53 protein-coding genes and 1 pseudogene (1 of these 54 only partly in view) are annotated in these 55899 nt (G+C 73.0%); 11 read left to right on the top strand and 43 right to left on the bottom strand.

What is annotated here, in order from left to right; translation table 11 throughout:
• The 6 genes from ACZ462_RS27340 to ACZ462_RS27315 form a co-directional block, all read right to left on the bottom strand.
• A protein-coding gene (locus tag ACZ462_RS27340) for an NAD(P)/FAD-dependent oxidoreductase (RefSeq protein ID WP_467807407.1) crosses the window boundary here: on the bottom strand, positions 1-1358 show its 5' portion. It extends 61 nt beyond the left edge of the window; 1358 of the gene's 1419 nt are visible here — the first part of the coding sequence; the start codon lies at positions 1356-1358; the stop codon falls past the left edge of the window.
• 21 nt (positions 1359-1379) lie between these two features.
• On the bottom strand, positions 1380-2174 hold the full coding sequence (locus ACZ462_RS27335; protein ID WP_467807409.1) for an ABC transporter permease: 795 nt from the start codon (positions 2172-2174) through the stop codon (positions 1380-1382).
• The gene (locus tag ACZ462_RS27330) at positions 2174-3103 is read right to left on the bottom strand and encodes an ABC transporter permease (RefSeq protein WP_467807410.1); all 930 of its coding nucleotides are present in this window, start codon (positions 3101-3103) and stop codon (positions 2174-2176) included. Before ACZ462_RS27330 ends, ACZ462_RS27335 begins: the two co-directional genes overlap by 1 nt.
• The gene (locus ACZ462_RS27325) at positions 3100-4251 is read right to left on the bottom strand and encodes an ABC transporter ATP-binding protein (protein ID WP_467807411.1); all 1152 of its coding nucleotides are present in this window, start codon (positions 4249-4251) and stop codon (positions 3100-3102) included. Before ACZ462_RS27325 ends, ACZ462_RS27330 begins: the two co-directional genes overlap by 4 nt.
• A gap of 62 nt (positions 4252-4313) precedes the next feature.
• Complete coding sequence (locus tag ACZ462_RS27320) at positions 4314-5564, bottom strand: polyamine ABC transporter substrate-binding protein (protein ID WP_467807412.1); 1251 nt, start codon at positions 5562-5564, stop codon at positions 4314-4316.
• A gap of 56 nt (positions 5565-5620) precedes the next feature.
• Entirely contained in the window at positions 5621-7135 is a 1515-nt protein-coding gene (locus ACZ462_RS27315; RefSeq protein ID WP_467807413.1) for a gamma-aminobutyraldehyde dehydrogenase, read from the bottom strand.
• Positions 7136-7316: 181 nt separating this feature from the next.
• On the opposite strand from ACZ462_RS27315, the gene ACZ462_RS27310 reads away from it, so the two are divergent.
• Positions 7317-7868, top strand: a complete 552-nt coding sequence (locus ACZ462_RS27310; RefSeq protein WP_467807415.1) for an NADAR family protein — start codon at positions 7317-7319, stop codon at positions 7866-7868.
• A 16-nt stretch (positions 7869-7884) separates the two neighbouring features.
• Here ACZ462_RS27310 and ACZ462_RS27305 read toward each other — a convergent pair whose 3' ends face one another.
• Positions 7885-8589, bottom strand: coding sequence for a DUF4190 domain-containing protein (locus ACZ462_RS27305; protein ID WP_467807416.1), 705 nt, complete (start codon positions 8587-8589; stop codon positions 7885-7887).
• Between the two features lie 105 nt (positions 8590-8694).
• Between ACZ462_RS27305 and ACZ462_RS27300 the strand changes: the two genes are divergently transcribed.
• Both ACZ462_RS27300 and ACZ462_RS27295 read left to right on the top strand, forming a co-directional pair.
• A complete protein-coding gene (locus ACZ462_RS27300) occupies positions 8695-9720 on the top strand; it encodes an adenosine deaminase (RefSeq protein ID WP_467807418.1) in 1026 nt (341 codons plus the stop codon).
• Positions 9721-9742: 22 nt separating this feature from the next.
• Positions 9743-10432 carry a glycerophosphodiester phosphodiesterase gene (locus tag ACZ462_RS27295; RefSeq protein ID WP_467807420.1) on the top strand — a complete coding sequence of 230 codons (690 nt, stop codon included), beginning with the start codon at positions 9743-9745 and terminating at the stop codon, positions 10430-10432.
• 25 nt (positions 10433-10457) lie between these two features.
• Here ACZ462_RS27295 and ACZ462_RS27290 read toward each other — a convergent pair whose 3' ends face one another.
• The 3 genes from ACZ462_RS27290 to ACZ462_RS27280 all read right to left on the bottom strand — a co-directional run bounded on the left by ACZ462_RS27290 (position 10458) and on the right by ACZ462_RS27280 (position 13740).
• Positions 10458-10928, bottom strand: a complete 471-nt coding sequence (locus ACZ462_RS27290; protein WP_467807421.1) for a hypothetical protein — start codon at positions 10926-10928, stop codon at positions 10458-10460.
• 71 nt (positions 10929-10999) lie between these two features.
• A complete protein-coding gene (locus ACZ462_RS27285; protein ID WP_467807422.1) occupies positions 11000-12193 on the bottom strand; it encodes a polyamine ABC transporter substrate-binding protein in 1194 nt (397 codons plus the stop codon).
• A 107-nt stretch (positions 12194-12300) separates the two neighbouring features.
• The gene (locus tag ACZ462_RS27280) at positions 12301-13740 is read right to left on the bottom strand and encodes a gamma-aminobutyraldehyde dehydrogenase (protein WP_189811656.1); all 1440 of its coding nucleotides are present in this window, start codon (positions 13738-13740) and stop codon (positions 12301-12303) included.
• Between the two features lie 169 nt (positions 13741-13909).
• On the opposite strand from ACZ462_RS27280, the gene ACZ462_RS27275 reads away from it, so the two are divergent.
• The 5 genes from ACZ462_RS27275 to ACZ462_RS27255 all read left to right on the top strand — a co-directional run bounded on the left by ACZ462_RS27275 (position 13910) and on the right by ACZ462_RS27255 (position 18791).
• Positions 13910-14413: an Lrp/AsnC family transcriptional regulator gene (locus ACZ462_RS27275; RefSeq protein WP_125543691.1), complete on the top strand. Its 504-nt coding sequence runs from the start codon at positions 13910-13912 to the stop codon at positions 14411-14413.
• A complete protein-coding gene (locus ACZ462_RS27270) occupies positions 14398-15777 on the top strand; it encodes an aspartate aminotransferase family protein (protein ID WP_467807423.1) in 1380 nt (459 codons plus the stop codon). Before ACZ462_RS27275 ends, ACZ462_RS27270 begins: the two co-directional genes overlap by 16 nt.
• Positions 15778-15945: 168 nt before the next feature.
• A complete protein-coding gene (locus ACZ462_RS27265) occupies positions 15946-16695 on the top strand; it encodes an ABC transporter ATP-binding protein (RefSeq protein ID WP_467807424.1) in 750 nt (249 codons plus the stop codon).
• Positions 16677-17747: a hypothetical protein gene (locus ACZ462_RS27260; protein WP_467807425.1), complete on the top strand. Its 1071-nt coding sequence runs from the start codon at positions 16677-16679 to the stop codon at positions 17745-17747. The genes ACZ462_RS27265 and ACZ462_RS27260 overlap by 19 nt, the downstream gene beginning before the upstream one ends.
• A 114-nt stretch (positions 17748-17861) precedes the next feature.
• Complete coding sequence (locus ACZ462_RS27255; protein ID WP_467807426.1) at positions 17862-18791, top strand: DMT family protein; 930 nt, start codon at positions 17862-17864, stop codon at positions 18789-18791.
• Here ACZ462_RS27255 and ACZ462_RS27250 read toward each other — a convergent pair.
• The 9 genes from ACZ462_RS27250 to rpsB form a co-directional block, all read right to left on the bottom strand.
• Positions 18784-19830, bottom strand: coding sequence for an ABC transporter ATP-binding protein (locus tag ACZ462_RS27250; RefSeq protein ID WP_467807427.1), 1047 nt, complete (start codon positions 19828-19830; stop codon positions 18784-18786). The two genes, ACZ462_RS27255 and ACZ462_RS27250, sit on opposite strands and share 8 nt — an antisense overlap.
• Positions 19830-21446, bottom strand: a complete 1617-nt coding sequence (locus ACZ462_RS27245) for an ABC transporter permease (RefSeq protein WP_467807429.1) — start codon at positions 21444-21446, stop codon at positions 19830-19832. The genes ACZ462_RS27250 and ACZ462_RS27245 overlap by 1 nt, the downstream gene beginning before the upstream one ends.
• Positions 21447-21511: 65 nt before the next feature.
• Positions 21512-22612: a thiamine ABC transporter substrate-binding protein gene (locus ACZ462_RS27240; RefSeq protein ID WP_467807604.1), complete on the bottom strand. Its 1101-nt coding sequence runs from the start codon at positions 22610-22612 to the stop codon at positions 21512-21514.
• A 254-nt stretch (positions 22613-22866) separates the two neighbouring features.
• Positions 22867-23982: a dual-specificity RNA methyltransferase RlmN gene (gene rlmN / locus ACZ462_RS27235; RefSeq protein ID WP_467807605.1), complete on the bottom strand. Its 1116-nt coding sequence runs from the start codon at positions 23980-23982 to the stop codon at positions 22867-22869.
• 163 nt (positions 23983-24145) lie between these two features.
• Positions 24146-25222, bottom strand: a complete 1077-nt coding sequence (locus tag ACZ462_RS27230; protein WP_467807607.1) for a phosphatidate cytidylyltransferase — start codon at positions 25220-25222, stop codon at positions 24146-24148.
• The gene (gene frr / locus ACZ462_RS27225) at positions 25222-25779 is read right to left on the bottom strand and encodes a ribosome recycling factor (RefSeq protein ID WP_467807680.1); all 558 of its coding nucleotides are present in this window, start codon (positions 25777-25779) and stop codon (positions 25222-25224) included. Before frr ends, ACZ462_RS27230 begins: the two co-directional genes overlap by 1 nt.
• 85 nt (positions 25780-25864) lie before the next feature.
• Positions 25865-26644, bottom strand: a complete 780-nt coding sequence (gene pyrH / locus ACZ462_RS27220) for a UMP kinase (protein ID WP_467807609.1) — start codon at positions 26642-26644, stop codon at positions 25865-25867.
• A 162-nt stretch (positions 26645-26806) separates the two neighbouring features.
• Positions 26807-27643, bottom strand: coding sequence for a translation elongation factor Ts (gene tsf, locus ACZ462_RS27215; RefSeq protein ID WP_114054387.1), 837 nt, complete (start codon positions 27641-27643; stop codon positions 26807-26809).
• A gap of 136 nt (positions 27644-27779) precedes the next feature.
• Positions 27780-28628, bottom strand: a complete 849-nt coding sequence (gene rpsB / locus ACZ462_RS27210) for a 30S ribosomal protein S2 (protein ID WP_125547582.1) — start codon at positions 28626-28628, stop codon at positions 27780-27782.
• 42 nt (positions 28629-28670) lie between these two features.
• On the opposite strand from rpsB, the pseudogene ACZ462_RS27205 reads away from it, so the two are divergent.
• Positions 28671-29402, top strand: a pseudogene (locus ACZ462_RS27205) (peptidoglycan DD-metalloendopeptidase family protein); the annotation flags it as partial.
• A 121-nt stretch (positions 29403-29523) separates the two neighbouring features.
• Here the strand turns inward: ACZ462_RS27205 and ACZ462_RS27200 are convergent.
• From ACZ462_RS27200 to proS, 18 genes are all read right to left on the bottom strand, one after another.
• Entirely contained in the window at positions 29524-30093 is a 570-nt protein-coding gene (locus ACZ462_RS27200; protein ID WP_467807681.1) for a TetR/AcrR family transcriptional regulator, read from the bottom strand.
• A gap of 52 nt (positions 30094-30145) precedes the next feature.
• A complete protein-coding gene (gene whiG, locus ACZ462_RS27195) occupies positions 30146-30982 on the bottom strand; it encodes an RNA polymerase sigma factor WhiG (protein ID WP_467807611.1) in 837 nt (278 codons plus the stop codon).
• A 209-nt stretch (positions 30983-31191) separates the two neighbouring features.
• Complete coding sequence (gene dprA, locus ACZ462_RS27190) at positions 31192-32496, bottom strand: DNA-processing protein DprA (RefSeq protein WP_467807613.1); 1305 nt, start codon at positions 32494-32496, stop codon at positions 31192-31194.
• Complete coding sequence (locus ACZ462_RS27185; RefSeq protein WP_467807615.1) at positions 32493-34127, bottom strand: YifB family Mg chelatase-like AAA ATPase; 1635 nt, start codon at positions 34125-34127, stop codon at positions 32493-32495. Before ACZ462_RS27185 ends, dprA begins: the two co-directional genes overlap by 4 nt.
• Positions 34127-34498, bottom strand: a complete 372-nt coding sequence (locus ACZ462_RS27180; protein WP_467807617.1) for a YraN family protein — start codon at positions 34496-34498, stop codon at positions 34127-34129. The genes ACZ462_RS27185 and ACZ462_RS27180 overlap by 1 nt, the downstream gene beginning before the upstream one ends.
• 140 nt (positions 34499-34638) lie before the next feature.
• Positions 34639-34947, bottom strand: coding sequence for a DUF2469 domain-containing protein (locus ACZ462_RS27175; protein ID WP_006139554.1), 309 nt, complete (start codon positions 34945-34947; stop codon positions 34639-34641).
• 43 nt (positions 34948-34990) lie between these two features.
• Positions 34991-35509 carry an NUDIX hydrolase gene (locus ACZ462_RS27170; RefSeq protein ID WP_467807618.1) on the bottom strand — a complete coding sequence of 173 codons (519 nt, stop codon included), beginning with the start codon at positions 35507-35509 and terminating at the stop codon, positions 34991-34993.
• Positions 35499-36281, bottom strand: a complete 783-nt coding sequence (lepB, locus tag ACZ462_RS27165; protein ID WP_467807620.1) for a signal peptidase I — start codon at positions 36279-36281, stop codon at positions 35499-35501. The genes ACZ462_RS27170 and lepB (ACZ462_RS27165) overlap by 11 nt, the downstream gene beginning before the upstream one ends.
• Positions 36282-36324: 43 nt before the next feature.
• Entirely contained in the window at positions 36325-37209 is an 885-nt protein-coding gene (lepB, locus tag ACZ462_RS27160; protein WP_125543458.1) for a signal peptidase I, read from the bottom strand.
• A 110-nt stretch (positions 37210-37319) separates the two neighbouring features.
• Complete coding sequence (gene lepB, locus ACZ462_RS27155) at positions 37320-38198, bottom strand: signal peptidase I (RefSeq protein ID WP_467807621.1); 879 nt, start codon at positions 38196-38198, stop codon at positions 37320-37322.
• On the bottom strand, positions 38191-38973 hold the full coding sequence (gene lepB / locus ACZ462_RS27150) for a signal peptidase I (protein WP_467807623.1): 783 nt from the start codon (positions 38971-38973) through the stop codon (positions 38191-38193). The genes lepB (ACZ462_RS27155) and lepB (ACZ462_RS27150) overlap by 8 nt, the downstream gene beginning before the upstream one ends.
• Before the next feature lie 43 nt (positions 38974-39016).
• Positions 39017-39367: a 50S ribosomal protein L19 gene (rplS, locus tag ACZ462_RS27145; protein WP_114054377.1), complete on the bottom strand. Its 351-nt coding sequence runs from the start codon at positions 39365-39367 to the stop codon at positions 39017-39019.
• Positions 39368-39500: 133 nt separating this feature from the next.
• On the bottom strand, positions 39501-40322 hold the full coding sequence (gene trmD / locus ACZ462_RS27140) for a tRNA (guanosine(37)-N1)-methyltransferase TrmD (RefSeq protein ID WP_467807625.1): 822 nt from the start codon (positions 40320-40322) through the stop codon (positions 39501-39503).
• On the bottom strand, positions 40322-40873 hold the full coding sequence (gene rimM, locus ACZ462_RS27135; protein ID WP_467807627.1) for a ribosome maturation factor RimM: 552 nt from the start codon (positions 40871-40873) through the stop codon (positions 40322-40324). The genes trmD and rimM overlap by 1 nt, the downstream gene beginning before the upstream one ends.
• An 80-nt stretch (positions 40874-40953) precedes the next feature.
• Entirely contained in the window at positions 40954-41193 is a 240-nt protein-coding gene (locus ACZ462_RS27130) for an RNA-binding protein (protein WP_007266827.1), read from the bottom strand.
• Positions 41194-41195: 2 nt separating this feature from the next.
• The gene (rpsP, locus tag ACZ462_RS27125) at positions 41196-41636 is read right to left on the bottom strand and encodes a 30S ribosomal protein S16 (protein ID WP_114054374.1); all 441 of its coding nucleotides are present in this window, start codon (positions 41634-41636) and stop codon (positions 41196-41198) included.
• Between the two features lie 214 nt (positions 41637-41850).
• The gene (locus ACZ462_RS27120) at positions 41851-42450 is read right to left on the bottom strand and encodes a hypothetical protein (protein ID WP_467807629.1); all 600 of its coding nucleotides are present in this window, start codon (positions 42448-42450) and stop codon (positions 41851-41853) included.
• Between the two features lie 217 nt (positions 42451-42667).
• The gene (gene proS, locus ACZ462_RS27115) at positions 42668-44080 is read right to left on the bottom strand and encodes a proline--tRNA ligase (RefSeq protein WP_467807630.1); all 1413 of its coding nucleotides are present in this window, start codon (positions 44078-44080) and stop codon (positions 42668-42670) included.
• Positions 44081-44211: 131 nt separating this feature from the next.
• Here proS and ACZ462_RS27110 point away from each other — a divergent pair, with 131 nt between their 5' ends.
• Positions 44212-44892, top strand: coding sequence for an SAM-dependent methyltransferase (locus ACZ462_RS27110; RefSeq protein ID WP_467807632.1), 681 nt, complete (start codon positions 44212-44214; stop codon positions 44890-44892).
• Between the two features lie 67 nt (positions 44893-44959).
• Here ACZ462_RS27110 and ftsH read toward each other — a convergent pair whose 3' ends face one another.
• From ftsH to nsdA, 6 genes are all read right to left on the bottom strand, one after another.
• Positions 44960-46882: an ATP-dependent zinc metalloprotease FtsH gene (gene ftsH / locus ACZ462_RS27105; protein ID WP_467807634.1), complete on the bottom strand. Its 1923-nt coding sequence runs from the start codon at positions 46880-46882 to the stop codon at positions 44960-44962.
• 160 nt (positions 46883-47042) lie between these two features.
• On the bottom strand, positions 47043-48611 hold the full coding sequence (gene ffh, locus ACZ462_RS27100) for a signal recognition particle protein (protein ID WP_467807636.1): 1569 nt from the start codon (positions 48609-48611) through the stop codon (positions 47043-47045).
• A 104-nt stretch (positions 48612-48715) separates the two neighbouring features.
• On the bottom strand, positions 48716-51151 hold the full coding sequence (locus tag ACZ462_RS27095; protein WP_467807638.1) for a [protein-PII] uridylyltransferase: 2436 nt from the start codon (positions 51149-51151) through the stop codon (positions 48716-48718).
• Positions 51152-51167: 16 nt separating this feature from the next.
• Positions 51168-51506, bottom strand: a complete 339-nt coding sequence (locus ACZ462_RS27090) for a P-II family nitrogen regulator (RefSeq protein ID WP_467807639.1) — start codon at positions 51504-51506, stop codon at positions 51168-51170.
• Entirely contained in the window at positions 51503-52846 is a 1344-nt protein-coding gene (locus ACZ462_RS27085; protein WP_467807640.1) for an ammonium transporter, read from the bottom strand. Before ACZ462_RS27085 ends, ACZ462_RS27090 begins: the two co-directional genes overlap by 4 nt.
• A 371-nt stretch (positions 52847-53217) precedes the next feature.
• A complete protein-coding gene (gene nsdA, locus ACZ462_RS27080; RefSeq protein WP_467807641.1) occupies positions 53218-54726 on the bottom strand; it encodes a transcriptional repressor NsdA in 1509 nt (502 codons plus the stop codon).
• Between the two features lie 396 nt (positions 54727-55122).
• On the opposite strand from nsdA, the gene ACZ462_RS27075 reads away from it, so the two are divergent.
• A complete protein-coding gene (locus ACZ462_RS27075) occupies positions 55123-55791 on the top strand; it encodes a bifunctional DNA primase/polymerase (RefSeq protein ID WP_467807642.1) in 669 nt (222 codons plus the stop codon).
• The last annotated feature ends 108 nt before the right edge of the window (positions 55792-55899 follow it).

The raw sequence follows: 55899 nt of genomic DNA, 5'->3' as shown, positions 1-55899 counted from the left end.
CCGCGGGCGTCGGCCCGCGCCAGGGACCACTTGGTCAGCGTGATCCCGGTCCAGGCGAACGGCTCCGGCGGGAACGGCATCGGCTTCGACCGCACCATCTCCAGCCGGGTGCGCTCGGTGCGCGCGCCGTCGAGGAGGTCCAGCATCACGTCGGCGCCGAAGCGGGTGGCGCCGACGCCGAGGCCGGTGTAGCCGGCCGCGTAGGCGACCCTGCCGGAGTGCGCGGTGCCGAAGAACGCGGAGAAGCGGGAGCAGGTGTCGATCGCCCCGCCCCAGGCGTGGCTGAAGCGGACGCCCTCCAGCTGCGGGAAGGCCGTGAAGAAGTGCTGCGCCAGCTTGAGGTAGGTCTCGGGCCGGTGGTCGTACTCGGAGTCCAGGCGCCCCTTGTACGGGTAGACGGCGTCGTAGCCGCCCCACAGGATCCGGTGGTCCGGGGTGATGCGGAAGTAGTGGAACTGGTTGGCGCTGTCGCCCATGCCCTGGCGCTTCCGCCAGCCGATGGCCAGCAGCTGGTCGGCGGTGAGCGGCTCGGTCATGAGGGCGTAGTCGTAGACGGGGACCGTGAACGGCCGGATCCGCCGGACCAGGGAGGGGAAGATGTTGGTGCCGAGCGCGACCCGCCGGGCGAAGATCCGCCCGTACGGGGTGCGGACGGCCATCCCGGCGCCGGAGGCGCCCAGCGACAGGCCGCGGGTGTTCTCGTAGATGCGCACGCCGAGGCCGAGGCAGGCCTGCTTGAGGCCCCAGGCGAGGCGGGCGGGGTTCAGCATGGCGACGCCGTCGGTGTCCCACAGGCCGGCGAGGAAGGTCGGGGAGTCGACCTCGGCGCGCAGGGCGTCGCGGTCGAGCCAGCGCATGCCGTCCGCGAGGCCGAGCTTCTCGGCCTCCTGGTGGAGTTCGCGCAGCTCCTCGACCTGGTGGGGTTCGGTGGCCACGTCGATCTCGCCGGTGCGCTCGAAGTCGCAGTCGATGCCGTAGCGGGTGATCGCCGCCTCGATCTCGTCGAGGTTGCGGGCGCCCAGCTCCTCCAGCTTCGCGAGTTCGCCGGGCCAGCGGGCCAGGCCGTTGGCGAAGCCGTGGGTGAGGGAGGCGGCGCAGAAGCCGCCGTTGCGTCCGGAGGCGGCCCAGCCCGCCTCCTTCGACTCGATGAGGACGACGTCCCGGGCGGGGTCGCGCTCCTTGGCGATCAGCGCCGTCCACAGGCCGCTGTAGCCCCCGCCGATGACGAGCAGGTCGCAGGCCTCGTCGGAGGTCAGGGCCGGCTGTGCGGGGGGCTTGCCGGGGTCGTCCAGCCAGTACGAGACCGGCAGTGCTTCGGAAAGGGATTGTGCAACGCTTCGCATGGCGACTGGGGCCATGTCTTCCAACTCCCTACAGAGTTACTTGGGCTGTGCCTTCTTGCGGCGGTTGCCGACGATCTGGGCGGCGAGGACCACCAGCACCGCGATGACGAACATCGCCGTGCCGATGACGTTGATCTGCACGGGCGTACCGCGCTGGGCCGAGCCCCACACGAACATGGGGAAGGTGACGGTGTTGCCCGAGTTGAAATTGGTGATGATGAAGTCGTCGAAGGAGAGGGCGAAGGACAGCAGCGCGCCCGCGGCGATGCCCGGCGCAGCGATCGGCAGCGTGACCCGCAGGAAGGTCTGCACGGGGCTCGCGTAGAGGTCGCGGGCGGCCTCCTCCAGCCGGGGGTCCATCGACAGCACGCGCGCCTTGACGGCGGCGACGACGAAGCTGAGGCAGAACATGACGTGGGCGATCAGGATCGTCCAGAAGCCCAGCTCGACGCCCATGTTGAGGAACAGGGCGAGCAGCGAGGCGGCCATGACGATCTCGGGCATGGCCATCGGCATGAAGATCAGCGAGTTGACCGCGCCGCGCGCCCGGAACCGGTAGCGGACCAGCGCGAAGGCGATGGCGGTGCCGAGCAGGGTCGCGCCGAGCGTGGCCCACAGGGCGATCTGGAGGGACAGGGCGAGGGAGCCGCACAGGTCGGCGACCCCGCAGGGGTCCTTCCAGGCGTCGAGGGAGAACTCCTGCCAGGCGTAGTTGAAGCGCCCGGAGGGGTTGTTGAAGGAGAAGACGGTGACGACGACGTTCGGCAGGACCAGGTAGGCCAGGGTCAGGAGGCCGAGGACGGTGACGAGGTTGCGGCGGAGCCAACGCATCAGACCAGGTCCTCCGTCCCCGCGCGGCGGATGTAGATGGTGACCATGACCAGGACGGCGGCCATGAGGATGAAGGACAGCGCTGCGGCCGTCGGGTAGTCGAGGATCCGCAGGTACTGGGACTGGATGACGTTGCCGATCATCCGGGTGTCCGTCGAGCCGAGCAGCTCGGCGTTGACGTAGTCGCCGCTCGCGGGGATGAAGGTGAGCAGGGTCCCTGAGACGACGCCCGGCATCGACAGCGGGAAGGTGACCTTCCGGAAGGTCGTCGCGGGAGTGGCGTACAGGTCGCCGGCTGCTTCGTGCAGGCGCGGGTCGATGCGCTCCAGCGAGGTGTACAGCGGCAGGATCATGAAGGGCAGGAAGTTGTACGTCAGGCCGCAGACCACCGCGAGCGGGGTGGCGAGCACGCGCTCGCCCTGGGTCAGGCCGAGCCAGCTGGTGACGTCGAGGAAGCCCACGCTGTTGAGGACGGCGACGACGGGCCCGCCGTCGGCCAGGATCGTCTTCCAGGCCAGGGTGCGGATCAGGAAGCTGGTGAAGAACGGCGCGATGACCAGCACCAGCAGCAGGTTGCGCCAGCGGCCCGCCTTGAACGCGATCAGGTAGGCCAGCGGGTAGCCGAGGAGCAGGCACAGCAGGGTCGCGGTGCCGGCGTACAGCAGGGAGCGCAGGAACTGGGGGTAGTACTCGGTGAGGGCGTCCCAGTAGGTGCGGAAGTGCCAGGTGACCTCGAAGCCCTCTTCGAGGGAGCCGGTCTGCACCGAGGTGGAGGCCTGGTAGGCCATCGGCAGCACGAAGAAGACGAGCAGCCACAGGAGGCCGGGCAGCAGCAGCCAGTACGGGACGAGCCGCTTGCGCAGCGAGGGCCGGTGGACGGGTGGGTCGGCCGGGGCGGGGGCCTCGGGCGGCGCCGCGGTGGCGGTCATGCGCCCTCCTCGACCGTCTCGACGCCCGCGTCGATGTCCTGCGCGGCGTCCAGTCCGAAGGTGTGCTCCGGGTTCCAGTGCAGGACGACCTCGGCGCCGGGGACCAGGCGGGCGTCGCGCTCGACGTTCTGCACGTACACCTCCAGCTCCGGGCAGACGGGGCTGTCGATGACGAACTGCGTGGACACGCCGATGAAGGAGGAGTCGGCGATCCGCCCGGCGACCTTGTTCCGGCCGGCCGCGACGGCCCCCTCCTCGGCGGCGGGCACCAGGGAGATCTTCTCGGGGCGCACCCCGACCAGGAGCCGGCCGCCGGCCTTCGGGGCGGTCGAGCAGCGGGCCCGGGGCAGCCGGAGCGCGGTGCCCGCCGACGCGACGGTGACGTCGGTGCCGCCGGCCTCCAGGACCTCGGCCTCGATGAGGTTGGAGGTGCCGAGGAAGTTCGCGACGAACGTGGTGCGCGGGTTCTCGTACAGCTCGGCGGGGGCGCCCATCTGCTCGACGCGGCCGCCGTTCATCACCGCGACGGTGTCGGCCATGGTCATGGCCTCCTCCTGGTCGTGGGTGACGTGCACGAAGGTGATGCCGACCTCGGTCTGGATCCGCTTGAGCTCCAGCTGCATCTGCCGGCGCAGCTTGAGGTCGAGGGCGCCGAGGGGCTCGTCGAGGAGGAGCACCTGGGGATGGTTGATGAGCGCGCGGGCGACGGCGACGCGCTGCTGCTGGCCGCCGGAGAGCTGGTGCGGCTTGCGCTGGGCGAACTGGCCGAGCTCGACGAGTTCCAGCATGTCCTCGACCTGCTTCTTGACGGACTTGATGCCGCGGCGGCGCAGCCCGAAGGCGACGTTCTCGTGGATGCTCAGGTGCGGGAAGAGGGCGTAGCTCTGGAAGACCGTGTTCACGGGGCGCTTGTACGGGGGCAGCTGCGTGACCTCGCGGTCGCCCAGGTGGACGGTTCCGGTGGAGGGCTCCTCCAGGCCGGCGATCATCCGCAGGGTGGTGGTCTTCCCGCAGCCGGAGGCGCCGAGCAGGGCGAAGAAGGAGCCCTGCGGGATGGTCAGGTCCAGGGGGTGCACGGCCGTGAAGGTGCCGTAGTGCTTGCTGATCCCGGCGAGGCGGACATCTCCGCCCGCGGTCTTGTCAGTCATGGGTCGCGGCCTTCGGTGGTGGTGTTCGTCGGAAGAGGGCGGGGGTGCCGGCACGGGGTCCGTCAGGCTCCGACGAGCTTGGCGAACTTCTCCTCGTACTCGGTCTCTTCCTCGCTGGTGAGCATGCGGAAGGCATGGGCCCTGGCGGCCATCTCCTCGTCGGGGATGATCAGGGGGTTGTCCGCGAGTGCGGGATCGATCTTCGCAAGGTCGTCCTTGACCCCCGCGACCGGGCACACGTAGCTGATGAAGGCGGCGAGCTGGGCGGCGATCGGGGGCTCGTAGTAGAAGTCGATGAGCTTCTCGGCGTTGGCCTTGTGCCGGGCGCGGGCCGGCACGATCAGGTTGTCGCTGGAGGTGATGTACCCGACGGCCGGAATCGCGTACTGGATGTCCGGGTTGTCCGCCTGGAGCTGGATGATGTCGCCGGCCCAGGCCAGGCAGGCCGCCAGGTCGCCCTTGTCCAGGTCCGCGGTGTAGTCGTTGCCGGTGAAGCGGCGGATCTGCTTGCTGTCCACACCCTTCTGCAGGCGGGCGATGGCCGCGTCGTAGTCGGCGGTGGTGAAGGACTCCGGGGACTTGCCCTGGTCGAGGAGGGTCATGCCGACGGTGTCGCGCATCTCGCTGAGGAAGCCGACCCGGCCCTTGAGGGTGGGGTCGTCGAGCATCTGCGTGACGGAGTCGACCTTCCTGCCGCCCGTGGCCTTGGTGTTGTAGGCGATGACGGTGTTGATGCCGGTCCACGGGTAGCTGTACGCGCGGCCCGGGTCCCAGTCGGGGCTGCGGTACTGCGGGATCAGGTTGGCGAAGGCGTGCGGCAGGTGGGAGGGGTCGAGTTTCTGCGCCCATCCGAGGCGGATGATGCGTGCCGCGAGCCAGTCGGTGACGACGATCAGGTCGCGGCCGGTGTCCTGGCCCGCCGCCAGCTGGGGGCGGATCTTGCCGAAGAACTCGACGTTGTCGTTGATGTCCTCGGTGTAGTTGACCTCGATGCCCGTCCGCTTGGTGAACTCCTCCAGCGTCGGGTGGACCTTCTCGTCGTCGCTGACGTCCATGTACTCGGTCCAGTTGGAGAAGTTGATCACCTTCTCCGCCTGCGAGTGGTCCTCGGACGCGGCGGCGCCCTCGCCGCCGCGCTTCGCGGGTGGAATGCCGCACGCGGACATCGACGCCAGGCCGCCGAGGGTGAGCGCCCCGGCGCCGGAGGCGCGCAGCAGCGAGCGGCGGGTGAGGGCGCCGCGCCCGCTGGTGAGGCTGCGCCGCATCGCGGCGAGCTGTGCCGCGGAGAGCCGGTCGGGCTCGTTGTGCTCCATGTGGACTGTGCCCTTTCGGGATGGGCGGGCCGCTGGTCGGGCGGGCCCTGCTGCTGCTATCGGTCCCCGAAGATCGTGCGGTGCCAGTCCTTGGCCGCCACCGCGGTGTTGTCGTACATGACGTGCTTGACCTGCGTGTACTCCTCGAAGGAGTACGAGCTCATGTCCTTTCCGAAGCCGCTCGCCTTGTAGCCGCCGTGGGGCATCTCGCTGATGATCGGGATGTGGTCGTTGATCCAGACGCAGCCCGCCTTGATCTCGCGGGTCGCGCGGTTCGCACGGTAGACGCCGCGGGTCCAGGCGGAGGCGGCGAGGCCGTAGGGGGTGTCGTTGGCCAGGGCGAGGCCCTCGTCGTCGGTGTCGAAGGGGAGGACGACGAGGACCGGTCCGAAGATCTCGGCCTGGACGGCCTCGCTGTCCTGCGGCGCGCCGGTGATGAGGGTGGGCCGGTAGTAGGCGCCGGCGGCGAGGGCGCCGCCGGGGGCGGAGCCGCCGGTGACGACGGTGGCGTAGGCGCGGGCCCGCTCGACGAAGGCGGCGACGCGGTCGCGGTGGGCGTGGGAGACGAGCGGGCCCAGGTCGGTGGAGGTGTCGAACGGGTCGCCGAGGCGGACGCCGTCCATCAGCTCGGCGACGCGGGCGGTGAAGGCCTCGTACAGCGGGCGCTGGACGTACGCGCGGGTGGCGGCGGTGCAGTCCTGGCCGCTGTTGATCAGGGAGGCGGCGACGGCGCCGTGGGCGGCGGCCTCCGGGTCGGCGTCGTCGAAGACGACGAAGGGGGCCTTGCCGCCGAGCTCCAGGTGGATCCGCTTGACGGTGGCGGTGGCGATCTCGGCGACGCGCCTGCCGACGGCGGTGGAGCCGGTGAAGGAGGTCATGGCCACGCCGGGGTGGCCGACCAGGTGCTCGCCGGCGTCGCGGCCCGCTCCGGTGACGATGTTGACGACGCCGTCCGGGATGCCCGCCTCCGTCGCGGCCCGCGCGAACATCACGGAGGTGAGGGGGGTGGTCTCGGCGGGCTTGAGGACGACGGTGTTCCCCGCGGCGATGGCCGGGAGGATCTTCCAGGCGGCCATCTGGAGGGGGTAGTTCCAGGGGGCGATGGAGCCGATGACGCCGATGGCCTCGCGGCGCACGTACGAGGTGTGGTCGCGCGAGTACTCGGCGGCGGCCTGGCCCTGGAGGTGGCGGGCGGCCCCGGCGAAGAAGGCCGTGTTGTCGATGGTGCCGGGCACGTCGAACTCGCGGGACAGCCTGATCGGCTTGCCGCACTGGAGGGACTCGGCGTACGCGAGGTCCTCCGCCTGCTCGGCGAGGACGGAGGCCAGCCGGTGCAGGGCGTCGGAGCGCTCCCCCGGCGTGGCGCCGGACCAGGCCGGGAAGGCGCCGGCGGCCGCGGAGACGGCCTCGTCCACGTCCGCGGCGGAGGCGAGCGCGTAGGTGAGCACCTCCCTGCCCGTCGCCGGGTCGACCACGGTGTGGGACCGGCCGGAGCGGCCGTGCGACGGCCGGCCGCCGATGTACTGGACGCCGTCGGCGAAGCGTTCCTCAACCTGGAAGCGATTACCCATCACGCTCTCACGCTCTCGTGGCTTCAGCTCGAATGGAGTGCCGATCCTGACAGAGGTGTTACCCGCGGCCAAGGGATTCCGTTGTTGCCTTTTGATTACGCGACGGAATCGGTCGACCATGTGTCGAGACGCCCCGCAAATCCCGTACGAAGTGTCCGTGGAGACTGCCAGACTCCCGTGCATGGAGAAGATCGACAAGTTGATCGAGCAGGTCAACCGAGGTGACCGGGTGAAGTTCCTGCCGTTCTGGGGGCACCGGCCGCGCCCGGACGGCTCGCTCGGCCCGAGCTGCCTGAGCCAGTGGTGGCCGTCTCCGTTCACCGTGGACGGCGTCCGGTACGGGACGGCGGAGCACTGGATGATGGCCGGGAAGGCCCGCCTGTTCCGGGACGCGGAGGCCGAGCGCGCCGTGCTGGCCGCGGGTACCCCCGCCGAGGCGAAGAAGGCGGGGCGGCTGGTCCGCGGCTTCGACGACGCCGTGTGGGAGCGGGAGCGCTTCGCGATCGTGGTGGAGGGCAGCCTCCACAAGTTCCGGTCCGCGCCCGAGCTGACCGGCTACCTGCTCTCCACGGGGCGGCGCGTGCTCGTCGAGGCCAGCCCGATGGACCGCGTCTGGGGTATCGGGCTCGCCGCCGACGACGAGCGGGCGCTGGACCCGGCCCGCTGGCGCGGGCTGAACCTGCTGGGGTTCGCCCTGATGGAGGCCCGCGAGCGGATCCTCGCCGGGGAGTAGGCGGCCCGAACCCCGGTCAGACCCTCTCGCGCATGCGGGTGTCCGAGTACGGGCTGTCGACCCCGGAGTCGGGATCCCCGTACAGGAAGCCGGCGACGGCGAACGAGAACGTGAGCGCGCCCAGGAGGGCGCCCGTGATGCCGAGGACGAGGCCGGCCAGCGCCATGCCGCCGTTGGTGGCCTCGCCGCGGGCCGCCCGCTTGCGGCCGAGCACGCCGAAGACGATCGCCGCGGCGCCGAGTCCGACGGCGATGACGTTCAGGCCGCACCCGACCACCGCGACGATGCCGAGCACGAGCGCGGCGACCCCGTAGCCGTTGCGCGGCTGGGCGGCGTACGGGGGGTACCCGGGGTGGCCGAGGGCGCCGGTGCCGGGGTAGGCGTGGGGGGCGAACGGCTGCGGCCCGTACGGCTGCCGGCCGTACGCCGGGGGCACGGGCGCCGCGCCGGGGTAGGCGTAGCCGGGCGCACCGGGCACGCCGGGGGCGGGATAGGCGTACGCGGGCGGTACCGGGGCCGGCCCGGGCGCGGGAGGCGCGTACGGCCCGGGGAGCGGCGCGGGCGGCGGTGCCCCCGCGCCGGGCATCCCGGCGAGGGTGGGCTGGTCGTGGACGGACGGCGGGCCCGGCACCGCCGGGCCGTCCTGCGGCCTTCCCGGATCCGCCGGCGACCGCTCCGGCGGTGCCCACGGGTCCCTCGGGTCAGGGCTCTTGTCGGTCATGCGGCACCCCCCTCTCGTACGGCCATGCTATGCCGTCCCGCCGGCCGGACCCCCGCTGCCTACGATGGGGGCCGATCCGTCCGCACCGTCCCCCGGAGGCCCGCCGTGCCCGACCTGACCCCCTTCATCGCAGGGCTGCCCAAGGCGGAGCTGCACGTGCACCACGTCGGCTCGGCCTCCCCCCGGATCGTCGCCGAACTGGCCGCGCGGCACCCCGACTCCAGGGTGCCGACCGACCCGGAGGCGCTCGCCGACTACTTCACCTTCACCGACTTCGCGCACTTCATCGAGGTCTACCTGTCCGTGGTCGACCTGGTCCGCACGCCCGACGACGTCCGCACGCTGACGTTCGAAGTCGCCCGCGACATGGCCCGGCAGAACATCCGCTACGCCGAACTGACCATCACCCCCTACTCCTCCACGCGCCGCGGCATCGAGGAGAAGGCGTTCATGGAGGCCATCGAGGACGCCCGGCGCGCGGCCGAGGCCGAGTTCGGGGCCGTGCTGCGCTGGTGCTTCGACATCCCCGGCGAGGCCGGCCTGGAGGCCGCCGCGGAGACCGCCCGCCTCGCGGTCGACCTGCGCCCGGAGGGGCTGGTCTCCTTCGGCCTCGGCGGGCCCGAGATCGGCGTGCCCCGCACGCAGTTCAAGCCGTACTTCGACGCCGCCCGCGCCGCCGGCCTGCACAGCGTCCCGCACGCCGGCGAGACCACCGGACCGGAGACCGTCTGGGACGCCCTGCGCGAACTCGGCGCCGAGCGGATCGGCCACGGCACCAGCGCCGTCCGGGACCCGGAGCTGCTGGCCCACCTCGCGGAGCACCGCATCGCCCTGGAGGTCTGCCCGACCTCGAACATCGCCACCCGCGCGGTGGAGGACCTGGACCGGCACCCGGTCCGGGAGATGGTGCAGGCGGGCGTCCTCGTCACCATCAACAGCGATGATCCGCCGATGTTCGGCACGGACCTCAACAACGAGTACGCGGTGGCCGCCCGGCTGCTCGGCCTCGACGAGCGCGGCCTCGCCGGACTCGCCAAGAACGCGGTGGAGGCGTCCTTCCTCGACGCCGCGGGGAAGGCGCGGATCGCGCAGGAGATCGACACGTACACCGAGGCGTGGCTGGCACGCTGACGGCCGCGGGAGAATGGGCGGCATGCGCACCCTGACGGCCGTCGCCCACCGCGGCGATCCCCACCGCTTCCCCGAGAACACGCTCCCGTCGATCCGTTCGGCGTTCGCGCTCGGCGCGGACGCGGTGGAGGTCGACGTACGGCTGACCCGCGACGGCGAGGCCGTCCTCCTCCACGACGAGACGCTGCGGCGGCTGTGGGGGCACGACGTGCGCCTCGACGGGATGACGGCCGCCCAACTGGCGGAGCTGACGCGGGGCGGGGTGCCGACGCTGCGTCAGGCGCTCGCCGAGGCGGGGCCGGGGCGCCTGCTGCTGGACCTGCCGGGGGCGGCGCCGGAGACGGTCGGGAGGGTTCTCGGCCTGGTCGCCGAGTGCGGGGCCCGCGAGCGCGTCTACTACTGCGCCGGCCCGGACACGATGCTGGCCGTGCGGGCCGCCGACCCGTCGGCGGAGATCGCGCTGACCTGGACGACGCTGTCGCCGCCGCGCCGGGTCCTGATCGACGCGGTGGCGCCGGCCTGGCTGAACTACCGCTTCGGGCTGGTGGACCGGGCGCTGGTGGAGGCGCTGCACCGGGACGGCCTGAAGGTCTCGGCGTGGACCGCCGACACGAAGCGGACGATGCGCCGGCTCGCCGCGGCGGGCGTGGACGCGATCACCACGAACCGGATCGACGCCCTGGCGGCGGTGCGCGCCGCGGCCGGCCGCTGAGCCGGCCGGGCGCCGGAGCCCGCCGTCATGCGGCGGCGGGCAGGGCCTCCAGGCGCTTGACGAGGCGCCGCAGGACCAGGAGCGGGATGATGCCGAAGACGCCGAACGAGATGTCGATGAGGCGCCATCCGAGCGGGATGCCGCGGATCTGCCCGCAGATCAGCGCGAGGGGGACGACTCCGGCGCAGGCGATCATGCCGGCTTCCAGGATCCAGATGTTGCGGACGGGGTCGCGGAGGACTCCGTAGAAGAAGACGGCGATCACGAGGTGGGCGAAGGCGAGCCAGTCGTTGCCGTAGAGGAGGAACGGGTAGCGGGAGTCGGCCGTGTCGAGGCCCTCGCCGACCCGGGCCAGCCACTCGTGGGTGATCAGGGAGTTGGCCAGGCGCACCTCGGTGACCAGGGGGAAGGCGGTGAGCCCGCTGAGGACCAGGCAGACGAGGAACAGGACGAGCCAGGCGCGGATCCGCCGCTGGAGGGCGCTTCTCTCAGTCATGGCAGCAGCCTACGCCCCGAATTGAACGCGTTCAGCCAATTCCCTGAACGTGTTCAATTCTGTGGCGGTGATCACATGCCCACGAGGGCGTTCCAGCGGCCGGCCAGCGTGCGGCGCTCCGCCGCCGTGACGTCCCGGGCCACGGCGAGCCGCCGGCGCATCGCGTCGTCGGGGAAGACCAGCGGGTTCTCGGCGAGTTCCGCCGTCTCCCGGTCCGGCGAGGCGGCCAGCACCTCGCGGGCCGCCGGCACCGGGCAGACGTAGGCGACGGCGGCCGCGAGCTCCGCCGCCACCTCCGGGGTGTAGTAGTGGTCGACCAGGGCCTCCGCGTTGGCCTTGTGGCGGGCCAGGTTGGGGACGAGGAGGCTCTCCGCCCACAGTTCGCCCCCCTCCTCCGGCACGACGAACTCGATGTCCGGGTTGCCGGCCCGCAGTTGGACCGCGTCGCCGGAGTACGCCTGGCAGGCCAGCACGTCGCCCTTGCCGAGGTCGGAGGTGTAGTCGTTGCCGGTGAAGCGGCGGATGTGCCTGCGGCGCACCAGCTCCTCGACCCGGTCGCACATCCGGTGGAAGTCGGCCGCGGTCCAGCGGGTGACGTCCACGCCGTCGCCCTGCATCAGCAGCGCGAACGACTCGTCGAGGCCGGAGAAGAGGGTGACGCGGCCCGCGAGGTCCGGCTGCCACAGGTCCGCCACCGACCGGATCTCCCTGCCGAGCGCCCTGCGGTTGTAGGCGATCCCGGTGATCCCGGACTGCCAGGGCACGGTGTGCAGTCGCCCCGCGTCGAAGGCCGGCGAGCGCAGCAGCGGGTCGAGGTGGGCGGCGACGTTGGGCTGCCGGGCGCGGTCCATCGCCTGCGCCCAGCCCAGGCGGACGAAGCGGGCGGCCATCCAGTCGCTGACCACCACCAGGTCGTGGCCGGTGTCCTGGCGGTTCATCAGGGCCGGGCCGACCTTGCCGAAGAACTCGTCGTTGTCGTTGATCTCCTCGGTGTACCGGACCTCGATGCCGGTGCGCTCCGTGAACGCCTCCAGCGTGGGGCGGCGTTCCCCGTCCTCGGCGCCGGTGTCTATGTACATGGGCCAGTTGGCGAAGGCGAGGCTCCGTTCGCGCGCGGAGCGGTCCGCGCCCGCCCGGCGGTCTTCGGGGACGTACGCGGAGGGCACGCCGCAGCCGGTGAGGGCCGCGAGGAGGCCGGCGGCGCCGAGGCCGCGCATCGCCGTGCGGCGCGTGACGCGGCGGGGGGAGGGGGTGGGAGCGGGCATGGGTGAAGCCTCGGGGAACGCGCAGGGGGCGGGCAAGGGACACATTGTCCACTGCCCGCCCCCCGTGCGGGGCTGCCTTGACGGCCCGTCGGGGCCGCGGCCGGACGTCAGCCGTCGAGCGAGGTCATCACGTGCTTGATGCGGGTGTAGTCCTCGAAGCCGTACGCGGAGAGGTCCTTGCCGTAGCCGGACTTCTTGAAGCCGCCGTGCGGCATCTCGGCGACGAGCGGGATGTGGGTGTTGATCCACACGCAGCCGAAGTCGAGGTGCTTGGACATGCGCATCGCGCGGGCGTGGTCCTTGGTCCACACGGAGGAGGCGAGGGCGTACTCGACGCCGTTCGCGTACTCCAGCGCCTGGGCCTCGTCCGCGAAGGACTGGACGGTGATGACCGGGCCGAAGACCTCGTTCTGGACGATCTCGTCGTCCTGCTTGAGGCCGGAGACGACGGTCGGGGCGTAGAAGTAGCCCTTGTCGCCGACACGGTGGCCGCCGGCCTCGACCTTGGCGTGCGCCGGGAGGCGGTCGATGAAGCCCGCCACCTGCGCCAGCTGGTTCGGGTTGTTCAGCGGGCCGTAGAGGACGTCCTCGTCGTCCGGGGCGCCGGTCTTGGTGTCGGCGGCGGCCTTGGCGAGGGCGGCCACGAACTCGTCGTGGACGGACTCGTGCACGAGGACGCGGGTGGCGGCGGTGCAGTCCTGGCCGGCGTTGAAGTAGCCGGCGACGGCGATGTCCTCGACGGCCTTGGCGATGTCGGCGTCCTCGAAGACCACGACCGGGGCCTTGCCGCCGAGCTCCAGGTGGACGCGCTTGACGTCCTTCGAGGCGCTCTCGGCGACCTGCATGCCGGCGCGGACGGAGCCGGTGATGGAGGCCATCGCCGGGGTGGCGTGCTCGACCATGGCCTTGCCGGTCTCGCGGTCGCCGCAGACGACGTTGAAGACGCCCTTGGGCAGGATCGAGTCGATGATCTCGGCCATCAGGACGGTCGAGGCGGGGGTGGTGTCCGAGGGCTTGAGCACCACGGTGTTGCCTGCGGCGATGGCCGGGGCGAACTTCCACACGGCCATCATCATCGGGTAGTTCCACGGGGCGACCTGGGCGCAGACGCCGACCGGCTCGCGGCGGATGATCGAGGTCATCCCGTCCATGTACTCGCCCGCGGAGCGGCCCTCCAGCAGGCGGGCCGCACCCGCGAAGAAGCGGATCTGGTCCACCATCGGGGGCAGCTCCTCGCTGGCGGTCAGGCCCAGCGGCTTGCCGGTGTTCTCCGACTCGGCGGCGACCAGCTCGTCGGCGCGCGCCTCGAAGGCGTCGGCGATCTTGAGGAGGGCCTTCTGGCGCTCGGAGGGCGTGGTGTCGCGCCAGCCCGGGAAGGCGGCCGCGGCGGCGGCCATGGCGGCGTCGACGTCGGCCTGCCCGGACAGCGGGGCGGTGGCGTACACCTCGCCGGTGGCCGGGTTGACCACATCGGTGGTCCGCCCGTCGGCGGCGTCCTTGAACTCCCCGCCGATGTAGTTGCGCAGACGACGCAGTTCGGTGGTCACTACAGCCACACTCCTGATCACATGTCCAATGATTGAGACGAATCCCAAGCCTAGCCTCTCGGCGGATGCTTTCGACAGGGCCGCCCACCACCAACTACGAAATCAGTAAGATCGGGATGTCAGAACAACGGATTTCATTGGTTTCATCTTGCGGAACGGAGGACTCCTCGTGCAGAGTGAGGTCGTGGTCAGTCGAAGCGCAGATTCCAGGAACAGGCAGCCGTCCCCCTCGGTCGATGCTGTGTCGCTGGCGATCATCGAGCAACTGCAGGAGGACGGACGCCGTCCCTACGCGGCGATCGGCAAGGCCGTGGGCCTGTCGGAGGCCGCCGTGCGCCAGCGCGTGCAGAAGCTGCTCGACCAGGGCGTCATGCAGATCGTCGCCGTCACCGACCCGCTCACCGTGGGCCTGCGGCGCCAGGCCATGGTCGGCATCAACGTCGAGGGCGACGTCGATCCGGTGGCCGACGCACTGACCCAGATGGCCGAGTGCGAGTACGTGGTGATGACCGCGGGCTCCTTCGACCTGATGGTGGAGATCGTCTGCGAGGACGACGACCACCTGCTGGAGACGATCAACAAGAAGATCCGCGCGCTCCCCGGCGTGCGATCCACCGAAAGCTTCGTTTACCTGAAGCTGAAGAAGCAGACCTACATGTGGGGAACCCGATAACCGTGACCCAGGACCTGTCCAAAACCGCGTACGACCACCTGTGGATGCACTTCACCCGGATGTCGTCGTACGAGCACTCCCCCGTCCCCACCATCGTGCGCGGCGAGGGCACCTACATCTACGACGACAAGGGCAAGCGCTACCTCGACGGCCTTGCCGGCCTGTTCGTGGTCAACGCCGGTCACGGCCGCAAGGAGCTCGCCGAGGTCGCTTACAAGCAGGCGCAGGAGCTCGCGTTCTTCCCCGTGTGGTCCTACGCCCACCCCAAGGCCGTGGAGCTCGCCGAGCGCCTCGCGGACTACGCCCCGGGCGACCTGAACAAGGTGTTCTTCACCACCGGCGGCGGCGAGGCCGTCGAGACCGCCTGGAAGCTCGCCAAGCAGTACTACAAGCTCAAGGGCAAGCCGACCAAGTACAAGGTCATCTCCCGCGCGGTCGCCTACCACGGCACCCCGCAGGGCGCCCTGTCGATCACCGGCCTGCCGGCGCTGAAGGCCCCCTTCGAGCCGCTGGTCCCCGGCGCGCACAAGGTGCCGAACACCAACATCTACCGCGCCCCGATCCACGGCGACGACCCCGAGGCCTTCGGCCGCTGGTGCGCCGACCAGATCGAGCAGCAGATCCTCTTCGAGGGCGCCGACACCGTCGCCGCCGTCTTCCTGGAGCCGGTGCAGAACGCCGGCGGCTGCTTCCCGCCGCCGCCCGGCTACTTCCAGCGGGTCCGTGAGATCTGCGACGCGTACGACGTGCTCCTCGTCTCCGACGAGACGATCTGCGCCTTCGGCCGCCTCGGCACGATGTTCGCCTGCGACAAGTTCGGCTACGTACCGGACATGATCACCTGCGCGAAGGGCATGACCTCGGGCTACTCCCCGATCGGCGCCTGCATCGTCTCCGACCGCGTCGCCGAGCCCTTCTACAAGGGCAGCAACACCTTCCTGCACGGCTACACCTTCGGCGGGCACCCGGTGTCCTCCGCGGTGGCCCTCGCCAACCTCGACATCTTCGACAAGGAAGGCCTCAACCAGCACGTGCTGGACAACGAGGGCGCCTTCCTGAAGACCCTCCAGAAGCTGCACGACCTGCCGATCGTCGGCGACGTCCGCGGCAACGGGTACTTCTACGGCATCGAACTCGTCAAGGACAAGACCACCAAGGAGTCCTTCTCCGACGAGGAGACCGAGCGCGTCCTGTACGGCTTCCTCTCCAAGGCGCTCTTCGACAACGGCCTGTACTGCCGGGCCGACGACCGGGGCGACCCGGTCGTGCAGCTGGCCCCGCCGCTGATCGCGGACCAGGGCACCTTCGACGAGATCGAGGGGATCCTGCGCTCCGTGCTCACCGAGGCGTGGGCCAAGCTGTAAACGGACCCGCAGGACCGTACGCCGCGGCCCGGGTGCCCCGTTCGAGTGGGAACGGGGCACCCGGGCCGTGTGCTGTCGACCATCTCGGCCCTCATCTCCTTACATCTCAGTGCGGGCGCCAGTGACCCCACGGGCTCCGCTTCGTTCCCCCGGACGGAGGTGTACGCCATGGAGGCTCCACCGGACAGCGACGTGCTCTGGGCACGGTCCGTTCACTACTCCCACGACGGCTCGCCCGGCATCACCGGGGTGTCGGTCGGCGTCCGCCAGGGCGAGGTCCTCGCCGTGACCGGCCCGCGCGGCAGCGGGAAGACCACGCTGCTGCACTGCCTCGGCGGCCGGCTGGTCCCCCAGGACGGCGGCGTCTGGTTCGACGGCGTGCCCGTCCACACCATGGGAGCCCTCGCCCGCGAACGGCTGCGCCGCGACCGGTTCGGCTGGCTCGGCCCGGAGCCGGCGCTGCTGCCCGAACTCACCGTGTGGGAGAACGCCGCCCTGCCGCTGCTGGTCGCCGGCACCCCGCACCGCACCGCCAAGCGGACCGCCTTCGAGTGGCTCGACCGCCTCGACATCGGCGCCCAGGCACGCAGGCGGCCCGGCGCGCTGACCCGACCCGAGGCCCAGCGCGCCGCCCTCGCCCGGGCCCTCGTCCACGAGCCCGCCGTCGTCTTCGCCGACGAGCCGACCGCGCCCCTGCACCGCGCCGAACGGGCCGTGCTGCTGCGCACCCTCACCGCGGCCGCCCGCTCCCACGGCATCACCGTCGTGCTCGCCACCCACGACGAGGACACCGCGGCCGCCGCCGACCGGTGCCTCCCCCTCCTCGACGGCCGCCCCGCCGCAGCCCCCGCCGCCGCGGGCCCCGGCGCGCCCGGCGACTCCCCGGAAGGCCAGGCCGCGTGCTCGCTCTCCGCCTGACCCGCGGCTCCCGCCCGCTCGTCCAGCTGCGCCGCCTGCTCGTCGCCGCCGCGGCCGCCGGCACCGGCTTCCTGCTGCTGTACGTCCTCGCCGCGGCCGCGGCCCGGCCTGCCGGATCGTTCCCGCGCCTGCTGTGGGCCCTGCTCCCGCTCGCCGCCACCGTCCACCTCGCCGTCCGCACCGCCCGCACCGACCCCGCCACCCGCCCCCGCGAGGGCATGGACGCCGTCGGGCTCGGGCCGCTGCACCTCGCCTTCACCGCCGCCGCCTCCACCGCCGTCGCCTGCACCCTCGGCAGCGCCCTCGCCCTCGCCGCCTTCCTCCACCTGCGCAGCGGCCTCGGCGGACTCCCCTTCGACGGTGCCGGCTCCGCCCTGCTGCACGCCGACCGGCCGCTGCCGCTCGCCGCCGCCCTCACCCTCCTGGCCCTCACCCCCCTCGCCGCCTCGGCGGCAGCCGCGCTCGCGCTGCGCCCCCGCACCCCCGCCGCACCGGCGGCCGGGCTGCCCTGGGGCGTCGCCCTCGCCGCCTGCGGGCTCGCCGTCCTCGGCCACGCCGGGCCCGCCGGCGGCGGACTCCCGGCCGGCTGGGCGCTCACCGCCGCCGGGCTGGCCTTCGCCGGGCCCGGGCTCGCGTACGCCTGCGGCACCTTGGTCCAGGCCGTCCGCCCCGGCGCCCTCCGGCTCCTGGCCGGGCGCACCCTCCAGGAGGAGGCGTCCCGGCTGGGCCGCCCCCTCGGCGTGCTGTGCGCGGCCGGCACCGCCGCGATCGCCGCCGCCCTCCCCGGCAGCGGCGGCATCGGCGCCCCCCTGGGCCCGCTGACCGGAGCCGCCTTCGCGCTCACCGTCCTCTGCGCGGCCGCCACCCTGCTCGCCGCCGCCGTCGAGGTCCGCCAGTCCCGCGCCGCGAGCCGGGCCGCGCTCGCCGACCTCGGCGCCCCCGGCAGCGTCCTGCGCACCGCCGCCACCGTGCGGGCCGCCGCACTGCTCGCCGTCTGCCTGCCCGTCTGCTGGGGCGTCGCCCGGCTGACCTCCCTGGCGCTGACCGGCTGACGCTCGCCCCGTCCGGCACCCCGGGACGAAACGGCCGAACGAGGCAACCTCCCGGGGCGTTCCGCACGTCTGGCAGTGGTACGCACAACTTGCCGGAAGTGATCGGAGCCCTCGGTGCTCATAGGCCTGCTGACCGCGATAGCGGCGTCCATCTGCTACGGCACGGGATCCGTCCTGCAAGCCGTCGGCTCGCGCCGGGCGGCGCGGGCCACACCCGCGGACGCGGGGGTGACCGCGCACGGCGGCCCGAACCTGTCGTCGACCGCCAAGGCGGCGATGACCTGGGAGTTCATCGTCGGCACCGTTCTGGACTTCGCGGGCTTCGGGCTCGGCGCGCTCGCCTCGCGGATGCTGCCCCTCTTCCTCTCCCAGACCGTCATCAGCGCGAACCTCGTCATCACCGCCGTGCTCAGCGTGCGGATGCTCGGCATCCGGCTCACCCGCAAGGAGTGGGCCTCCATCGGCACCGTCTGCACCGCCCTGGTGCTCCTCGCCAGCGCCGCCGGCCACGAGGGCGGCCACTACGCCCCCCTCGCCACCCACTGGTGGCTGCTCGCCGTGACGGCCCTGATCATCGTGGGCGGCACGGTCGCGGTCCGGCTCCTCGGCGGCCGCGCCGCCATCCTCGCCGGCCTGCTGTCCGGCCTGGCCTTCGGCGCCCTCGGCGTCGGCGTCCGCATCCTGAACGGCATCGACCCGTTCGACCCGGCCGCCCTCCTCGGCGACCCCGCCCTGTACGCGATCGTCCTCGCCGGCGCCGGCGGCATGTACCTGCACACCGTCGCACTCCAGATCGGCTCCGTGAACGGGGCCACGGCCGCGCTGGTCGTCGGCGAGACCGTGCTCCCCGGCGCCATCGGCGTGCTCTGGCTCGGCGACGCGTCCCGGCCCGGCATGGCCTGGCTCGCCGTGACCGGCTTCGTCCTCGCCGTCGCGGGCGCGGTCGCCGTCGCCTGGTTCGGCAACCACGACGGCGCCGACCCGGCCGCCGAACCCGCGGCGGACCCGGCCGCCCCGGCCCGGGAGCCCGCCGGAGTCAGCTAGAACCGGAACCGTCGGGCCGGGCCGCGGGGATGACGACGACCTCCGACGGGGCGAACGCCACCGCCACCCGGTCCCCCGGCGCCGGCGCCCCGGCCAGGTCGCACTCGGCCTCCAGGACCGGCCCGCCCGCCGGCCGCAGCCGCAGCGCCACGTGCGCGCCGCGGAAGGTCCGCGACTCCACCTCGCAGCGCAGCCCGTCCGCGGCGAGCCGGACGCCCGCCGGGCGGACCAGCAGCCGGTGCTCCCCCCGCGGGGACCCCTCCGGTACGGGAACCTCGCCCCACGGGGTGGCCGCGGACCCGTCCGACACCGTCGCGGGGACGACGTTGTCGAAGCCGAGGAAGCGCGCCACGAACTCGGAGGCCGGCCGCTGCCACACCTCCAGCGGGGTGCCGGCCTGCGCGATGCGGCCCTCCCGCATCACGACCACCCGGTCGGCCAGGGCGAACGCCTCCCCCTGGTCGTGGGTGACGGCCAGCACCGTGGTGCCCAGGCGGGTGAACAGCGCCCGCAGCTCCACGACGAGGCGCTCGCGCAGCCCCCGGTCCAGCTGGCCCAGCGGCTCGTCCAGCATCAGCAGCCGCGGCGACGGCGCGAGCGCCCTGGCCAGCGCGACCCGCTGCTGCTCGCCGCCGGAGAGGGACGACACCGGCCGGCGCCCGGCACCGGGCAGCCCGACGAGCTCCAGCAGCTCGGCCACCCGGGCCTCCTGCGCGGCCCGGGCGGCGCCCTGCATGCGCAGGCCGAACGCGACGTTCCCGCCGACGTCCCGGTGCGGGAACAGCTGGTGGTCCTGGAACATCAGGCCCACGCCCCGCCGGTGTACGGGCACCCGCGCCTGGTCGGCGCCGCCGAGCAGCACCCGGCCCGCCGAGACCGGCTGGAGCCCCGCGACGACCCGGAGCAGCGTGGACTTGCCGCTGCCGCTGGGGCCGAGGAGGCACACCGTCTCGTGCTCGGCGACCTCCAGGTCGACGCCGTCCACGGCGGCGCGTCCGCCGAAGCGGACCGACACCCCGGCCAGTTCGAGCAGGGTCATCAGAACTCTCCCGAGGACTTGTCGGGGCGCAGCCGCTCCAGCACCAGCAGGGCGGCCGCGCACACCAGCATCAGCACGGTGCTCAGCGCCATGGCCTGCCCGTAGTTCAGGTCCCCGGCCCGCCCCAGCAGCCGGGCCACCGCCACCGGCAGGGTCGGCCGGTCGGCCCGGGCGATGAAGACGGTGGCGCCGAACTCGCCGAGGGACACCGCGAAGGCGAACCCGGCGGCGATCAGCAGAGCCCGCCGCACCAGCGGCAGGTCCACCTCCCGCCAGGCCCGCAGCGGGGAGGCGCCGAGCACGGCGGCGGCCTCGCGCAGCCGCTCGTCGACGGCGCGCAGCACCGGCAGCATGGTCCGGACGACGAACGGGACGCCGACCAGCGCCTGCGCCAGCGGTACGAGGATCCAGGAGGTCCGCAGGTCCAGCGGCGGCTCGTCGAGGGTGATCAGGAAGCCGAAGCCGACGGTCACGGCGGACACCCCGAGCGGCAGCATCAGCAGCGCGTCGAAGCCGCGGACGAAGGGGCCGGCGCGCCGGGTCAGGGCGGCGGCCGCGAGGCCGCCGACGAGCACGGCGATGCCGGTGGCGGCGAGGGCGTACTCCAGGGAGTTGCGGATCGCCTCCAGCGGCGGGACCAGGAAGGTGCCGCCGCCCGAGCCGGCCTGCGACAGCGCCTCGTAGTAGCCGGTGCCGTAGCCGGCCGGGGTGTCGAAGGACCGCTCGACCAGCACGCCGAGCGGCAGCACGATCAGCAGCGCCACGGTCAGCAGGACCCCGCCGAGCAGCAGCCGCTGCCCGGCGCCGCGCGGCGGGTGCGCGGTCCGGGCGGGGTCCACGAGGCGCAGCGCGGTCTCGCGGCGGCGCACCGTCCACGCGTGGACGGCGAGGATCCCCACGACGGCGGCGAACTGGGCGAGCGTCAGCACGGCGGCGGTGGAGAGGTCGAGGAGCTGGGCGGTCTGCCGGTAGACCTCCACCTCCAGGGTGGCGTACGAGGGCCCGCCCAGGATCTGCACGACGCCGAACGAGGTGAAGGTGAAGAGGAACACCATGACGGCGGCGGCCGCGACGGCCGGCGCCAGCGCGGGCAGGGTGACCTGCCTCCAGGCGGCGAGGCGGCCCGCGCCGAGCACACGGGCGGCCTCCTCCTGCCGCGGGTCGAGCTGCGCCCACAGCCCGCCGACGGTGCGGACGACGACGGCGTAGTTGAAGAACACGTGCGCGAGCAGGATCGCCCACACGGTCGTGTCGAGCCGGAGCCCCCACAGCTCCTCCGTCAGCCCGCCCCGGCCCACCAGGGCGAGGAAGGCCGTGCCGACGACCACGGTGGGAAGGACGAAGGGGACGGTGACGACGGCGCGGAGGACCTGCTTGCCGGGGAAGTCGAGCCGGGCGAAGGCGTACGCGGCGGGCAGCGCGAGCAGCAGGGTGAGGGCCGTGGAGGCGAGCGCCTGCCAGGCGGTGAACCACAGGACGCCGGCGATGCCCGGCTCGGCCAGCACCGCGCCGATGCGGCCGAGCTGCCATCCGGCGTCCGTCTTCAGGCCCCGGCCGACGATGGCGGTGACGGGGTAGGCGAAGAACAGCCCGAAGAAGGCCAGGGGCACGGCCATCAGGGCGAACCTGGCGGCCGCGCCGCGTGCGGCGCGGGGCCCGCCGGGCCCCGCGCCGTCGCCGGCTACTTCACGACGAGCGAGGTCCACGTCTTGACCCACTGCTCCCGGTTCTTGGCGATGGTGTCGGGGGCCACGGCCTCGGGCTTCTCCACGACGGCGCCGTGCTTGGTGAACAGCTCGGGCAGCTGCGCGTCCTTGACGACCGGGTTCACGAACATCTTGAGCGGCATGTCCTCCTGGAACTTCTTGCCGATCATGAAGTCGATGAGCGCCTTGCCGCCCGCCTCGTTCTTCGCGCCCTTGAGCAGGCCCGCGAACTCGGTCTGGCGGAAGCACGTGCCGGTGGCGACGCCCGTGGGGGCCTCGGCCGGCTGCGGCTCGGCGTAGAGGACCTCGACCGGCGGGCTGGAGGCGTACGAGACGACCAGCGGGCGGTCGCCCTTGGCCTTCCTGCCGCCGGCGGAGCCGGAGAAGCGCTCGTTGTAGGCCTGCTCCCAGCCGTCGACGACCTCGACGCCGTTGGCCTTCAGCTTGGCCCAGTAGTCCTTCCAGCCGTCCTCACCGTACTTGCCGACGGTGGCCAGGAGGAAGCCGAGGCCGGGCGAGGAGGTCGCCGCGTTCTCGACGACCAGCAGGTCCTTGTACTCGGGCTTGGCGAGGTCGTCGAGGGTCTGCGGCGGGGCGAGCTTCTTTTCCGCGAAGTACGCCTTGTCGTAGTTGACGCAGATGTCGCCGGAGTCGACCGGGGTGACCCGGTGCTGCGCGTCGAGGACGAATTCGGGCTTGACCGTGTCGAGGCCCTTCGCCTCGTACGGGGTGAAGATCCCGTTGTCGAGGGCGCGCGAGAGGAGGGTGTTGTCGACGCCGAAGAAGACGTCGCCGCGGGGGGATCCCTTGGTGAGGATCTCCTGGTTGAGGGCGGTGCCGGCGTCCCCGGAGTTGAGGACCTTCACGGTGTAGCCGCTCTGCTGCTCGAACTCCTTGAGGACCGACTCGGTGACGGCGAAGGAGTCGTGGGAGACGAGCGTGACCGTCTTCTGCGCCGGCGAACCGCTGCCCTCGGCCGCGGACCCGTCGCCGCTGCCGCCGCAGGCGGTGAGCGCGGCGGCGCCGAGGGCGGTCGCGAGCGCGGTGGCCGCGAGTCTCCTGGTGGTGGTGCTCACTGGTGATTCCTCCTGGGTGTGACCAGGAGAAGACGCGGCCCTGCCGGGCGCTTCGCGAGCGGACGCCGGGCAGGGCGCAACAGCTTGAGTGGTGACCGAACTCCCTACCCCGAATGACCGGGGCGAGGTTCAGAGGGTCTGCGGTGGACGGTGACCGCACTCTCAGCGCTGTGGCGCTCCCCTGTCGGAATGTGGAATTGGTTCGGCCACAGGGTACCCCGCGGCCGTTTCCGCACCTCCCGGGCCTCCGGGCCTCAGCGCTCGGCGGCCGCCAGCTGCCCGCAGGCGCCGTCGATCTCCTGGCCGCGGGTGTCGCGGACGGTGACCGGCACGCCGTGGCGGGCGATGGCCTCGACGAAGGCCCGCTCGTCCTCGGGCCGCGAGGCGGTCCACTTGGAGCCGGGTGTCGGGTTCAGCGGGATCAGGTTGACGTGGACGCGCTTGCCCTTGAGCAGCCGGCCGAGGAGGTCGCCGCGCCAGGCCTGGTCGTTGATGTCGCGGATCAGGGCGTACTCGATGGAGACGCGGCGGCCGGACTTCTCGGCGTACTCCCAGGCGGCGTCGAGGACCTCGCGGACCTTCCAGCGGGTGTTCACCGGGACGAGGGTGTCGCGCAGCTCGTCGTCGGGGGCGTGGAGGGAGACGGCGAGGCGGCACTTGAAGCCCTCGTCGGCGAAGCGCAGCATCGCCGGGACGAGGCCGACGGTGGAGACGGTGATGCCGCGCTGGGACAGGCCGAGGCCGTCGGGCTCGGGGTCGGTCAGCCGGCGGATCGCGCCGACGACGCGGTTGTAGTTGGCGAGGGGCTCGCCCATGCCCATGAAGACGATGTTCGACAGCCGGGCCGGGCCGCCGGGGACCTCGCCGTCGCGCAGGGCGCGCATGCCGTCGACGATCTGGTGGACGATCTCGGCGGTGGACAGGTTGCGGTCCAGTCCGGCCTGGCCGGTGGCGCAGAACGGGCAGTTCATGCCGCAGCCGGCCTGCGAGGAGATGCACATGGTGACCCGGTCGGGGTAGCGCATCAGGACGGACTCCACGAGGGTGCCGTCGTGCAGGCGCCACAGGGTCTTGCGGGTGGCGTCGTCGTCGCAGGAGATGTGCCGGACGACCTTCATCAGCTCCGGCAGCAGCTCCTCGCGGAGCTTCTCGCGGGAGCCGGCCGGGATGTCGGTCCACTCGGCCGGGTCGTGGGCGTAGCGGGCGAAGTAGTGCTGCGAGAGCTGCTTGGCCCGGAACGGCTTCTCGCCGATCGCGGCGACGGCCTCGCGGCGCTCTGCCGGCGTCATGTCGGCCAGGTGCCGGGGCGGCTTCTTCGCGGCCTTCGGCGCGATGAAGGTGAGCTCTCCCGGAGCGGGGCGGGGTGCCATGTTCGGTCCTCCTCAGGGCGACGAGGTCTGACGACCCCCGCGCGTGCGGAGCCGATGGCGATGGCGCTGTCCGCGCCCGGAGACCTCACAGATGCATCCCCGCGATCACGGGGAAAGGGCGCACCACCGGTGGTGGTGCGCCCTTCAGGATAACCCGGTCGGCTCAGCCGGTGCCGACGAAGAGGGCCATCAGCAGCCAGACCACGGGGGCGGTCGGCAGCAGCGAGTCCAGCCGGTCCATGATCCCGCCGTGGCCGGGGAGCAGCGTGCCCATGTCCTTGATCCCCAGGTCGCGCTTGATCATCGACTCGCCGAGGTCGCCGAGGGTGGCGCTGACGGCGACCGCGAGGCCGAGGACCAGCCCCTGCCACCAGGCGCCCCCGTCGACCAGGAACTCCATGCACAGGGCTCCGGCGGCCATGGCGAAGACGACGGCTCCGAGCAGCCCCTCGCGGGTCTTGCCGGGGCTGATGCGCGGGGCGAGCTTGGTCTTGCCGAAGCGCCAGCCGACCGCGTAGGCGCCGGTGTCGCTGACCACGGTCAGGACGAGGAAGGTGACCACGCGCTGGGGGCCGTCGTCCGCGGTGAGGAGCATCGCGACGAACGTCGCCAGGAACGGCACGTAGAAGGCGGCGAAGACGCCGGCGGTGACGTCCTTGAGGTAGTCCTCCGGCGGTTCGGTCATCCGCCAGACCAGGACCGCGAGCGCGGTCAGGGCCATCGCCACCCAGGCGCCCTCGGCGCCGCGCACGTACCCGGCGATGACCATGGCGGCGCCGCCGATGGCCAGCGGGACCAGCGGCGCCTTGATGCCCTTCTTCTCCTGGAGCCGGGAGGTGAGCTCCCACAGGCCCACGACGACCGCGACGACGACGACGCCGACGAAGACCGCCTTGACGATGAACAGCGAAGCGAAGATCACCGCTCCGAGGCCGACACCGACCCCTATCGCGGCGCGCAGGTCTCGGCCCGCCCGCTTCTTGGGCGGCGGTGGCGAGGCGTCCTGCGGCGCCTGCGAGGGCGGGGGCGGGGGGCTGGGCATGGGCTCCTGCGGCGGCGTCTCGGCGCGGAACGGGGGGCCGCCTTCAGCGGCGGCCCCCCGATCGCGTGCTTCCCGGTCGTCGAAGTCACGGCCGGCGGCATCGGGCACGATGGGCATGGGCCGAGTGTGCGGGCCCACCAGCGCATCGTATGCGGGACCCGCCGGAACCGGCTCCGCGGCCCAGGGAGAGTCGTTCATCAGACCTCGAGGAGCTCGGCTTCCTTGTGCTTGAGCAGCTCGTCGACCTGGCCCACGTACTTCGCGGTGGTGTCGTCGAGCTCCTTCTCCGCGCGGCGCACCTCGTCCTCGCCCGTCTCCTTGTCCTTGACGAGCTTGTCGAGGGCGTCCTTGGCCTTGCGGCGGACGGAGCGGATGGAGACGCGGGAGTCCTCCGCCTTGGTGCGCGCGACCTTGATGTAGTCGCGGCGGCGCTCCTCGGTCAGCTCGGGGAAGACCACACGGATGATGTTGCCGTCGTTGCTGGGGTTGACCCCCAGGTCGGAGTCGCGGATGGCCTGCTCGATGTTGCGCAGGGCGCTCTTGTCGAACGGGGTCACGACGGCCATGCGCGGCTCGGGCACCGAGAAGGACGCGAGCTGGTTGATGGGGGTGATGGCGCCGTAGTAGTCGGCCATGATCTTGTTGAACATCGCCGGGTGCGCACGGCCCGTGCGGATCGCGGCGAAGTCCTCCTTCGCGACGACGACGGCCTTCTCCATCTTCTCCTCGGCCTCGAGGAGGATTTCTTCGATCACCACGTGCTCCTGCATGTCTTGAATGGATGGTTCAGGCGGGCGGTGCGGGTCCGGCCGCGCCGGGCCGGCTCCGTCTGCGGACCGCTCAGGCCCGGGTTCCCTGGTCGCTCACGAGCGTCCCGATCTTCTCACCCTTGACGGCGCGGGCGATATTGCCCTCGGTGAGCAGTTCGAACACCAGGATCGGCAGGTCGTTGTCGCGGCACAGCGTGATGGCGGTGGCGTCGGCGACCTTGAGGTCGCGGGAGAGCACCTCGCCGTACTCCAGCGCGTCGAACTTGACCGCGTCGGGGTTCTTCTTGGGGTCGGAGTCGTAGACCCCGTCGACGCCGTTCTTGCCCATGAGCAGGGCCTCGGCGTCGATCTCCAGGGCTCGCTGCGCGGCCGTGGTGTCGGTGGAGAAGTACGGCATGCCCATGCCCGCGCCGAAGATCACGACGCGGCCCTTCTCCAGGTGCCGCACGGCCCGCAGGGGGATGTACGGCTCGGCGACCTGGCCCATGGTGATCGCCGTCTGCACACGGGAGTCGATGCCCTCCTTCTCCAGGAAGTCCTGGAGGGCGAGGCAGTTCATGACGGTGCCGAGCATGCCCATGTAGTCGGAACGGGCTCGGTCCATGCCGCGCTGCTGGAGTTCGGCGCCGCGGAAGAAGTTGCCGCCGCCGATCACGACGGCGATCTCCGCGCCGTCGCGGACCACCGCGGCGATCTCACGCGCGATGGCATGGACGACGTCGGGGTCGACGCCCAGTCCGCCGCCGCCGGAGAAGGCTTCGCCGGACAGCTTCAGCATGAAGCGGCGACCCTTCTTCCCGTGGTCGCTCTTGTCGTCGGAAGCGTTGTGGGGGTCCACGCCCTGATTCATGGAGATCTCCTCGTGCACATACGAAGAAGGCCATTGCCGGTGGGTCCTCGCGGTTCCCTCTACGGCAATGGCCTCCTCGTCAGATCTGCGGTCGTTCCACGCGTACGCGGACGACTGCCTCAGACCCTACCGGGGTCCGGTGTCCGTCGTGTACGGACGGACTCAGATGCCGACCTTGATGCGCGTGAAGCGCTTCAGGGTGACGCCGGCCTCGTCCAGGACCTTCTGGACGGACTTCTTGTTGTCCAGCGCGTACGGCTGGCCCAGGAGGGTGGCGTCCTTGAAGAAGCCGTTCACGCGACCCTCGACGATCTTCGCGATGGCGGCCTCGGGCTTGCCCTCGGCGCGGGTGACCTCTTCGGCGATGCGGCGCTCGGACTCGACCTTGTCGGCCGGGACGTCCTCGGCGGACAGCCACTGCGGGGCGAACGCGGCGATGTGCTGCGCGACGCCGCGGGCGACCTCGGCGTTCTCCTTGTCCAGCTCGACCAGGACGCCGATCTGGAACGGCAGGTCGGGCATGGTGCGGTGCATGTAGGAGGCGACGTAGCCACCGGTGAACTGCGCGAAGCGGTCCAGAACGATCTTCTCGCCGAGGTTGGCGTTGGCCTCGTCGACGAAGGCGGTGACCGTCTTGCCGGGCTCGATCTCGGAGGCGAGCAGGGCCTCGATGTCGGCCGGGGAGGTGGCGGCGACGTGGGCGGCCAGCTGGTTGGCGACGGCGAGGAACTTCTCACCCTTGGCGACGAAGTCCGTCTCGCACTTCAGCTCGACGAGGACACCGGAGGTGTTGTCGTCGGCGATGAGGGAGACGACGGCACCGTTCTCGGCGGAGCGGCCCTCGCGCTTGGCGACGCCCTTCTGACCCTTGATGCGGAGGGCCTCCTGGGCCTTCTCCACGTCGCCGTCGGCCTCGACGAGCGCGTTCTTGCAGTCCAGCATGCCGGCGCCGGTGAGCTCGCGGAGCTTCTTGACGTCAGCGGCGGTGTAGTTCGCCATGAGTCTTTTGCTTCTCTCTCGAAGTCGTAGATCTACGGGTGAACGGCGGAGGAGGCGCGCTCGTGGCGCGGCTCCCCCGCCGTCATCGTCCGTGCTGCAAGTGCCCGGAGCGTGAACGCCGGGCCCTTCCAGTGGGTCAGGCCTGCTCGGCCTCGGCGGCCGGGGCAGCCTCGGCGGCCGGGGCGGCCTCGGCGGCGTCGGCCTTCTTCTCACCCTCGAGCAGGTCGCGCTCCCACTCGGCGAGCGGCTCGCCGGCGGCCTTGTCGCCCGGCTTCGAGTCGCCGGTCGCGGCGCCGGAGCGGGCGATCAGGCCCTCGGCGACGGCGTCGGCGATGACGCGGGTGAGCAGGGTGACGGAGCGGATCGCGTCGTCGTTGCCCGGGATCTTGTAGTCGACCTCGTCGGGGTCGCAGTTGGTGTCGAGGATCGCGACGACCGGGATGTTCAGCTTGCGAGCCTCGCCGACGGCGATGTGCTCCTTCTTGGTGTCGACGATCCAGACGGCGCTGGGCACCTTCTGCATCTCGCGGATACCACCGAGGGTCTTCTCCAGCTTGGCCTTCTCGCGGGAGAGGACCAGGAGCTCCTTCTTGGTCAGACCCGAGGACGCGACGTCCTCGAAGTCGATCGCCTCGAGCTCCTTCAGGCGCTGCAGGCGCTTGTAGACCGTGGAGAAGTTGGTGAGCATGCCGCCGAGCCAGCGCTGGTTGACGTACGGCATGCCGACGCGCGTCGCCTGCTCGGCGATGGCCTCCTGGGCCTGCTTCTTGGTACCGACGAACATGATGGAGCCGCCGTGCGCGACGGTCTCCTTGACGAACTCGTAGGCGCGGTCGATGTACGACAGCGACTGGAGCAGGTCGATGATGTAGATGCCGTTGCGCTCGGTGAAGATGAAGCGCTTCATCTTCGGGTTCCAGCGACGGGTCTGGTGACCGAAGTGGACGCCGCTCTCCAGCAGCTCCCGCATCGTTACGACGGCCATGGCCATCTCCTTGGTTTTCTCGGTTTTGGTCCTGACGCCCCGATGCGTCCTGCCCCCGTCGAAGGGGACCGAGAGACGCCGGCACCCGGTCTTGCCGACCGGCCCCGGGGCGTGCGAAGTCGACCCGGTGACCCGGATCGCCGTAAGAAGTGTACGGGACCGGGCGGTATGCCAGGTGACGCCGCCGTCCACAACGCCCCCGCCGTCCACAGGGCCGCCCGCGGCCCGCGGCGGCGGGGTCACGCTGGCCGCATGACCGTGACGACGCTGCTGATCGCGCTGCTGCTGCTCACCGCCCGGGCGGCGGCCCCGGGCCCGCCCGCCGCGGGGGACGCCCCCGGGGCAGCCGCCCGGGCGCCCGCGCACGCGCCGGGGGCGCACGGCGGGGCGCGCGACGCCCCTGCGCGCGGGGCTCCTGCCGGGGTGCGGGCGGCGGTGCGGCCGCTGCCGGGCCCCCTGGTGGTCGCCCGCTGGTGGGACCCGCCTCCGACCCCGTACGCCGCCGGGCACCGCGGGGTGGACCTGGCCGCGCCGGCGGGTGCGCGGGTGCGGGCGGTGGGGCCGGGGCGGGTGCACCACGCGGGGCCGGTCGCCGGGCGCGGGGTCCTGTCGCTCACCCTGCCGGGCGGCCTGCGCACCACGTACGAGCCGGTGCGGCCGCTCGTCGCGGAGGGGGAGGCCGTCACCGCCGGGCAGGTGGTCGCCGTCCTGGCGGAGGGCGGCCACTGCGGGGCGCGCCCCTGCCTGCACTGGGGCCTGCTCGCGGGCGAGGACTACCTCAACCCGCTGGGCCTGCTCCCGCGGCCGTCGCCACGGCTGCTGCCGGGCGCGGGGGCGGCGCCGGGGAGTGTCGTCACAGCAGCGTCGGCCGCCCGAAAGGCCGGGCGACGGGCCTTCACGACGCGACCTGTCCTCGGACGCCGCGCAGAGCCATCGCGACGGCCGTCTCGGTCACGACGGCCGGGTCCTCGGCCGCGCCCAGCTCGATGCGGCGCACCGCCGCGTCGACGACGCCCTGGAGGAGCATCGCCGCCAGCTTCGGTTCCTCCTGGCCCAGCGCGGCCAGCGCCTCCACGATCATCGCGACGAGCCCGCCGTGCGCCGCGCGGATCTTCTCCCGGGCGCCCGCGTCCAGCTCGCTCGCGGAGATCGCCACCACCGCCCGGTGGCGCCGGTCCCCGACGAGGCCGAGCTGGCTGCGCACGTAGGCCTCGATCTTCGCGTCGGGTGTGGCGGCCCGCTCCATGGCCGCCTCGATCTCCGCGGCCCAGACGGGGAAGTCGACCGCGCACAGCTCCTCGACGACGGCGGCGCGGGAGCGGAAGTACTCGTAGACGGAGGACCGGGCCAGGCCGGTCCGCTCCGCCAGGGCGGGGAAGGTCAGGGCCTCGGTCCCGCCTTCGGACAGCAGGGAGCGCGCCGCGTCCAACAGGGCGCCGCGCTGCATCGACCGGTGCTCGGCCACGGAGGCCGCTCGAATCCTGGGCACCCGTCCACTGTACGGAGGTAGCGGCGGGTCAGCGCCCCACATCCGCCAGCTTGGCGCGCAGTTGCAGCACCGACTTGGTGTGGATCTGGCTGACGCGGCTCTCGGTGACGCCGAGGACGTTGCCGATCTCGGCGAGGGTCAGGCCCTCGTAGTAGTAGAGCGTCACCACCGTCTTCTCCCGCTCGGGCAGCGTGTTGATGGCGCGGGCCAGCAGCCTGCGCAGCTCGCGGCCCTCGGCCACCTCCACCGGGTCGTCGGCGGCGGTGTCCTCCAGGGTGTCCATCAGGGAGAGGCGGTCGCCGCCCTCCCCGCCGACGTGCAGCAGCTCCTCCAGGGCGACCACGTTCGCCAGGGACAACTGGCTGAACACCGTGTGGAGTTCCTCCACGGCGATGCCCATCTCGGCGGCCACCTCGTGTTCCGTGGGCGTGCGGCGCAGCTGCGCCTCCAGCGTGGCGTAAGCCCGCTCGACGGCCCGCGCCTTCTGCCGGACGGAGCGCGGGATCCAGTCGAGCGCCCGCAGCTCGTCGATCATGGCGCCGCGGATGCGGGTGATGGCGTACGTCTCGAACTTGATGGATCGGTCGGGGTCGAACTTCTCGATGGCGTCGATCAGCCCGAAGACGCCGGAGGAGACGAAGTCGGCCTGCTCCACGTTGGGCGGCAGGCCCACGCTGACCCGGCCGGCGACGTACTTGACGAGCGGCGAGTAGTGGAGGATCAGCTGCTCCCGCAGCCGTTCGTCACCCGATGCCTTGTACGAGCGCCACAGCGCCTCCAGGGACGAAGGCGCGGTGGGCCGCACGCCGCCGCGGGCAGCGGTGGGCACGGCGGCGCGGTCGGACCCTGAGGTGTGCTGGGGCATGCTTCGCCTTTGCCGGAGCCGGATTCCTTGTGAGCGTAGCGTGACGGAGTAGTCGCGGTGCGCGAAGAGTACGGGATCGTATGAGGCCCCGGCGGCGTCCCGGATCGCACGGGCGACCCGGGACCGGCGCCGGGCGCCCGGTCCCGGCGGCTGCCGGCAGAAGGACCGCGGTATTCATCGGCTTCACTCTTTCACCGGAACGCCCCAGGTCACCGACCGCCTCGCCGTTCGCCACCGGTTCGTGTGCCTTCCCGGCGTGTCCTCTTGGCCAACCGCCAGCCGTCGCCCAGCCGTTCGACGAACCCCAGAGAGTGAAGTTCGTACAGTCTGCCGATGACTTCATCGGTGCCGGTCCCCGAGGCGACGGCGATGTCGGCGGCCTGCGCCGGCCCCGCGGCCGGCAGCGCGTCGAGTACCCGCGCGGTGTCCGGGTCCAGCAGGTCGCGGGCGAGGACCGGCCCGCGCCGCTCGGGCGCCAGCTCCCCCATGCCGCCGACGAGTTCGACCACCTCGGCGGCGTCGGTGACGAGCACCGCCTCCCCGCGCAGCAGCTCGTGCACCCCGGCCGACAGCCCGCTGGTGGCGGGCCCGGGGACGCCCATGGTGAACCGGCCCAGCTGCCGGGCGCGGCGGGCGGTGACCAGCGAACCGCTGCGGTAGGCCGCCTCGACGACGACGGTGCCGCGGGTGAGGGCGGCGATGACCCGGTTGCGCAGCACGAACCGGGCGGGCGTCGGATGGCTGCCGGGCGGCAGCTCGCCCAGCACCAGTCCCTGCCCCGCGATAGTGCCGAGCAGCCCGGCGTGGCCCCGCGGGTAGGGGGTGTCCACCCCGCAGGCCAGGACCGCGGCCGTCGCCCCGCCGGCACCGAGCGCACCGCGGTGCGCGGCGCCGTCGATCCCGTACGCCGCCCCCGACACCACGACCCAGCCGCGCTCGGCGAGCCCGGCCGCCAGGGTGTGCGCCATGTGCGCCCCGTACGGGGTGCAGGCCCGCGCCCCGACGAGCGCGACGGAGCGCAGCGCCCAGGTACGCAGGTCGGGGGTGCCCCGTACCCACAGGCCGACGGGTCTGGCGTCGCCGAGGTCGTCGAGCTGGGTGGGCCACTGCGGGGTGCCGGGGCAGATGAACCGGCAGCCCAGCTCCGCCGCCCGGTCCAGGTCGGCGCGGGGATCGGCCTTCGCGGCCCGCAGCCGGTATCCGGCCACCCGCTGCCGGCCCGCCCCGCCCAGCTCCGGCGGCTCGGGGTCGGCCCCGGTGAGCAGGCGCATCAGGCCGGCGGCCCCCTGCTCACGCAGCCACCGGCCCCCGTGCACGTCCCCCGGTTCCAGCACCCGCGTCAGCGCGGCCCGCGCGAGCAGCTCCTCCCCGTACCCCCCGGAGCCGGGTTCCGACCCGGTCCGGCCCTCCGGGCCGGGGCCGCCCGGCGGTCCGGAGTCCGGCAGCGGCTCGGGGCCGGGACCGTGCGGCTGCCCGGACCCGGGCAGCGGCTCCCGGCCGCCGGGCGCCGTCACGGCGCGGCTCCCGCCGCGAGGGCGGCGCCGCGGGACACTCCGGTGCGGAGCTCCAGGGCGACGGCCAGGTCCAGCGCGTCCGGCCGGTCGTTGCCCCGCAGGTCGGCCACGGTCCAGGCGACGCGCAGCACCCGGTCGAGCCCGCGGGCGGTGAGGAGGCCGCGCTCCAGGTCCCGCTCGGCTTGGGCGAGCGCCCCGGGTGCGGCCGGCCAGCGGGTGCGCAGCTCGTGGCCGGGGATTTCGGCGTTGAGCCGCCACGGCGTCCCGGCGAGCCGGGCCGCGGCGCGCTCCCGGGCCTGCCGGACCCGGGCGGCGACGACGGCCGTGGGCTCGCCGCGGCTGCCGGGCCGGGCCAGGTCGCGGCGGCCGACCGGCTCGACCTCGACCCGCAGGTCAACCCGGTCCAGCAGCGGTCCGGACAGCCGGGCCTGGTAGCGCCGGACCACGGAGGCGGGGCATTCGCAGCCCGCGCCGTACAGCCCGTGCCGCCCGCAGGGGCAGGGGTTCGCCGCGAGGACCATCAGGAAGCGGGCCGGCAGCTGCACCACGCCGGCGGCCCTGGCGATGACCACCCGCCCGGACTCCAGGGGCTGGCGGAGCGCGTCCAGCGCCTTCGCGCTGAACTCGGCGGCCTCGTCCAGGAAGAGGATCCCGCGGTGGGCCAGCGAGACGGCCCCCGGCCGCGGCACCCCGGCCCCGCCGCCGACGAGGGACTGCATGGTGGCGGAGTGGTGCGGCGCGCAGTAGGGGGCCCGGGTGACGAGGGGGTCGCCCGGCGGGAGGATCCCGGCGACCGAGTGGACGGCGGTCACCTCCAGGGAGTCCCGCCGGGTGAGCGGCGGCAGGATGCCCGGCATCCGCTCGGCGAGCATCGTCTTGCCCGCGCCCGGCGGCCCGCTCAGGAACAGGTGGTGCCCTCCTGAGGCGGCCACCTCCAGGGCGCGGCGGGCCGCCTGCTGCCCGGCCACGTCGGCCAGGTCCGGCAGGTCGGCGGGGCCGCCCTCCGCCGCCCCGCCGGAGAGGACCCCGGTGCCCAGGCCCGCGCCGGGCAGCAGCAGCGCCGAAGGCCCGGGGCCCGGCGGCCCGGCCTCCTCCTCGGGCTCGGCGGCCGCGCCGTCGGCCCCGGTCAGCACCGCGATCAGCCGGCGCAGGCTGCCGACGCCGAGCACCGACACCCCGGGCACCAGCTCCGCCTCGGCGGCGCAGCCCCGCGGCACGACGACGTTCCGGTGGCCGGCCTCCGCGGCGGCGAGCACCGCCGGGAGGATGCCGGGCACGGGCCGGACCCGGCCGTCCAGCCCAAGCTCCCCGATGAGGACCAGGTCGGCGATGACCGCCGGGTCGACGACCTCCGCGGCCCCGAGCACCGCTGCCGCGACGGCGAGGTCGAAACCCGAGCCGCCCTTGGGGACGGAGGCCGGGCTGAGCCCGACCGTGAGCTTCTTCTGCGGCCAGGCGGCGCCGGAGTTGGCGACGGCGGCCCGCACCCGGTCCCGGCTCTCGACCAGGGTCTTGTCGGGCAGCCCCACCAGGGTGAACGCCGCCACTCCCGGTTCGAGGTCGGCCTGGACCTCCACGACCACGCCCTCGACGCCGACGAGGGCCACCGAGCAGGCTCGCGCGAACCCCATCAGGCCACCCCCCTGACGTGCTCCACGACGGGCGCCCCGCGCCGCGGCAGCACGACCCCGACCAGGTCGATCCGCACCCCGCCCGGCGGCGGCCCCCCGTGGTCGGCGAGCCAGCGCCCGGCGAGCCGCCGCAGACGCTCCGCCTTGCCCGGCCGCACCGCGGCCATCGGGTGCTCGAACGGGCCCGCCCGCCGGGTCTTGACCTCGCACACCACGAGCGCGTCCCCGTCCCGGGCGAGGATGTCGATCTCCCCCGCCCGGCACCGCCAGTTCCGCTCGATGACGATCATGCCGGCCTCCGCCAGCCGCCGCACGGCGAGATCCTCGCCGTACCGCCCCATCGCCTGCCGCGCCACGCCCTTCGCGTCCACCGCGCACCACCTCCACCGCCACGGTCCCGCGGACCGCGGAAGCGAGTGGATCTTGGTGGACGGAGAGGCCGTTGTGGACAGCCCCCTCACCCGTCAGGGGGACAGGCGCGCCCCCGCCGGGCGCGGCCGGGCCGCCGCGGTCAGCTGCCGGGCAGTTCGAGGTCGCTCTTGTTGAGCTCCTCGATGTTCACGTCCTTGAAGGTCAGCACGCGCACCTGCTTGACGAAGCGGGCAGGCCGGTACATGTCCCACACCCAGGCGTCGGCCATCGTCACCTCGAAGAACACCTCCCCCTGGACCGAGTGCACCTGCATCTCGTAGTCGTTCGTCAGGTAGAAGCGGCGTTCCGTCTCGATCACGTACTTGAACAGCCCGACGACGTCGCGGTACTCCCGATAGAGCTTCAGCTCCATCTCGGTCTCGTACTTCTCGAGGTCCTCGGCGCTCATGGCATGTTCCCCTTCAGCCGTGCGTCCCCCCATTGTGCGGCAGTCACGCGGGCGGCCGGTCGATTTCCGTCGCGAGGTCCACCGGCGCGCCCGGCGGGCCCTCGGCCAGCAGCGTCGCCAGCAGCTCGGCGAGCCGCTTGGGGTAGACCGTCTCGCGGGCCGTGAGGAGTTCCTGCACGGTCCACCACCTGGAACCGCTGACGCTGCGCCGCTCCAGTTCGGTGAGGCCCTTCATCTCGGTGCGCGTCTGCCCCGTCCGGGCCAGGAAGTACCACTCGTCCTGCTCCCACTGCCGCCCGTCGAAGGGGAAGGCGCACTGGCGCCGCCACAGCACCGGCCCGAGCACGACCTCGGTGATCCCCGTCTCCTCCGCGAGTTCCCGCAGGGCGGCCTCTTCGCGGGTCTCGGCGCCCTCCAGGCCGCCGCCGGGGGTGAACCACCAGTCGACCTCCGGTGCGGCGGGCTCGAAGCCGTGCAGCAGCAGGATCCGGTCTGCGGGGTCGAGCAGCACCACCCGGGACACCTTGCGCAGGCCGGCGGCGCCGGCCGGGTCAGCGGGCACCGGCCCGCTCCCGGCGGCGGGCGAGCGTCCGCGCCAGCGGCCCGTACGCGCACCCGAGCAGGACGAGCGCGGCCCCGGCCGCGGCCGCGGCCAGCTGGATCCGCAGCGGCCCGGGCCGGGAGACCCCGCCGGGCAGGTCCGCGTACGCCGCGGGCCGGCCGACCATGGTCGCGGAGGGCCAGGCGAGGGCGTCGACGCGGCCCTGCACCGCGGAGCGCGGCACGGTTCCCTGCCCGGCCTCCTGGAGGTGGGCCCGGGAGTCGAGGGAGGCGGCGCGGCGGTCGCCGAGGAGGAAGAGGTTCCCCTCGGGGACGGTCACCTCGAAGGGGGTCTGCGACGCGGGCCGCAGTCCGTTCGCGGCGGCGCCGGGGTCGTCGAGGTCGGCGTACGGCTCGTCGAGCTCCCGGCCGTTGAGCGTGAGCCGGCCGCCCTCGCCGCAGCACCTCACCGTGTCGCCGCCGACGCCGACGACCCGCTTGACCATGGGCGAGTCGGCCCACCGGGTGTCGGTGAAGACGACCACGTCGCCGCGGCGCACCTCGGCGCCGTCGATCCGCTGGGCGAGGACCCGGTCGCCGGGCCTGACGGTCGGCACCATCGAGTCGGTCGGCACGGTGAAGGGCTGGTACACGACAGCACCCCACACGAAGCCGCCGAGGAAGAGCACGAAGCCGACGGCCACGGCGATGCCCGACAGGACGCCGCCGGCACCGCGGACGCCGCCTCCGGTGCCGCGCGCCTGCTGCGCTCTGCTGTCCTGCGTTCCGCCCATGGCTGCGCCCCCAAATCCGGGATGGACCACCCTGGGCGGCACCCTACCTGCCGGTAGGACCGCCGGTAAGCCTCCGCCTGCGCCACAGGACGAGGGGGACGGCTCCGGCCAGGCCGAGCGCGGCCGGGGCGGCGCTCAGCGCCTTGGCCGGGGCCTGGTTGCCGATGCCCGGCTGATCGAAGGTGTCCGGGACCGGCAGGGTCGACCAGCGGGTGACCGGCCAGGCCACGACCACGGCGCGCCCGACGACCTTGTCGACGGGGACGAAGCCCTGGGTGGAGTCCTGCATGTGGTAGCGGGAGTCCTGGCTGTTCTGGCGGTGGTCGCCCATCACCCAGATCTTGCCCTCGGGCACCTTGAGCGGCCCGAACGGCGCGTCGTCACAGGGGGTGTTGCCGGGGAAGATGTACGGCTCGTCGAGCGGCTTGCCGTTGACGACGACCGGGCCGCCCTTCTTGCACTCGACCGTGTCCCCGCCGATGGCGATGGTCCGCTTGATCAGGTCCTTCTCGTCGGCGGACGGCATCAGGCCGATCTTGCTGAGGATCTGCTGGGCGAGGTTGGGCTCCGGGGTGGGCTCCCCCGCCAGCCAGTTCGCCGGGTCGTGGAAGACCACGACCTCGCCGCGCTCGGGCTCGGAGCCGAACCACGGAGTGAGCTTGTCCACCAGGACGCGGTCGCCGCGCTGGAGGGTGTTCTGCATCGAGTCCGAGGGGATCGAGAACGCCTGCACCAGGAACGTCTTGATCAGCAGGGCGAGCAGCAGGGCGATGCCGATGAGGAGCGGCAGCTCCTTCCAGAACGAACGCTGCGGCTGCGCCTCGGCGTCGTCCTCCGCCTCGTCGCCGGCCGCGCCCCCGGCAATGTGCTCGGCGTCGGCCGGGCGCTCCTCGCCGTCGTCGCGTCCGGACCGTGCGCCTACCGCCACGTCCCCCACATCCACTCCTCACTCGGAACTGCCGCCCGGCCGGTTCGGCACGGGTCCTCCCCTCCCTTAACGAGCGGGAGTTCCCTAAGGCGCGGGAGACCGAGGACACACTATGCGACGGGTGCGCCCGCACGGCGCCCGCTGCGGCCGCGTCGCCCGCTCCGCCGCTGATCCGGCACGGTGAGGAAGGTCGCGGGCTGCTCCAGCCTGCGCCAGTGGTCGAACGGCCATGCGATGACTACGGCTTCGCCGACGACGCCCTCCTCCGAGATGGTCCCCTGGAAGGCCTCGTCGAGGTGGTAGCGGGAATCGGCCGAATTGGAGCGGTGGTCGCCCATGACGAAGAGCCGGCCGGGCGGGACGGCCACTTCGAACCTGATGTCGGAGGGTGCGTTCCCGGGCTTCACGTACGGCTCGTCCAGCGGCGCGCCGTTGACGGTGACGCGGCCCTTGGCGTCGCAGCAGGCGACGGTGTCGCCGCCGACCCCGATGACCCGCTTGATGAGGTCCTGTTCGTCGGCGGAGGGCAGCAGGCCGATGAAGGTCAGCGTCTGCTTGATCTGCTTGACGCCCACGGGGTCGCGCGGCGGGCGCGCGGCCTCGCCCTTGAGCCAACCGCCGGGATCTTTGAACACGACGATGTCGCCGCGCTCGACCGGGGAGCCGAACCAGGGGGTCAGCTTGTCGACGAGGACCCGGTCGCCGATGCGGATGGTCTCCTCCATGGAGCCCGAGGGGATGAAGAAGGCCTGCACCAGGAACGTCTTGAGCAGCAGGGCGATGCACAGCGCCGCGACGACGAGCAGCGGGAGCTCGCCGGCGCGCCGGGTGCGCCGGCGCCGCCGGACGCGGCGGGCCAGCCGGCGCCGCTCGGCCCGCCCGCCCGGCTCGGGCGCCGCCGGGGTCTCCGCGGCGGCCGGCGCGGGGGCGGGCCGCGCGGCCTGCCTGCGGCGCTCGCGCTCGCTGCGCTGCCGGCCGCGGCTACCCATGGCCGCCTCCGGAGGCGGGCGCCGGGGCGGACGGCGCCGGCCGCGGGGCGGTGCGGCCCCAGCGCGAGGGCGGCCAGCCGATCCAGTCGGCCCGCCCGATGACCCTCTCCACCGGCACCATCCCGCCGCCCGGCTCGCCGAGGTGGTCCCGGGAGTCCCGGGACTGCGACCGGTGGTCGCCCATCACCCAGAGGTGGTCCAGCGGGACGACGATCCGGAAGGGCACCTTCGAGGGAGCGTCGCCCGGGTACAGGTACGGCTCGGCCAGCGGCACCCCGTTCACCGCGAGGCGCCCCTGCGCGTCGCAGCAGACCACGTCGTCCCCGCCGACGCCGACGACCCGCTTGACGAAGTCGGTGTCGGACGGCCCGCCGATGCCGAGGGCGGAGGCCGCTCCGCCGACCAGCCCGGCCAGCGGGCCCGGCGCCGTGTCCGGTTCCCGCACGAAGGAGCCGGTGCCGTCGAACACGACCACGTCGCCGCGCCGCGGCGCATCGCCGAAACGGTACGCCAGCTTGTTCACCAGCAGTCGGTCGCCGACCTGGAGCGTGGGCTCCATGGACCGGCTCGGGATCAGGAAGGGCTGGACGACGAAGCCGGCGAGCAGCAGCAGGAAGACGGTGCAGGCCACCCCGAGCAGGGCGGCTCCGCGCAGCGGGGGCAGCCTCCGCCGGCCGTCCGGCGCGAGGAACCGGGCAAAAGCGGAACGCGGCCGCTCCTCCCCCGTGCCAGGGGAGGAGCGGCCGCGTTCGGTGAGCTCTGCTTCGGTGTCCATCGGGGGGAGCCTATCCGGCCGCCCCCTGGATCCGGAGAGGAGATCAGCGGTCGCGCTTCTCCTTGATCTTCGCGGCCTTGCCGCGGAGCTCACGGAGGTAGTACAGCTTGGCGCGGCGGACGTCACCACGGGTGACCAGCTCGATCTTCTCGAAGATCGGGGAGTTCACCGGGAAGGTGCGCTCGACACCGACGCTGAAGGAGACCTTGCGAACGGTGAAGGTCTCGGAGACGCCGGAGCCCTGGCGGCGGATGACGACGCCCTTGAACTGCTGGATACGGGAGCGGTTGCCCTCGATGACGCGGACGTGCACGTTGACGGTGTCACCCGGGCGGAAGGCCGGGACGTCCGAGCGCAGGGAGGCGGCGTTCACGCCGTCGAGCAGGTGAGACATGTTCTTCGTCTGCTTTCTTCGCACGACGCCACAGGTCGCCGATGCGGGTTTTCGGGGAGAATTCCGTAGCCGTGCCACCCCTCGTGCGACGGTCCCCCTGTGGCAGGGGCGCACGCGAGCACACAGCAGCCGCCTATTCTTCCACGGTCCGCGGCCTGCGCCAAAACCGGCCGTCCGCGGACGGCTGCCAGCCCAGGGCGGCCAGCAGCTCCCGGTCCTTCTTGTCGTACGCCGAGGCCTCGCAGCGCTCGATCAGGTCCGGCCGGTTGGCGGCGGTCCGGCGCAGCGCCTCGTCGCGCCGCCAGCGGGCGATCTTCCCGTGGTGGCCGCTCAGCAGCACCTCCGGGATGCCGCGGCCGCGCCACTGCGGGGGCTTGGTGTAGACGGGGCCCTCCAGCAGGTTCGCCATCTCGCCGGGCGCGAAGGAGTCGTCCCGGTGCGATTCGGCGTTGCCGAGGACGCCGGGCAGCAGGCGGGCGACGGCCTCCGTCACGACGAGCACGGCGGCCTCGCCGCCCGCGAGGACGTAGTCGCCGATGGAGACCTCGTAGACCGGCATGCGCGTCGCGTACTCGTCCATGACGCGCCGGTCGATGCCCTCGTAGCGGGCCGGCGTGAAGATCAGCCAGGGCCGCTCGGAGAGCTCGACGGCGAGTTCCTGCGTGAACGGCCGCCCGCTGGGCGTGGGCACGACGAGGACGGGCCCGCGGGCGCCGGCCTCGTAGCCGTCGGCCAGCACCTCGTCGAGGGCCTCGCCCCAGGGGTCGGTCTTCATGACCATGCCGGGGCCGCCGCCGTACGGGGTGTCGTCGACGGTGTTGTGCCGGTCGTGGGTCCAGTCGCGCAGGTCGTGGACGTGCACGCCGAGCTGCCCGCGGGCCCGCGCCTTGCCGACGAGGGAGACGTTCAGCGGCTCCAGGTACTCGGGGAAGATCGTGACGACGTCGAGCCGCATCAGGCCCCGTCCTCCTCGTCCCGGGTGGAGGCCACCACGGCACGGTCGTCGATCAGGCCGGGCGGCGGCGTGATGACGCAGCGCTGCTCCTCCAGGTCGATCTCGGCGACGATCTCCTCCACGAAGGGAATCATCACCTCGGAGCCGTCCTCCCGCTCGACGATGAACAGGTCCTGCGAAGGCAGGTGGGAGATCTCGGTGATCCGGCCGATCGCGGTGCCGTCCTCCAGGACCACGTCCAGGTCGATGAGCTGGTGGTCGTAGAACTCGTCGGGCTCCTCGGGCAGCTCAGACGGGTCGACGTCGGCGATCAGCAGCGTGTTGCGCAGCGCCTCCGCGGCGTTGCGGTCCTTCACTCCCTCGAACCGCAGCAGGAGGCGCCCGCTGTGCACCCGTCCCGTCTCGACGGTGAGGGGGCCCGCCGAGGCCGGCTCCGTCTGCAGCACGGCGCCGGGCCCGAGCCGCAGCTCCGGCTCGTCCGTCCGCACCTCGACGGTGACCTCACCCTTGATCCCGTGGGCGCGGCCGATCCGCGCGACTACCAGCTGCACTCTTCCTTCTCCTGTCCATACGACGACGGGCCGGGGCGGGCACGAATGCCCTCCCCGGCCCGTGCCGGTGATTCAACTGCTCAGCGGACCTGGTCCACGTCGACGAGGTCGACGCGGATGCCGCGGCCGCCGATGGCGCCCACGACGGTGCGCAGCGCACGTGCGGTGCGGCCGTTGCGGCCGATCACCTTCCCGAGGTCGTCGGGGTGGACCCGGACCTCGAGCACCTGCCCGCGGCGCAGGTTGCGCGAGGCGACCTGCACGTCGTCGGGGTTGTCCACAATGCCCTTTACGAGGTGCTCAAGAGCCTCCTCGAGCATGCTCAGGCCTCGGTCGACTCGGCGGCGGCCTCAGCCTCGTCCGCCTTCTTGTCGGCCTTCTTCGCCTTCTGCGTGATGGCCTCGCCCTTGGTCTCGCCGATGCCCTCGAGGGCCTTGGCGAACTCGTCGAAGGAGCGACGCTTGTCTTCCTTCGTCGCCGGCTGCAGCAGCGGCGCGGGGGCCGGCAGGCCCTTGTGCTTCTGCCAGTCACCGGTCAGCTTGAGGATGGCGAGCACGGCGTCGGTGGGCTGGGCGCCGACCGAGAGCCAGTACTGGGCGCGCTCGGCGTTGACCTCGATGCGCGACGGGTTGTACGTCGGCTGGTAGATGCCGATCTCCTCGATCGCGCGGCCGTCCCGGCGGGTGCGGGCGTCGGCGACGACGATGCGGTAGTGCGGGGAGCGGATCTTGCCGAGGCGCTTGAGCTTGATCTTGACTGCCACTGGAGTGGTGTCTCCTGAACTTGACGTGGTTGGGCACTTGAGATGCCACGTGGGGTTGCGGTACTCGGGTGCCCGATGGACGCGTCAGCCGGAGGAGAGAGGGGTCCTGTGCGACTGTCGAGTACAGCCATCCATTCTGCCACATGACGGTGGCGGCCCCGGCCCGCCCCCGGCGGCCCGTGCCGCCCGCCGCGCGCCGCACCGCGCGGCGGGTTCAGGACGCGGCTGCGGTGACCGCGACCTCCGGGATGCGGAACGGCTTCATGCAGCCGCCGCAGACGATCGGGGCCTGCGCCAGCACGGAGGGCACCACCCGCACGTTGCGCCCGCAGTCGCAGACGGCCTTGACCCGCACGCCCCCGCCGGACGAGCCGTGCCGCGCGGCCGGGCCGCGGAAGGTGCGCTTGGTGTCGGCCGTCGTGGCCGCGGTGTGGGCCTTCAGGGCGCGGTGGAGGCGCTCGATGGTCGGGCGGTACCGCTTCTTCGCCTCGGCGTTCAGCGTGACCAGCGAGAAGCCGCTGCTCGGATGCGGCTCGTCGGAATGGTCCAGCCCCATCTCCTCGGCGATCGCGAGGAATCTGCGGTTGTGGTAGCGGCCGGCCCGGGAGGTGTCGCGCACTCCCCGGGCGGCGGCGATGCCGTGGACTGCCTCGTGCAGCAGTCGCTCGAAGGAGAGTTCCGCGCCGCAGGCGGACGAGGACTCTCCGATCAGGGACTCGGGCGCGGCAAGGTCCGGCAGCTCGGGGTGGTGCCGCTGAATGTCGGCCCACGCCTGCGCCAGCTCTGCGGCGAGAACAGGTGGTGTCGTGCTCACGTCGTGACAACGAGCCGAAGGCCCCCGGTGTTCCGATTCCGGGCCATTCCAAATTTTTTGCACGTACCCGTCAGTTGTGCCTGATGCGCGACGACGAGGACGGGTGCGCCGATCCCAGGAGGAGTCGGTACACAACGCCGACGGCAAAACATCAGCCCCGGCGCGCGGCGGGCGGCCGCACGCCGGGGCGCGATGGCGGAAGCGCGGGCGTCGGGTGTCAGTACGAGCGCGCGACGATGGCGAGCGTACCGGGGGCGTCGTCCGACTCGGGCACCGACCCGTCCTCGGCGATCAGGCAGCGCACGGTGACGGCCTGCTCGCCCAGCTTGGCCTCGCCCTCGGGGCCGAGGTCGGCCCACGGGATCCGCGCCCAGCCGCCGGCGGCCGCCGCCTCGGCGGCCTCCTCCAGCGTGGAGACGTCGGTGGTGCGGGCCTCGCGGCGCTCGCGGGACTCGCGCAGCAGCTGCGCCTGGTCCTCGTCCAGCACCTTGGGCAGCAGGTCGGCGAGGGCGTCGATCTGCACCGGCTCCTTGCCGCCGGGGATCCGGCGGGCGAGCATCGCGGTGCCGGCCTCCAGGTCGCGGGGGCCGATCTCGACACGGACCGGGACGCCCTTGAGCTCCCAGTCGACGGCGCGGCGGCCGAAGGGGGTGTCGACGCGGTCGTCCACGTGGACCCGGATGCCGGCGGCCTTCAGGCGGTCGCCCAGCTCGCGGACCTTCGCCACGGCCTCGTCGCCCTTGATCGCCATGACCACGACCTGGACGTGCGCCAGCCGCGGCGGCACGCGCAGGCCGTTGTCGTCGCCGTGGGACATGATCAGGCCGCCGACCATGCGGGTCGACACGCCCCAGGAGGTCTGCCAGACGAACTCCTGCTTGCTGTCCTTCGACAGGTACTGGGTGTGGAAGGCCTTGGCGAAGTTCTGGCCCAGCTCGTGGCTCGTGCCCATCTGGAGGGCCTTGCCGTCGCCCATCATGCCCTCCAGGGTGAGGGTGTTGATGGCGCCGGCGAAGCGCTCCTTCGGCGTCTTGCGGCCGAGCACGACGTCGATGCCGAGCACGTTGACCATGAAGTCGCCGTACACGTCGCGGTGGATCCGGGCCGCGTAGTCGCGCGCGTCCTCGTACGTGGCGTGGGCCGTGTGGCCCTCCTGCCAGAGGAACTCGCTCGTACGGAGGAAGACGCGCGGGCGCATCTCCCAGCGGACCACGTTGGCCCACTGGTTGATCAGCAGGGGCAGGTCGCGGTAGCTCTGCACCCACTTCGAGAAGTAGTCGTTGATGATCGTCTCGGAGGTCGGGCGCACCACGACCGGCTCCTCGAGCTGCTTGCCGCCGCCGTGGGTGACGACCGCGAGCTCGGGGGCGAAGCCCTCGACGTGCTCGGCCTCCCTGGTCAGGTAGGACTGCGGGATGAACATCGGGAAGTAGGCGTTCTGGGCGCCCGCTTCCTTGATGCGCGCGTCCATCTCCTGCTGCATCCGCTCCCACAGCCCGTAGCCGTACGGCCGGATGACCATGGTGCCGCGCACAGGGCCGTTGTCGGCCAGCTCGGCCTTGTTGATCAGATCCTGGTACCAGCGGGGGAAATCCTCCGCCTGGGGGGTGAGAACGGGAGCCTTTGCCATGGCGCGAATGGTACGGCGCCCGGGGGGCGATCCGTGAATCGGGTGGCGCACTCCTCTGGACGCGGGGGCGGATGGGGAGTTCTCTGGCATCGGGGGCAAGGGGGCGACAAGGAATCAGGAGCGCTCTTTCGATGACACCTACGCCTACGCCGACACTCGTCGCCCGCGACTGGGCGGAGATCCAGGAACGGATGCTCGTACCGCTGTACGAGACGGTCTACGACCGGCTGGCGGTCGGTCCGGGCGACCGGCTGCTGGGCCTGGACTGCGGGGCCGGGCTGGCCCTGCTGCTGGCCGAGGGCCGGGGCGCCGCGGCGACGGGGGTGGAGGCGGACCCCGAGCGGCGGGCCCTGGCGCGCGAGCGCCTGCTGGACGTGCTGCCGTCGGCGCCGGCACCCGGCGGGCGCCCGTACGACGTGCTGTTCGCCTTCGCGCCCTCCGGGGCGGCCCTCGCCGCGGCCCTGCCGGCGCTGCGCAGCGGCGCCGCGGTGGTCCTGGCGGGCTGGGGGCCCGCGGAGCGGTGCACGGTCCCCTCGGTGCCGGGGGGCGGCCCGGCACCGAGGGACCTGGAGGCGCTGGTGTCCGCGGCCGGGCTGCGGCCCGACGGCTCGGGGCGGGTGTTCTGCCCGTTCGGGTACGCGGACGCCGACAGCGCGGTGCGCGGGCTGCTCTCGACGGGGCTGTACGGCTCCGCGGGCGACACAGGGCAGGTGGAGAAGGAGCTCGCCGAGGCGCTTCACCCGTACGAGCGAAGCGACGGCTCGGTCTGGCTGCCGAACATCCTGTGCTACGTGGTGGCCCGGGTGCCGTGAGGGAGCCGCCCGGAAAGCGGGAGGGCGCGGCCGCGGCAGGCGCGGCCGCCCTCCCGGCGGCGGGCCGTCAGGCGGGAGTGCGCGGGATGCCGGCCGCGGCGTAGGCCGCGGCCTCGTCGAGGGTCTCGTTGGCGAGCAGCGCCTCGGCGAGGGCATCGAGTTTCGGCCGGTGCTCGCGCAGCAGGCGGCAGGCCTCCGTGTAGCACTCGTCCACGATCCGCCGCATCTCGGCGTCCACCGCGTCGAGGGTGGCGGGGGCGGCGACCAGGCCGTACGGGCTCTGCCCGTCGGAGGGGACGGCGGTGAGGCGGCCGATGCGCTCGCTCATGCCCCAGCGGCCGACCATGCCGCGCACGATGCCGGTGACCTGTTCCAGGTCGTTCTCGGAGCCGGTGGTGACCACGTCGTAGACGGTGTGCTCGGCCGCCATCCCGCCGAGCGCGCCGATGATCCGGCCGCGCAGGTACTCCTCGGTGTAGGCGTACCGGTCGGCCTCCGGGGTGGAGAGGGTGACGCCGAGCGCCCGGCCGCGGGGCACGATCGTGATCTTGCGGACGGGGTCGGCGCCCGGGTGGAGCATGCCCAGCAGGGCGTGGCCGCTCTCGTGGTAGGCGGTGCGGCGGCGCTCCTCCTGGGGCATGACGAGCGGGCGCTCCGCACCGAGCTGGACCTTTTCCAGCGCTTCGGAGAGGTCGCCCTGGGTGACCCGGTCGCGCCCCCGCTTGACGGCGAGGAGGGCGGCCTCGTTCGCGAGGTTGGCGAGTTCGGCGCCGGTCATGCCCGGGGTGGTTGCGGCCATCTGCGCGAGGTCGACCTCCGGGGCGAGGGGGATCTCGCGGGTGTGGATGCGCAGGATCGCCTCGCGGCCGCTCTTGTCGGGCGGGGCGACGGTGACGGTGCGGTCGAAGCGGCCGGGGCGGGTGAGGGCGGGGTCGAGGACGTCCGCGCGGTTGGTGGCGGCGATCACGACCACGCCCTCGGAGCCGGAGAAGCCGTCCATTTCGGTCAGGATCTGGTTGAGGGTCTGCTCCCTCTCGTCGTGGCCGCCGATGCCGCCGCCGGCGCCGCGGGCCCGGCCGATGGTGTCGATCTCGTCGATGAAGATGATCGCCGGGGCGACCTTGCGGGCCTCGGTGAACAGTTCACGGACCCGGGAGGCGCCGACGCCGACGATCATCTCGATGAACTCGGAGGCGGACGCCGAGAAGAACGGGACGCCCGCCTCGCCCGCCACCGCCCGGGCGAGCAGCGTCTTGCCGGTCCCGGGCAGTCCCGCGAGCAGGACGCCGCCGGGCATGCGGGCGCCCATCGCCCGGTACCGCTGGGGGTTCTTGAGGAAGTCGACGACGTCGTGCAGCTCGCCCTGGACCTCGTCGATGCCGGCGACGTCCTCGAAGGTGGTGCGCTTGCCGCCCTCCTGGAGCTCCACGGGCCGGGGCGGCGTTTTGCGGCCGAGGCCGCCGAGGCCGCCGCCGAGCGCCGAGCCCATCCGGCGGGCGAGGAGCACCCACAGCAGGACGAGCAGCAGCATCGGGGCGAGGGAGAGCAGCACGTTGGCGAGGAGGCTGCGCTGGACGACCACCGGTGAGGCGGTGACGGTGGTGTTCTGCTTGGTGAGCTCGGCCCACAGGTCGTCCTCGGCGAAGGCGGGGCGCTGGGTGGTGAACTTGGTGTAGTCGCCCTTCTCACCGTCGGGGAGGGGCCGCTTCGCCTTCAGCTCGCCCTGGATGGCGTCGCCCTTGGCGTAGATCTTGGCGACGTTGCCGGCGGCGACCTGCCTGCTGAACTCGGTGTAGGAGACGGTCGGCTCGTCGCCCTCGTTGAAGAAGGACAGGACGAGGTTGGTGACCAGGAAGACGAGCAGGGCGGCCAGGACCAGCCAGCGCCAGCCGCCCGGCATCTTCTTCTTGGGCGGCGGGGGCGGCGCGCCTTCGGAGCGCCAGGGCGTGTCGGCCCGCTCGCGCGGCGGCGCGGGGGTGGGGCTGGGCACCGTGGGCCTCCTTACTGCCGTCCTCCTCGCCGACCATAAGGGATATTCCGGGCAGAGGCTTCCGGACGGGCTCCCCCGCCCCGGACCGCCCCGCCCTGGCCCGGACGCACCGGGGCCCCGGCCGCGCGGTGGGCGGCCGGGGCCCCAGGGGACGCCGGTACTACTTCATGAACTTCTTGAACTCGTCCGGCAGCTCGAAGTCCTCGCCCGGGGCGCCGCCCGGCAGCCCGAAGGGGCTGCCCTCGGCGCCCGCCCCGCCGCCCAGGGCGGCCTGCTCGCGGCGGGCGGCGGCCGCCGCCTCCTCCGCCTTGCGCTTCATCGGGTTGCCGCTCTTGCGCTTGCCCTTGGCCTGCTTGACCTGCTTCTTCTGCCGGCCGGGGCCGCCGCCCATGCCCGGGATGCCCGGCATCCCCGGCATGCCGCCGCCCTGGGCCATGCGCGACATCATCTTGCGGGCCTCGAAGAACCGCTCGACGAGGTTCTTGACGGCGCTGACCTCGGTCCCGGAGCCCTTGGCGATACGGGCGCGGCGCGAGCCGTTGATGATCGTCGGGTCCTGGCGCTCGGCCGGGGTCATCGACTTGATGATCGCGGCGGTGCGGTCGACGTCGCGCTCGTCGATGTTGTTGATCTGCTCCTTGATCTGCCCCATGCCGGGCAGCATGCCGAGCAGCTTGGAGATGGAGCCCATCTTGCGGACCTGCTCCATCTGGGCCAGGAAGTCGTCGAGCGTGAACTCCTTGGGGCCCTTGGCGAGCTTGGCCGCCATCTTCTCGGCCTCGGCCTGCGAGAACGTCCGCTCGGCCTGCTCGATCAGGGTGAGCATGTCACCCATGTCGAGGATCCGGCCCGCCATGCGGTCCGGGTGGAAGGCGTCGAAGTCGTCGACCTTCTCGCCGTTCGAGGCGAACATGATCTGCTTGCCGGTGACGTGCGCGATGGAGAGCGCGGCACCGCCGCGGGCGTCGCCGTCGAGCTTGGACAGCACCACGCCGTCGAAGCCGACGCCGTCGCGGAAGGCCTCGGCGGTGTTGACCGCGTCCTGGCCGATCATCGCGTCGACGACGAAGAGGACCTCGTCGGGGCTGACCGCGTCGCGGATGTCCGCGGCCTGCTGCATCAGCTCCTCGTCGATGCCGAGGCGGCCGGCGGTGTCGACGATGACGATGTCGTACTGCTTGGTGCGCGCGTACTCGACGGAGTCCTTCGCGACCTGGACCGGGTCGCCGACGCCGTTGCCCGGCTGCGGGCCGTAGAAGCCGACGCCGGCGCGCTCGGCGACGATGCCGAGCTGGTTGACGGCGTTGGGGCGCTGGAGGTCGCATGCGACGAGCAGGGGCGTGTGGCCCTGGCCCTTGAGCCAGTGTCCGAGCTTTCCGGCGAGGGTGGTCTTGCCCGCACCCTGGAGGCCGGCCAGCATGATCACGGTCGGGGCGGTCTTGGCGAACCGCAGGCGGCGGGTCTCGCCGCCGAGGATCGAGACCAGCTCCTCGTTGACGATCTTGAGGACCTGCTGCGCCGGGTTGAGGGCCTTGGAGACCTCGGCCCCGCGGGCGCGCTCCTTGACGTTCGCGATGAAGGAGCGGACGACCGGGAGGGCGACGTCGGCCTCGAGGAGGGCGATACGGATTTCCCGGGCCGCGGCGTCGATGTCCTGTTCGGAGAGGCGGCCCTTGCCCCGGAGGGACTTGAAGGTCGCGCTGAGGCGGTCGGAAAGCGTATCGAACACGGTGGTCGCGATTCCTCGGGTCGGGGGCGGTGTGGTCGTACCCCAGGGTATCGGTCCGGCCCGCCTGCCCGACCCCGCGGGCGTTTTTCCCTCGGGGCCGGATGTCAGGCCAGCGCGCGGGCGAGGGCCTCGGCGACGGAGGCCGCCTCCGCCGGGGCGAGGGGTTTGCCCTCGGCCGAGGTGACGTACAGCGAGTCCACCGCGTTGGCCCCCAGCGTCGAGACGTGCGCGCTGCGGACCCGTACCCCTGCGTCCTCCAGGGCCCGGCCGATGCGGTGCAGCAGCCCGACGGCGTCGGGCGCGCGCACCTCCAGGACGGTGGCGAGGGAGGACACCTCCGGGACGACGGTGACCCGGGGCGGCGGCGGGACCACGCCGCGCCGCCGCGGGTAGGCGGCCTCCCGCTCGGCGAGCTTCGCGGAGATGTCCAGGCCGCCCTCCAGGGCGCGGACGAGGTCGGCCCGCAGCCGGGACCCCTCGGGCAGCGAGCCGTACCCGGCGGCCACCCGCCAGCGCAGGACGAGCACCTCGCCGAGCTGGCCGGGCAGTTCCAGCGAGCGCAGGTCGGCGGCGCGGACGGTGAGCCGGTGCAGGGCGAGGACGCCGGCGACGGCGGGCAGCACACCGGGCTGGTCGGGGACGGCGACGGCGAGTTCCGCGCCGACGGCGTCCTCCTCCGGGCGGGCGTGCAGTGCCAGGACGGGCTCCCCGGTCCGCAGGGCCTCCACGGCGAGGCGCTCCTCCTCCGCGGTGGGCGCCGGGTCGGGCCGCCCGGGGTCGGGGGCGCCGCCGAGGACGGCTGCGACCCGCCGGACGAGGTCGGCGACGAGGGAGGCGCGCCAGGCCGACCAGGCGGCCGGCCCGGTGGCCAGGGCGTCGGCCTCGGTGAGGGCGTGCAGGAGTTCCAGGGTGCCGGGGGTGCGGACGGCGTCGGCGACGGTGCGGACGGTGGCGGGGTCGTCGAGGTCGCGCCGGGTCGCGGTGTCGACGAGCAGCAGGTGGTGGCGGACCAGGGCGGCGAGGGTGTCGGCGTCGGCCGCGGCGAAGCCGGTGCGCAGGGCGATCCGGCGGGCGACGGCCTCCCCGGCGGCGGAGTGGTCGCCGGGCAGGCCCTTGCCGATGTCGTGCAGGAGGGCGGCCATCAGCAGCAGGTCGGGGCGGCCGACGCGGCGGGTCATCGCGGAGGCCCGCACCGCGGTCTCCACCAGGTGGCGGTCGACGGTCCAGGTGTGGACGGGGTTGCGCTGGGGCCGGCACCGTACGCGCTCCCACTCGGGCAGCATCCGGGAGACGAGGCCCTCGGCCTCCAGGGCCTCCCAGACGGCGACGGTCGGCTCGCCCGCCCCGAGCAGGGTGATCAGCTGCTCGCGCGCCTCGGCCGGCCAGGGTTCGGGCAGCGGCCGGGCCTGCGCGGCGAGGCGCCGTACGGCGTGCAGCGACACGGGCAGCCCGGCCTGCGCGGCGGCCGCGCCGAGGCGCAGCGGCAGGACGGGGTCGCGGTCGGGGCGGGCGGCGAGCGCCAGGACGGCCTCGCCGTCGGCTTCGACGACGCCCTCGGCGAGCGGGGCGCGTTCGGCGGCTCCGGCGGCGGCGCCGCGGCCGCGGGGGCCGAGCAGTCCGCGCAGGCGGGGGCGGGCGGCGCGGGCGCGCAGGACCCGGCCGACCTCCCGCCAGGTGACGTCGGCGGCGTAGGAGATGGTGCGCGCGGCTTCGTAGACCTCGCGCAGCAGGGTGTCGGCGTCGGGGTGGCCGGTGCGGGCGGCGACCTGGGCCTGTTCCTGGAGGGTGAGCCGGTCGCCGGGGCGGCCGGTGGCGAGGTGGAGGGCGTCGCGGGTGTCGAGCAGCCGGCGGCGGGCTTCGGCGAGGCCTTCGCGGGGGGCGTCGGCGAGCCAGGAGGCGGCGACGGCGCGCAGGGCGGCGGCGTCCCGGAGGCCGCCGCGGGCCTCCTTGAGGTCGGGTTCGAGGAGGAAGCGGAGTTCGCCGCACTGTTCGGCGCGTTCGCGGCACAGGGCGTGCAGCCGGGGCAGGCGGGCGGGGGCCTCGTTGCGCCAGTCGGCGAGGACGGCGGTGCGCAGGCCGGCCAGCAGGCCGGCGTCGCCGGCGACGGGGCGGGCGTCGAGGAGGCCGAGGTGGACCTTGAGGTCGTCGGAGGCGGTGCGGCGGGCCTCGGCGGGGGTGCGGACGGAGTGGTCGAGGGAGAGGCCGAGGTCCCACACCGGGTACCAGAGGCGGTCGGCGAGGCGGGCGAGGTCGGCGGGGGCGGCCTTGCCGTCGTGGAGGAGCAGCAGGTCGAGGTCGCTGCGGGGGGAGAGTTCGCCGCGCCCGTAGCCGCCGACGGCGACGAGGGCGGCGCCGCGGACGCCGGTGTCGCGTGCCGCGTCGGCGAACAGGGAGTTCAGCCAGTCGTCGGTGAGCCCGGCCAGCGCGGAGCGCCGCGACGGCCCGGACTGCGGCTCCCGTTCAAGGAGCCGCAGCCGGGCCGCGGCGTAGCCGCCGGGTCCCGGGTCGGACGTGTCCGTGGTCGTTCCGGCGCTCGTCACCCAGGGCCTCCCGTCGTCAGAGCGCTTCGGCGCCGCGCTCGCCGGTGCGTACCCGGACGAGTGCGTCGACGGGGACGCTCCACACCTTGCCGTCGCCGATCTTGCCGGTCCGGGCGCTGTTGACCAGGATCTCCATGACCGGTTCGGCGTCGTCGTCCTCGACGACGACCTCGATGCGGATCTTGGGGACGAGGTCCACGGTGTACTCGGCGCCGCGGTACACCTCGGTGTGGCCGCGCTGGCGGCCGTAGCCGCTGGCCTCGGAGACGGTCAGGCCCTGGACGCCGAAGCGCTGGAGGGAGTCCTTGATCTCGTCCAGCCGGTGCGGCTTGACGATCGCGGTGATCAGCTTCATGCGTTGACCTTCTTGCTCGCGGCGGCGGGGGCGGGGGCGGGGGTGCTCCGGAAGGGGGCGCCGCCTCCGGCTCCGCTGAAGTCGTAGGCGGTCTCGGCGTGCTCGACCTGGTCGATGCCGGAGACCTCGTCGTCCTCGCTGACGCGCATCCCCATCGTCTTGTCGAGGAGGAAGGCGAGCAGTGCGGACACGACGAGAGAGTAGGCGAGGACGGAGAAGACGCCCACGGCCTGCTTGCCGAGCTGCTCCAGGCCGCCGCCGTAGAAGAGGCCTGCCGCTTCGGACTGGACGCCTCCGGTGGCGAAGAAGCCGACGAGGAGGGAGCCGATGACGCCGCCGACGAGGTGGACGCCGATGACGTCGAGGGAGTCGTCGTAGCCGAGCTTGTACTTCAGGCCGACGGCCATGGCGCACACCAGGCCGGAGACGGCGCCGATGGCGAGCGCGCCGAGCGGGGAGCAGGAGCCGCCGGCGGGGGTGATGGCGACGAGGCCGGCGACGGCGCCGGAGGCCGCGCCGAGCGTGGTGAAGGAGCCGTGGCGCAGCTTCTCGTACGCGAGCCAGGCGAGCATGGCGGCGGCGGCGGCGACCTGGGTGTTGACGAACATCACGGCGCCGACGCCGTCGTCGTTGCCCAGCCAGGAGCCGGCGTTGAAGCCGAACCAGCCGAACCAGAGGAGGCCCGCGCCGAGCATGACGAGGGGGAGGCTGTGGGGCCGCATCGGGTCCTTCTTGAAGCCGATGCGCTTGCCGATGACGAGGATGACGCCGAGGGCGGCGGCGCCTGCGTTGATGTGGACGGCGGTGCCGCCGGCGAAGTCGATGACGCCCATCTCGAAGAGCCAGCCGCCGGGCGCCCACACCCAGTGGGCGACGGGGAAGTAGACGACGGTGGCCCACAGGGCGGTGAAGAGGGCCCAGGCGCCGAACTTGACGCGGTCGGCGAGGGCGCCGCTGATGAGGGCGGGGGTGATGACGGCGAACATCAGCTGGAAGACGGCGAAGACGTAGACGGGGACGGTGTAGCCGTCCCACAGCTCGGTGATGCCGATGCCGCTGAGGCCGAGGTAGTCGGAGGACCAGCCGACGAGGCCGCCGGAGTCGGCGCCGAAGGCGATGCTGAAGCCGTAGAGCACCCACAGGACCGTGACGATCCCGAGGCTGACGAAGCTCATCATCAGCATGTTGAGGCTGCTCTTGACGCGGACCATGCCTCCGTAGAAGAAGGCGAGTCCCGGGGTCATCAGCATGACCAGGGCGGAGCAGATGAGCATGAACCCGGTGTTCGCGGCAGACAGCGTCGGGGTGTCTGCCGCGAGGGTCGTGATGGCTGGTGCCATCGGCGTCTCCTCGTCGTCGGTGCGTTCGCGTGCGGGCGACCGTGGGACCTGGGCGCGTGAAGGCGTGGGGGCCGGTGGGTGGCCCGGGGCCCGGGGGCTGGCCGGTTATTGACCCAGAGATTCGCGCAGGCCGGTTTCCGGCGGCGCCGCCCGATGTTTCGCGCCCGTGACGAAGAGGTGCGGGCTGTTACGTGCCGATGAACAGGGCCTCCGTCGGCGGGGGCGGGCCGGCGGCCCGGCGGGGGCGGCCGGCGGCGGGGGGACGGGGCCGGCCGCGGCACCACCCGGGAGTCCTGGCTGGGGGAGCCTGATCGGGCTTCACGGGGTGGCTGCCGCGGCCGGGGCCTTCGGGGGGACGGCCGCGCGGGCCGTCAGACGGCCTCCGCGGCCGGGGGCAGTGCGAAGGCGAGGTGGTCGGTCAGCCGGACGACCTCGGCGACGTCGCCGTACTCACGGGCGGCGGTGTCGACGGTCTTGCGGAGCCGGGTGTTCACCCTTTCGGACCGAATCTTTCCGGCCACGGCGAGGGCGCGGTCGACGTAGGAGGCGGCCTGCTCGGGCTCGCGCTGGAGGAGGTGCACGGTGGCCATGCCGATGAGGTTGAGCGCGTAGGAGCGCTGGTGCACCTCGTCCCGGCCGAAGAGCTCGACGGCGCGCTCCATGGCGGGCGCGGCGAGGGAGGCGTACATGGGGCTGCGCCCGGCGACGTAGGCGAGGTCGCGGTAGGAGTGGGAGTTCTCGCCGTTGAGCTCCGCCTCGGAGAAGAAGCGGATCCAGTCGGGCTCGGGCGCGTCGCCGGGGCCGATGTCCTCGAAGGTGTCCTCGGCCATGCGGACGGCCCGCTTGCAGCGGCTGGGCTGGCCCATGTTGGCGTAGGCGCGGGCCTCCATCGCATACAGCATCGCCTGGGTGCGCGGGCCGGCGCAGTCGCGGCTGCCGTACTGGGCGAGGTGGATGAGTTCCAGGGCGTCCTCGGGGCGGCCCAGGTGGATCATCTGGCGGCTCATGTTGGAGAGGATGTACGAGCCGAGGGGCTTGTCGCCGGCCTCCTTCGCGGCGTGAAGCGCGAGGACGAAGTACTTCTGCGCGGTGGGGTGCAGCCCGATGTCGTAGCTCATCCACCCGGCGAGCTCGGCGAGTTCGGCGGCGACCTTGAACAGCCTCTTCATGACGGGCGCCGGGTGGGTCTCCTGGAGCAGGTCGGTGACCTCGTGGAGCTGGCCCACGACGGCCTTGCGGCGCAGTCCGCCGCCGCACTGGGCGTCCCACTGGCGGAACATGACGGTCGTCGCTTCGAGGAGGTCGAGTTCCGGTCCGGACAGGCGCGGGGGCCGGTGTCCGCCGAGGGCCCCGCCGCCCTGACCGCCGCGCCCGGCCGCGGGGTCGGCGGCCGGGGAGGGGACGAGCCAGCGCTGCATGGGCTCGATGAGGGCGGGGCCGGCGGAGAGGGCGAGGGAGGTGCCGAGGAAGCCGCGGCGGGCGAGCATGAGGTCGCTGCGGGAGAACTCCCCGAGGAGTTCCACGGTCTGCTGGGGGGCCCAGGGCAGGTCGACCCCGGAGACGGAGGGGGTCTGGTGGGCGGTGCGCAGGCCGAGCTGCTCGATGGCGACGACGGAGCCGAAGCGCTCGGAGAACAGCTCCGAGAGGATCCTCGGGACGGGTTCGCGCGGCTGCTCGCCGTCGAGCCAGCGGCGCACGCGCGAGGTGTCGGTGCTGATGTGGTGGGCGCCCATCTGCCGGGCGCGCCGGTTCACCTGGCGGGCGAGTTCGCCCTTGGACCAGCCGCTGCGCACGAACCAGGAGGTCAGCTGCTCGTTGCGGGCGGCGGGCCCGGATCCGTCCGGTGGCCCGCTCGTTCCGCTTGCGCCGTTGCCGCCCACTGGAACGCCCCCATCCGCTCAGCCCTGTTCCTACGCAAACCCTGTCCGGGAGGGCAGGCGCCGCCAGGGGACCTTCACAGGTCCTTCACGTCTTGCCTCCGGCATAATCACGAACGTTACGCCCTCAGGGTCGGTGTACCGAAAGTAATCCTACGATCACCCGCCCCGCGAGCCGGTTCGTCGAAACGCCACCATTCGCCACCCCTGGCGACGAACGCGCCGCCCGCCAGGCGCGATTCACTTGGCAGTGGAGCAGAGGCGATCGGATGGACAGGAGTGCGCCCGGGGCGCGCGCGGCAGGGAGTGCGCCGGGCGGCACCGCAGGGGAGGCCGCACCCCGGTCCCCCCGAACGTCGTAACCACCGGCGCGTCCGACCCGTTGGAGGGGGCATGGGCATGGGCTTCACGATCGGCGGCAGCCGCAGCACCAAGGAATTCCGCTCCGGTACGCGCCGCCGCGGGCGGACGTCGGAGTGCACGGCGGTCGCGGAGTACACGGGCCTGTGGGGGTGGGACGTGGTCCCCGGGGCACGGGCCGCCGGCCCCCGGCGGGACTGCTCCTGCGGCCGCCCCGACTGCCCGGCCCCCGGAGCCCACCCGCTGCCCCTCGCCCCGACCGTCCCCGCCGGCGCCACCCTCGACGAGGTGGCCGGGACGTGGGGCGAGTACCCGGGCGCCGCGGTGCTGCTGCCCGCGGGCCGCGGCTTCGACGTCATCGAGGTCGCCCAGGAGACCGGGCGCCGCGCCCTGGTCCGGCTGGAGCGGATGGGCCTGCCGCTCGGACCCGTCGCCGCGACCCCGGACGGGCGGGCGCAGTTCTTCGTGGCGCCCGGCGCCGCGGACGGGCTGCCCCGGCTGCTGTACCGGATGGGCTGGGACGACGCCGACCTGGACCTGCGGGCCCTCGGCCACGGCGCGTACGTGACCGCCCCGCCCTCGGACCACGCGGGCCTCGGCCCGGTCGGCTGGCTCCGCCCGCCGGCCCTGGACTGCGTCGGAGGCCCGCCCGAGGCCCGGCTGCTGCTGGGCACCCTGGCGTACATCTGCCACCGGCTGCGCCGCTAGACCGCACGCCCGCCCCTGCATACGGCGGTGGGGGGGGGGGGGGGGGGGGGAGGGGGGGAAAAAACGGGCAAGGGGGGAACGAGGGGACAAGACAGAGCGCCGCCGAAG

It is taken from the genome of Streptomyces sp. NPDC031121, from assembly GCF_055570615.1.
Note: the sequence above shows the minus strand (reverse complement) of the source record. Positions and strands in the feature narration are given on the sequence as shown.

Coding starts and splice junctions, on each gene's coding strand:
- ACZ462_RS27335 (WP_467807409.1), bottom strand. CDS start 2,174: ATGCGTTGGCTCCGCCGCAACCTCGTCACCGTCCTCGGCCTCCTGACC.
- ACZ462_RS27330 (WP_467807410.1), bottom strand. CDS start 3,103: ATGACCGCCACCGCGGCGCCGCCCGAGGCCCCCGCCCCGGCCGACCCA.
- ACZ462_RS27325 (WP_467807411.1), bottom strand. CDS start 4,251: ATGACTGACAAGACCGCGGGCGGAGATGTCCGCCTCGCCGGGATCAGC.
- ACZ462_RS27320 (WP_467807412.1), bottom strand. CDS start 5,564: ATGGAGCACAACGAGCCCGACCGGCTCTCCGCGGCACAGCTCGCCGCG.
- ACZ462_RS27315 (WP_467807413.1), bottom strand. CDS start 7,135: ATGGGTAATCGCTTCCAGGTTGAGGAACGCTTCGCCGACGGCGTCCAG.
- ACZ462_RS27310 (WP_467807415.1), top strand. CDS start 7,317: ATGGAGAAGATCGACAAGTTGATCGAGCAGGTCAACCGAGGTGACCGG.
- ACZ462_RS27305 (WP_467807416.1), bottom strand. CDS start 8,589: ATGACCGACAAGAGCCCTGACCCGAGGGACCCGTGGGCACCGCCGGAG.
- ACZ462_RS27295 (WP_467807420.1), top strand. CDS start 9,743: ATGCGCACCCTGACGGCCGTCGCCCACCGCGGCGATCCCCACCGCTTC.
- ACZ462_RS27290 (WP_467807421.1), bottom strand. CDS start 10,928: ATGACTGAGAGAAGCGCCCTCCAGCGGCGGATCCGCGCCTGGCTCGTC.
- ACZ462_RS27285 (WP_467807422.1), bottom strand. CDS start 12,193: ATGCCCGCTCCCACCCCCTCCCCCCGCCGCGTCACGCGCCGCACGGCG.
- ACZ462_RS27265 (WP_467807424.1), top strand. CDS start 15,946: ATGGAGGCTCCACCGGACAGCGACGTGCTCTGGGCACGGTCCGTTCAC.
- ACZ462_RS27250 (WP_467807427.1), bottom strand. CDS start 19,830: ATGACCCTGCTCGAACTGGCCGGGGTGTCGGTCCGCTTCGGCGGACGC.
- ACZ462_RS27245 (WP_467807429.1), bottom strand. CDS start 21,446: ATGGCCGTGCCCCTGGCCTTCTTCGGGCTGTTCTTCGCCTACCCCGTC.
- rlmN (WP_467807605.1), bottom strand. CDS start 23,982: ATGGCACCCCGCCCCGCTCCGGGAGAGCTCACCTTCATCGCGCCGAAG.
- ACZ462_RS27230 (WP_467807607.1), bottom strand. CDS start 25,222: ATGAACGACTCTCCCTGGGCCGCGGAGCCGGTTCCGGCGGGTCCCGCA.
- pyrH (WP_467807609.1), bottom strand. CDS start 26,644: ATGAATCAGGGCGTGGACCCCCACAACGCTTCCGACGACAAGAGCGAC.
- tsf (WP_114054387.1), bottom strand. CDS start 27,643: ATGGCGAACTACACCGCCGCTGACGTCAAGAAGCTCCGCGAGCTCACC.
- rpsB (WP_125547582.1), bottom strand. CDS start 28,628: ATGGCCGTCGTAACGATGCGGGAGCTGCTGGAGAGCGGCGTCCACTTC.
- whiG (WP_467807611.1), bottom strand. CDS start 30,982: ATGCCCCAGCACACCTCAGGGTCCGACCGCGCCGCCGTGCCCACCGCT.
- ACZ462_RS27185 (WP_467807615.1), bottom strand. CDS start 34,127: ATGGGGTTCGCGCGAGCCTGCTCGGTGGCCCTCGTCGGCGTCGAGGGC.
- ACZ462_RS27175 (WP_006139554.1), bottom strand. CDS start 34,947: ATGAGCGCCGAGGACCTCGAGAAGTACGAGACCGAGATGGAGCTGAAG.
- lepB (WP_467807620.1), bottom strand. CDS start 36,281: ATGGGCGGAACGCAGGACAGCAGAGCGCAGCAGGCGCGCGGCACCGGA.
- lepB (WP_467807621.1), bottom strand. CDS start 38,198: ATGGGTAGCCGCGGCCGGCAGCGCAGCGAGCGCGAGCGCCGCAGGCAG.
- lepB (WP_467807623.1), bottom strand. CDS start 38,973: ATGGACACCGAAGCAGAGCTCACCGAACGCGGCCGCTCCTCCCCTGGC.
- rplS (WP_114054377.1), bottom strand. CDS start 39,367: ATGTCTCACCTGCTCGACGGCGTGAACGCCGCCTCCCTGCGCTCGGAC.
- trmD (WP_467807625.1), bottom strand. CDS start 40,322: ATGCGGCTCGACGTCGTCACGATCTTCCCCGAGTACCTGGAGCCGCTG.
- ACZ462_RS27130 (WP_007266827.1), bottom strand. CDS start 41,193: ATGCTCGAGGAGGCTCTTGAGCACCTCGTAAAGGGCATTGTGGACAAC.
- proS (WP_467807630.1), bottom strand. CDS start 44,080: ATGGCAAAGGCTCCCGTTCTCACCCCCCAGGCGGAGGATTTCCCCCGC.
- ACZ462_RS27110 (WP_467807632.1), top strand. CDS start 44,212: ATGACACCTACGCCTACGCCGACACTCGTCGCCCGCGACTGGGCGGAG.
- ACZ462_RS27090 (WP_467807639.1), bottom strand. CDS start 51,506: ATGAAGCTGATCACCGCGATCGTCAAGCCGCACCGGCTGGACGAGATC.
- ACZ462_RS27085 (WP_467807640.1), bottom strand. CDS start 52,846: ATGGCACCAGCCATCACGACCCTCGCGGCAGACACCCCGACGCTGTCT.
- ACZ462_RS27075 (WP_467807642.1), top strand. CDS start 55,123: ATGGGCTTCACGATCGGCGGCAGCCGCAGCACCAAGGAATTCCGCTCC.